This window comes from Algoriphagus sp. (genome assembly GCF_039969895.1).
Taxonomy (GTDB): domain Bacteria; phylum Bacteroidota; class Bacteroidia; order Cytophagales; family Cyclobacteriaceae; genus Algoriphagus.
In genome coordinates this window covers 57672-115342 of record NZ_JBDVMZ010000014.1, presented here as the reverse complement: position 1 = coordinate 115342, position 57671 = coordinate 57672, and the positions used below count along the sequence as shown (strand labels likewise).

At 42.3% G+C, this 57671-nt stretch carries 53 protein-coding genes (2 of these 53 cut by a window edge); 26 read left to right on the top strand and 27 right to left on the bottom strand.

Annotated features, from left to right (window positions below; genetic code table 11):
* Positions 1 to 1056: the 5' portion of an AMP-binding protein gene (locus ABJH64_RS11915; protein WP_348276167.1), read on the bottom strand. Its footprint begins 12 nt before the window's first position; 1056 of the gene's 1068 nt are visible here — the first part of the coding sequence; it begins with the start codon at positions 1054 to 1056; its stop codon lies off the left edge, out of view.
* Positions 1057 to 1164: 108 nt separating this feature from the next.
* On the opposite strand from ABJH64_RS11915, the gene ABJH64_RS11910 reads away from it, so the two are divergent.
* Positions 1165 to 1998: a 1,4-dihydroxy-2-naphthoyl-CoA synthase gene (locus ABJH64_RS11910; protein WP_348276166.1), complete on the top strand. Its 834-nt coding sequence runs from the start codon at positions 1165 to 1167 to the stop codon at positions 1996 to 1998.
* A 142-nt stretch (positions 1999 to 2140) separates the two neighbouring features.
* Here ABJH64_RS11910 and ABJH64_RS11905 read toward each other — a convergent pair whose 3' ends face one another.
* A complete protein-coding gene (locus ABJH64_RS11905; RefSeq protein ID WP_348299092.1) occupies positions 2141 to 3361 on the bottom strand; it encodes a serine hydrolase domain-containing protein in 1221 nt (406 codons plus the stop codon).
* Positions 3362 to 3439: 78 nt separating this feature from the next.
* Between ABJH64_RS11905 and ABJH64_RS11900 the strand changes: the two genes are divergently transcribed.
* Positions 3440 to 4279 carry a lysophospholipase gene (locus tag ABJH64_RS11900; RefSeq protein WP_348299090.1) on the top strand — a complete coding sequence of 280 codons (840 nt, stop codon included), beginning with the start codon at positions 3440 to 3442 and terminating at the stop codon, positions 4277 to 4279.
* 15 nt (positions 4280 to 4294) lie between these two features.
* Here the strand turns inward: ABJH64_RS11900 and ABJH64_RS11895 are convergent, their stop codons facing one another.
* Positions 4295 to 4786 carry a VOC family protein gene (locus ABJH64_RS11895; protein ID WP_348274725.1) on the bottom strand — a complete coding sequence of 164 codons (492 nt, stop codon included), beginning with the start codon at positions 4784 to 4786 and terminating at the stop codon, positions 4295 to 4297.
* Positions 4787 to 5214: 428 nt separating this feature from the next.
* Here ABJH64_RS11895 and ABJH64_RS11890 point away from each other — a divergent pair, with 428 nt between their 5' ends.
* Together ABJH64_RS11890 and ABJH64_RS11885 are read left to right on the top strand one after the other, a co-directional pair.
* On the top strand, positions 5215 to 8424 hold the full coding sequence (locus tag ABJH64_RS11890; protein WP_348274726.1) for a UvrD-helicase domain-containing protein: 3210 nt from the start codon (positions 5215 to 5217) through the stop codon (positions 8422 to 8424).
* Positions 8417 to 11281, top strand: a complete 2865-nt coding sequence (locus ABJH64_RS11885) for a PD-(D/E)XK nuclease family protein (protein ID WP_348274727.1) — start codon at positions 8417 to 8419, stop codon at positions 11279 to 11281. The genes ABJH64_RS11890 and ABJH64_RS11885 overlap by 8 nt, the downstream gene beginning before the upstream one ends.
* Positions 11282 to 11284: 3 nt before the next feature.
* Here ABJH64_RS11885 and ABJH64_RS11880 read toward each other — a convergent pair whose 3' ends face one another.
* Positions 11285 to 11905: a hypothetical protein gene (locus ABJH64_RS11880; protein ID WP_348274728.1), complete on the bottom strand. Its 621-nt coding sequence runs from the start codon at positions 11903 to 11905 to the stop codon at positions 11285 to 11287.
* A gap of 10 nt (positions 11906 to 11915) precedes the next feature.
* Positions 11916 to 13166 carry a hypothetical protein gene (locus ABJH64_RS11875; protein ID WP_348274729.1) on the bottom strand — a complete coding sequence of 417 codons (1251 nt, stop codon included), beginning with the start codon at positions 13164 to 13166 and terminating at the stop codon, positions 11916 to 11918.
* A 456-nt stretch (positions 13167 to 13622) separates the two neighbouring features.
* Between ABJH64_RS11875 and ABJH64_RS11870 the strand changes: the two genes are divergently transcribed.
* The 6 genes from ABJH64_RS11870 to ABJH64_RS11845 all read left to right on the top strand — a co-directional run bounded on the left by ABJH64_RS11870 (position 13623) and on the right by ABJH64_RS11845 (position 19872).
* Entirely contained in the window at positions 13623 to 16286 is a 2664-nt protein-coding gene (locus ABJH64_RS11870) for a PQQ-dependent sugar dehydrogenase (protein ID WP_348274730.1), read from the top strand.
* Between the two features lie 63 nt (positions 16287 to 16349).
* A complete protein-coding gene (locus ABJH64_RS11865) occupies positions 16350 to 17204 on the top strand; it encodes a hypothetical protein (protein WP_348274731.1) in 855 nt (284 codons plus the stop codon).
* A gap of 91 nt (positions 17205 to 17295) precedes the next feature.
* Positions 17296 to 17664 (top strand): hypothetical protein, encoded by a 369-nt coding sequence (locus ABJH64_RS11860; RefSeq protein ID WP_348274732.1) that lies wholly within the window; start codon positions 17296 to 17298, stop codon positions 17662 to 17664.
* Between the two features lie 52 nt (positions 17665 to 17716).
* Positions 17717 to 19042 (top strand): DEAD/DEAH box helicase, encoded by a 1326-nt coding sequence (locus ABJH64_RS11855; RefSeq protein ID WP_348274733.1) that lies wholly within the window; start codon positions 17717 to 17719, stop codon positions 19040 to 19042.
* A 116-nt stretch (positions 19043 to 19158) separates the two neighbouring features.
* Positions 19159 to 19578 carry a VOC family protein gene (locus ABJH64_RS11850; RefSeq protein ID WP_348274734.1) on the top strand — a complete coding sequence of 140 codons (420 nt, stop codon included), beginning with the start codon at positions 19159 to 19161 and terminating at the stop codon, positions 19576 to 19578.
* Between the two features lie 3 nt (positions 19579 to 19581).
* Complete coding sequence (locus ABJH64_RS11845) at positions 19582 to 19872, top strand: GNAT family N-acetyltransferase (protein WP_348274735.1); 291 nt, start codon at positions 19582 to 19584, stop codon at positions 19870 to 19872.
* 6 nt (positions 19873 to 19878) lie between these two features.
* On the opposite strand, the gene ABJH64_RS11840 is transcribed toward ABJH64_RS11845, so the two are convergent.
* Positions 19879 to 20139 carry a hypothetical protein gene (locus tag ABJH64_RS11840; RefSeq protein ID WP_348274736.1) on the bottom strand — a complete coding sequence of 87 codons (261 nt, stop codon included), beginning with the start codon at positions 20137 to 20139 and terminating at the stop codon, positions 19879 to 19881.
* 180 nt (positions 20140 to 20319) lie between these two features.
* Here ABJH64_RS11840 and ABJH64_RS11835 point away from each other — a divergent pair, with 180 nt between their 5' ends.
* On the top strand, positions 20320 to 21597 hold the full coding sequence (locus ABJH64_RS11835) for an amidohydrolase family protein (RefSeq protein ID WP_348274737.1): 1278 nt from the start codon (positions 20320 to 20322) through the stop codon (positions 21595 to 21597).
* 229 nt (positions 21598 to 21826) lie between these two features.
* Positions 21827 to 22867: a serine hydrolase domain-containing protein gene (locus tag ABJH64_RS11830; protein WP_348274738.1), complete on the top strand. Its 1041-nt coding sequence runs from the start codon at positions 21827 to 21829 to the stop codon at positions 22865 to 22867.
* A gap of 322 nt (positions 22868 to 23189) precedes the next feature.
* Here ABJH64_RS11830 and ABJH64_RS11825 read toward each other — a convergent pair whose 3' ends face one another.
* The 3 genes from ABJH64_RS11825 to ABJH64_RS11815 form a co-directional block, all read right to left on the bottom strand.
* The gene (locus ABJH64_RS11825; protein WP_348274739.1) at positions 23190 to 23549 is read right to left on the bottom strand and encodes a response regulator; all 360 of its coding nucleotides are present in this window, start codon (positions 23547 to 23549) and stop codon (positions 23190 to 23192) included.
* Positions 23550 to 23753: 204 nt separating this feature from the next.
* Positions 23754 to 25382, bottom strand: coding sequence for a chaperonin GroEL (gene groL / locus ABJH64_RS11820; protein ID WP_348299775.1), 1629 nt, complete (start codon positions 25380 to 25382; stop codon positions 23754 to 23756).
* A 38-nt stretch (positions 25383 to 25420) separates the two neighbouring features.
* The gene (locus ABJH64_RS11815; RefSeq protein WP_086542933.1) at positions 25421 to 25699 is read right to left on the bottom strand and encodes a co-chaperone GroES; all 279 of its coding nucleotides are present in this window, start codon (positions 25697 to 25699) and stop codon (positions 25421 to 25423) included.
* A 214-nt stretch (positions 25700 to 25913) separates the two neighbouring features.
* On the opposite strand from ABJH64_RS11815, the gene ABJH64_RS11810 reads away from it, so the two are divergent.
* Positions 25914 to 26624: a hypothetical protein gene (locus tag ABJH64_RS11810; RefSeq protein ID WP_348299776.1), complete on the top strand. Its 711-nt coding sequence runs from the start codon at positions 25914 to 25916 to the stop codon at positions 26622 to 26624.
* Positions 26625 to 26865: 241 nt separating this feature from the next.
* Here ABJH64_RS11810 and secG read toward each other — a convergent pair whose 3' ends face one another.
* From secG to ABJH64_RS11770, 8 genes are all read right to left on the bottom strand, one after another.
* Positions 26866 to 27231, bottom strand: coding sequence for a preprotein translocase subunit SecG (gene secG, locus ABJH64_RS11805; protein ID WP_348299778.1), 366 nt, complete (start codon positions 27229 to 27231; stop codon positions 26866 to 26868).
* A 12-nt stretch (positions 27232 to 27243) separates the two neighbouring features.
* A complete protein-coding gene (locus ABJH64_RS11800) occupies positions 27244 to 28566 on the bottom strand; it encodes a hypothetical protein (RefSeq protein ID WP_348299779.1) in 1323 nt (440 codons plus the stop codon).
* Between the two features lie 33 nt (positions 28567 to 28599).
* Entirely contained in the window at positions 28600 to 29139 is a 540-nt protein-coding gene (locus ABJH64_RS11795; RefSeq protein WP_348299780.1) for an LptE family protein, read from the bottom strand.
* Positions 29123 to 30412, bottom strand: coding sequence for a sigma-54 dependent transcriptional regulator (locus ABJH64_RS11790; RefSeq protein ID WP_348299782.1), 1290 nt, complete (start codon positions 30410 to 30412; stop codon positions 29123 to 29125). The genes ABJH64_RS11795 and ABJH64_RS11790 overlap by 17 nt, the downstream gene beginning before the upstream one ends.
* Entirely contained in the window at positions 30409 to 31887 is a 1479-nt protein-coding gene (gene miaB, locus ABJH64_RS11785; protein ID WP_348299784.1) for a tRNA (N6-isopentenyl adenosine(37)-C2)-methylthiotransferase MiaB, read from the bottom strand. The genes ABJH64_RS11790 and miaB overlap by 4 nt, the downstream gene beginning before the upstream one ends.
* 239 nt (positions 31888 to 32126) lie before the next feature.
* Positions 32127 to 33239 carry a DNA polymerase IV gene (dinB, locus tag ABJH64_RS11780; protein WP_348299785.1) on the bottom strand — a complete coding sequence of 371 codons (1113 nt, stop codon included), beginning with the start codon at positions 33237 to 33239 and terminating at the stop codon, positions 32127 to 32129.
* The gene (locus tag ABJH64_RS11775) at positions 33229 to 34479 is read right to left on the bottom strand and encodes an anthranilate synthase component I family protein (RefSeq protein WP_348299786.1); all 1251 of its coding nucleotides are present in this window, start codon (positions 34477 to 34479) and stop codon (positions 33229 to 33231) included. The genes dinB and ABJH64_RS11775 overlap by 11 nt, the downstream gene beginning before the upstream one ends.
* A gap of 61 nt (positions 34480 to 34540) precedes the next feature.
* On the bottom strand, positions 34541 to 35263 hold the full coding sequence (locus tag ABJH64_RS11770; RefSeq protein WP_348299787.1) for a YceI family protein: 723 nt from the start codon (positions 35261 to 35263) through the stop codon (positions 34541 to 34543).
* Positions 35264 to 35397: 134 nt separating this feature from the next.
* Here ABJH64_RS11770 and ABJH64_RS11765 point away from each other — a divergent pair, with 134 nt between their 5' ends.
* The 7 genes from ABJH64_RS11765 (at position 35398) to ABJH64_RS11735 (ending at position 41668) form a co-directional block, all read left to right on the top strand.
* Positions 35398 to 35910 (top strand): gamma carbonic anhydrase family protein, encoded by a 513-nt coding sequence (locus ABJH64_RS11765; protein ID WP_348299788.1) that lies wholly within the window; start codon positions 35398 to 35400, stop codon positions 35908 to 35910.
* A gap of 98 nt (positions 35911 to 36008) precedes the next feature.
* A complete protein-coding gene (locus ABJH64_RS11760; protein WP_348299789.1) occupies positions 36009 to 36521 on the top strand; it encodes a hypothetical protein in 513 nt (170 codons plus the stop codon).
* 242 nt (positions 36522 to 36763) lie between these two features.
* A complete protein-coding gene (locus ABJH64_RS11755) occupies positions 36764 to 37477 on the top strand; it encodes an alpha/beta hydrolase-fold protein (RefSeq protein ID WP_348299790.1) in 714 nt (237 codons plus the stop codon).
* Between the two features lie 22 nt (positions 37478 to 37499).
* Positions 37500 to 38456, top strand: coding sequence for a hypothetical protein (locus ABJH64_RS11750; protein ID WP_348299791.1), 957 nt, complete (start codon positions 37500 to 37502; stop codon positions 38454 to 38456).
* A gap of 22 nt (positions 38457 to 38478) precedes the next feature.
* Positions 38479 to 39597: a carboxylate-amine ligase gene (locus ABJH64_RS11745; RefSeq protein WP_348299792.1), complete on the top strand. Its 1119-nt coding sequence runs from the start codon at positions 38479 to 38481 to the stop codon at positions 39595 to 39597.
* A 43-nt stretch (positions 39598 to 39640) separates the two neighbouring features.
* Positions 39641 to 40471 (top strand): GMP synthase, encoded by an 831-nt coding sequence (locus tag ABJH64_RS11740; RefSeq protein WP_348276588.1) that lies wholly within the window; start codon positions 39641 to 39643, stop codon positions 40469 to 40471.
* Between the two features lie 6 nt (positions 40472 to 40477).
* A complete protein-coding gene (locus tag ABJH64_RS11735; RefSeq protein WP_348276589.1) occupies positions 40478 to 41668 on the top strand; it encodes a hypothetical protein in 1191 nt (396 codons plus the stop codon).
* A gap of 207 nt (positions 41669 to 41875) precedes the next feature.
* Here the strand turns inward: ABJH64_RS11735 and pyrE are convergent, their stop codons facing one another.
* On the bottom strand, positions 41876 to 42520 hold the full coding sequence (gene pyrE / locus ABJH64_RS11730) for an orotate phosphoribosyltransferase (RefSeq protein WP_348276590.1): 645 nt from the start codon (positions 42518 to 42520) through the stop codon (positions 41876 to 41878).
* A 99-nt stretch (positions 42521 to 42619) separates the two neighbouring features.
* Here pyrE and ABJH64_RS11725 point away from each other — a divergent pair, with 99 nt between their 5' ends.
* Entirely contained in the window at positions 42620 to 43306 is a 687-nt protein-coding gene (locus ABJH64_RS11725; RefSeq protein WP_348276591.1) for an NUDIX domain-containing protein, read from the top strand.
* On the opposite strand, the gene coaD is transcribed toward ABJH64_RS11725, so the two are convergent.
* The 4 genes from coaD to ABJH64_RS11705 are packed head-to-tail and all read right to left on the bottom strand — an operon-like array spanning position 43294 to position 45731.
* A complete protein-coding gene (gene coaD / locus ABJH64_RS11720; RefSeq protein WP_348276592.1) occupies positions 43294 to 43749 on the bottom strand; it encodes a pantetheine-phosphate adenylyltransferase in 456 nt (151 codons plus the stop codon). The genes ABJH64_RS11725 and coaD overlap by 13 nt on opposite strands.
* 13 nt (positions 43750 to 43762) lie before the next feature.
* Positions 43763 to 44581 (bottom strand): DUF3822 family protein, encoded by an 819-nt coding sequence (locus ABJH64_RS11715; RefSeq protein ID WP_348276593.1) that lies wholly within the window; start codon positions 44579 to 44581, stop codon positions 43763 to 43765.
* A gap of 11 nt (positions 44582 to 44592) precedes the next feature.
* On the bottom strand, positions 44593 to 45174 hold the full coding sequence (locus ABJH64_RS11710) for a hypothetical protein (RefSeq protein ID WP_348276594.1): 582 nt from the start codon (positions 45172 to 45174) through the stop codon (positions 44593 to 44595).
* A 47-nt stretch (positions 45175 to 45221) separates the two neighbouring features.
* Positions 45222 to 45731 (bottom strand): NUDIX hydrolase, encoded by a 510-nt coding sequence (locus tag ABJH64_RS11705; RefSeq protein ID WP_348276595.1) that lies wholly within the window; start codon positions 45729 to 45731, stop codon positions 45222 to 45224.
* Between the two features lie 13 nt (positions 45732 to 45744).
* Between ABJH64_RS11705 and ABJH64_RS11700 the strand changes: the two genes are divergently transcribed.
* The 5 genes from ABJH64_RS11700 to ABJH64_RS11680 all read left to right on the top strand — a co-directional run bounded on the left by ABJH64_RS11700 (position 45745) and on the right by ABJH64_RS11680 (position 52889).
* Positions 45745 to 47199 carry an AAA family ATPase gene (locus tag ABJH64_RS11700; protein ID WP_348276596.1) on the top strand — a complete coding sequence of 485 codons (1455 nt, stop codon included), beginning with the start codon at positions 45745 to 45747 and terminating at the stop codon, positions 47197 to 47199.
* 320 nt (positions 47200 to 47519) lie between these two features.
* Positions 47520 to 47915 (top strand): DUF1573 domain-containing protein, encoded by a 396-nt coding sequence (locus tag ABJH64_RS11695; protein ID WP_348276597.1) that lies wholly within the window; start codon positions 47520 to 47522, stop codon positions 47913 to 47915.
* A gap of 1080 nt (positions 47916 to 48995) precedes the next feature.
* Positions 48996 to 50258, top strand: a complete 1263-nt coding sequence (locus tag ABJH64_RS11690; RefSeq protein ID WP_348276598.1) for a putative DNA modification/repair radical SAM protein — start codon at positions 48996 to 48998, stop codon at positions 50256 to 50258.
* Entirely contained in the window at positions 50259 to 51038 is a 780-nt protein-coding gene (locus ABJH64_RS11685) for a TIGR03915 family putative DNA repair protein (RefSeq protein WP_348276599.1), read from the top strand.
* 105 nt (positions 51039 to 51143) lie between these two features.
* Complete coding sequence (locus tag ABJH64_RS11680; protein ID WP_348276600.1) at positions 51144 to 52889, top strand: ABC transporter ATP-binding protein; 1746 nt, start codon at positions 51144 to 51146, stop codon at positions 52887 to 52889.
* A gap of 118 nt (positions 52890 to 53007) precedes the next feature.
* On the opposite strand, the gene ABJH64_RS11675 is transcribed toward ABJH64_RS11680, so the two are convergent.
* The 5 genes from ABJH64_RS11675 to ABJH64_RS11655 all read right to left on the bottom strand — a co-directional run.
* Positions 53008 to 53697: an HAD family hydrolase gene (locus ABJH64_RS11675; protein WP_348276601.1), complete on the bottom strand. Its 690-nt coding sequence runs from the start codon at positions 53695 to 53697 to the stop codon at positions 53008 to 53010.
* Positions 53698 to 54084: 387 nt separating this feature from the next.
* Positions 54085 to 54999 (bottom strand): alpha/beta hydrolase, encoded by a 915-nt coding sequence (locus ABJH64_RS11670; RefSeq protein ID WP_348276602.1) that lies wholly within the window; start codon positions 54997 to 54999, stop codon positions 54085 to 54087.
* 9 nt (positions 55000 to 55008) lie between these two features.
* Entirely contained in the window at positions 55009 to 55350 is a 342-nt protein-coding gene (locus ABJH64_RS11665; protein ID WP_348276603.1) for an L-rhamnose mutarotase, read from the bottom strand.
* A gap of 289 nt (positions 55351 to 55639) precedes the next feature.
* On the bottom strand, positions 55640 to 56956 hold the full coding sequence (gene fucP / locus ABJH64_RS11660) for an L-fucose:H+ symporter permease (protein WP_348276604.1): 1317 nt from the start codon (positions 56954 to 56956) through the stop codon (positions 55640 to 55642).
* 30 nt (positions 56957 to 56986) lie between these two features.
* On the bottom strand, positions 56987 to 57671 hold the 3' portion of the coding sequence (locus tag ABJH64_RS11655; protein ID WP_348276605.1) for an SDR family oxidoreductase. The gene runs 80 nt beyond the window's last position; 685 of the gene's 765 nt are visible here — the last part of the coding sequence; the start codon falls outside the window, past its right edge — the gene reads right to left on this strand; it ends in the stop codon at positions 56987 to 56989.

Here is a 57671-nt window from a genome sequence, read left to right as displayed (position 1 = left end):
GCTGGTTTTTAATTTATCAATTTTTAAAGTCGCTGTTCGCTCAAATAGTTTCAAAACATATACCATTTTAGGCAATTCGTACTTTGATAGATTTTTTGATAAAGCCGCCAAAAGTACTTCAACCATACCATCTGAAGGCTTTTCTCCTTCGATATAAAGCACCACCTTTTCGCCTAGTTTCTCATCCTTCTCTCCGTAAAAGAAGAACTCAGAACCGGGAAATAGACCTCCGATACTTGCAGCGGACTTTTTTGCCAGTTCATCTGGATTGATCTTAACTCCTCCAGAATTAATTATGAAGTCTAAACGCCCTAACCATTTGAATCTATTAGTATCGACGATTTCAATTATATCATTGGTCTGAATTCTGTCAGGTCCGCTCATCGGTGAGCTGATCCATAGTGCACCTCTTTCATCTGAGCCAAACTCAACCATCGGGAGCCTAGTGTAAACCAGGTCTTCAGCTTCGATTTTAGCCAGAGCTACGTGAGAGACTGTTTCAGTCATTCCATAGGTTTGGTAACATTTGACACCTTTATGGATGATTTCTGCTTTCAGGCTATCGTTCATCGGTGCACCACCTATGATAAGATGTTTTATAGCATGCAATTTTTCCAAAGATTCTTGTTGTTGTAGGCAAGCTTCTATCTGAAGAGGCACCATTGCAACGAAATCAGGTGAAAAGTTTAGGCCTATCAAAGGGTTTGACTTGGGTTCAGTGAGGTGGATAGGGCAGTTCCAAACCAGAGCGCGGACGAGCATCATTTTACCTGCGATATAGCTTGGATTGAGGCAGCAAAGCAGTTTGGTGTTTTCGTCAGTAGAGAAAAATTCACCAGTTGCTTTGGCGCTTGCGATCAGCTGAGTTTTGGAGATCTCGATTTTTTTAGGACTACCGGTAGAGCCTGAAGTTTGTTGGATAAAGGTATTTTTCCCTGAAATCCATTCCAGGCAGAATTGAACGGCGGTTTTCGCAAATTCTGGTAAATCTTTATCGCTAAGCTCAAAGTCCTCTTTTCGTTGAAGGGAATATTTGTCGAACGTCAATTGAAACATGCGCTTAATGAGTAAGGGTGCTTTTTCCGAAGGTAGTCAACCCCAATCAAAATTCGGGGAAGCCTGTTATCTTGCAAAAGAATTAGATTTTTACCCAAATCGAAAGAAATGAACTGGATCACAGCAAAAGAATACGAAGATATCACGTATAAAAAGTGCGATGGCGTAGCTAGAATCGCATTTAACCGCCCGGAAGTTAGGAATGCTTTCCGCCCAAAAACCACGGCAGAATTATATGATGCTTTTTACGATGCGCAGGAAGATACTTCCATCGGCGTGGTGCTTTTGAGTGGAGAAGGGCCTTCAGCAAAAGATGGAGGTTGGGCATTTTGCTCCGGTGGCGATCAGAAAGCCAGAGGAAATCAAGGCTATGTGGGTGAGGATGGCTATCATCGATTAAATATTTTAGAAGTGCAGCGTCTGATTCGTTTTATGCCGAAAGTAGTGATCGCCGTAGTGCCTGGCTGGGCTGTAGGCGGTGGACATTCACTTCATGTGGTGTGTGATTTGACGCTGGCAAGTGAAGAACATGCGATTTTTAAGCAAACGGATGCCGATGTGACTAGCTTCGATGGCGGTTACGGTTCGGCTTATCTGGCTAAAATGGTTGGTCAGAAAAAAGCGAGAGAGATCTTCTTTTTGGGAAGAAATTATTCTGCCAAAGAAGCCTTCGAAATGGGAATGGTGAATGCGGTCATTCCTCATGCTGACCTCGAGTCAACAGCCTATGAATGGGCTCAGGAGATATTGGCGAAGTCACCCACTTCCATCAAAATGCTGAAATTTGCGATGAATCTTACAGATGATGGAATGGTAGGTCAGCAGGTTTTTGCTGGAGAAGCTACCCGTCTGGCCTATGGAACGGAGGAAGCTAAGGAAGGTAGAAATGCTTTTTTAGAGAAGCGAAAGCCTGATTTTGGAAAGAATAAGTGGATTCCGTAAGGAGAGGTTAGTAGTAAGGCGAAAGTGGTTAGATAGTAGAATAGAGAGAATAGAGAGAATAGGAGATTGGAGATAAGAGATTGGAGATGAGAGATTGGAGATTGGAGTTAATCTCCTCACTCTCGGCTCTAATCTCTGCCTTCTACTCAATCGCCTGATAGATCATTTGCCTCATTTTTTGCTCATAGTATCCACTAAATGGAGCTGTTTGAGTCATCAGTACAGCGACCATTTCTTCCTTTGGATCTATGAAAAAATAGGTGCAGTATGCGCCACTCCAGTAGAAAGTACCTTCTGAGCCTAGCATATTTGCGTCAGCTAGATCTGTCATGACTGCAAAACCAAAACCGAATCCTTGGCCTGGAGATTTGTATAAGCCATCAATTTGATCAATGGTCATGATCTCAATAGTTTTTGGACTAAGAAACTGTGTACCATTCCATTCGCCGCCATTCAGAAGCATTCTTCCGAAAAGTGCATAATCCTGAGCAGTAGAGAACAAGGCGTTTGCTCCAGCAAAGACGGTATTGCCCGAGGTTGCTGTTTGCCGAGGAGCTTTGATAAGCTTGCCTTCCTTATCATACGAATGCAAAGTGACCATTCGGGTTTGTTGCTCTTCATTCAGATTGTAGCCGGTATCCTTCATTCCTAAAGGGGTAAATAGCCGATCTTGAAGAAACTCAGCTGCTGTCTGACCAGAAAATATTTCCACCAACCTGGCTAAAATATCTGGAGCTGCGGAATAATACCACTGCTCACCCGGCTGGGAGATCAACGGGAGTTGGGCGTAAGCCGAAACCCTCGAGGCAATATCCTTGTGCGGTGTGTAATAAATCCCCTGCATGACCTCCTCATCCACTTTGGTCGAGCCAAGTCCATGCGACAAGCCAGCCGTGTGACTCATTAATTGATGTAACCTAATCGGCGATTTAACAGGTTCAAGTCCTCCAGCAGTACCCAGCTTTGGGTCTTTAGCTACCTTGGCGTCTTTGAATTCAGGGATGTATTTCGAAAGAGGATCATTGAGTTGAAAATGGCCTTCTTCATACAGCATCATAAAGGCGGTAGTGATCACAGCCTTGGTCATAGATTGGATATAGAAAATCTGATCCAACTTCATGGGGGCTTTAGTCTCTAAATCAGTGTAACCTATCGATTTTTCGTGTGCTTTTTCTCCGTTTTTATAGATCAAGGAAACTGCCCCGGCAATCCGTCCCTCATCCACTTCTTTTTGCAAAAATCCTTCGTATCTCTCCAGTCTTTTCTCTGAAAGCTGATGTTGCTTTTGTAAATCTTGAGCAAAGCCTGCTAAGGCAATCAGGTTAAGTGCTACTGCAAGGGAAAATATTTTTGTTAGTTTCATCAGTTGATTTTCTAGAGATTTTGATCTATTCGTAGGGTAAGTTAAAATGCTTTTCTTTCTTTTCACTAATTTGATCAAATGAAACACCTTGAGACTTCTTATACCGCTCACGATGGGCAAAAATTATATCTCCAAGCTTGGATGGTCGATAGTCCAAAGGCGAGCATGCTTCTGGTACATGGCCTAGGCGAGCATAGTGCCCGATATGTTCATCTGGTTGAACGGCTGAATTCTTTAGGCATCTCTGTTTTTACTTTTGATGGGAGAGGGCATGGGAAATCAGCCAGCGGAAAGCCTGATGCTTATTTTGATTCTTATGAAGATTATTTGAAGGATATTGATGCGCTATTTGGGAAAATGACAAGCTATGTCCCGGGTGTTCCTGCTTTTCTCTACGGGCACAGTATGGGTGGAGGGATGGTTGCCGCTTATACATTGGATTACAAACCTAAGGCGGCAGGCGTTATTTTAAGTTCTCCTGCAATCAAAGAAGCTGAGGGGACTTCCAAATTCCTTATAGCGATTGGGGGCTTGATGAGTAACTATTTTCCACGGCTTAAGGTGTTGAAATTGGACACTTCCAAAATAACTCGAATACCTGAAGATGTTCAGAAATATAAAAATGATCCATTGATTTACCTCGATGACTTTCCGGCACGAACGGCAAACGAAGTTTTAAAGCTCATGCGACAGATTCAAAATCGAGCTGTGGAATTTGATCTTCCCTTACTTTTGATTCATGGTTCTGCCGATGGCTTGACTAATCCAAAAGGATCAGAGATCTTGATGGAAGCGGCTAAGTCGAAAGACAAAACGTTACGGATTTTTCCTGGCGGATACCATGAATTGATCAATGATTCCGATCAGGAAGAAGTAATGGATGTCATCCTAAGATGGCTTAGAGAGCGGATATCGTAGTGTTAAATTATCAGATTAGATCTCTGATAGTAATCCATTGATTTCTAGTTTTCTAGTGCACATTAAAATACTACCATCAGGGTTTGTTGGCCAATCTTCTTTTGGCTTATCCCAGTATAATTCCACGCCATTTTCATCGGGGTCATCCAGATAGATTGCCTCCGATACCCCATGGTCGGCTGCACCCGTGAGTGGGTAGTTTGCATCAATCAGCCGTTGAAGTAAGACAGCTAAATCTCTCCTTGTTGGCAGCAAAATCGCTGTATGGAATAGGCCTGCGGTATTCTTGGGAGCTGGTTTTCCACCCTTGCTCTGCCAAGTATTCAAGCCTATATGATGATGATAACCGCCTGCGGAAATAAATGCAGCATCTTTTCCATACCTAGAGACCAGTTCAAACCCCAACAAACCTTGATAGAAATCTAAAGACTTTTTGAGGTCGGTGACTTTCAAATGAACATGTCCGATGCGAGTAGAGGAAGGGATTTGGTAGGAGGGAATTGACATTTTTTTTGGGGTTGTTGGGAGTAATTTTAGGATTGAGAAGTCAAAATTGACATCATTAAACAAAACAACTTACTAGCAATATAAATCAGGCAGTTATTTTCTCTGGGATGAATCAATAATTTATGCTTTTATTAAATGTTAAGTTTAACCGCTTTGTCCCAGATAAAGAGCCAAAAGCATACTAGTCATTGGTTAACCCCGGTAAACATCGGAAGACCGATGACCGCAGCGTTCTCAATAGGTAAGTTTAACATTACCTACATTGCTTTTGCCATTTTACTGTTAGAAAAGCGGACATATAGTTAAGAAAACTTTTCTCTCTTCATGTGGGGTGAATGGTAATTATTCCGACAATTTTTGTCAATCGAATAATCATTTTGCTGGGAAACTAAGATGCCTTCTTATCTTAGTTGCCTTACTTTTTCTCTATGGAACAAAGACCTTTTATCATCTACAAATCCTCCGCTGGCTCGGGGAAAACCTACACGCTGACGCTGGAGTACCTCAAACTCGCGCTCAAAAGTCCCCATGCTTTTAAGCAAATTCTTGCCGTCACCTTTACCAATAAGGCGACTCAGGAGATGAAGGAGCGGATTATCGAGGAACTTAAAAGACTACGGCATCAGGTGAAATCTGATGAGAAGATGGATGCTGAGCTGATGAAGTCACTTCAGGTGGATGCGTCAGGGCTGAAAGTCTTGGCGCAACAGACCCTAACTGCCATTCTGCATGATTACGGTCGGTTTTCAGTGAGCACGATCGATAGTTTTTTTCAGAAAGTTGTACGTGCGTTTGCCAGAGAGATAGATCTCAATGCCAAATTCGATGTGGAGCTTGATCAGGATGCGGTGCTGGAGCGCGTAGTAGATCGGGTGGTGATGTTGGTCATGGAGGATGAATTCCTGCACAAATGGCTGGTGGATTATGCCTATGAGCAAATCCAAAACGGAAAATCCTGGGACATTCGACGAAATATTCGCGGGCTTGGCAAGCAGATTTTTGAGGAAGATTTTAAAAAATATTCTCCTGAAATAAAGGCTTTTCTGAAGGATAAGGAAAATATTACTTTACTACAATCTTTTGTAAGAGAGCGTAAAAATGAGATACTAGAAATATCAAAAGAGCTAGGGACCCAAGCCAACGCCATACGTATTGCGAATGGTTTGGAGTGGTCGGACTTTAATCGAGGGTTCATTAAAATTCTTGATAATCTTGGCGATAGAGTGAATCCTCTGCCTAAGCTTACTCCTGCCACATTAGCTAAAATAGACAACCCCGAAAGCTGGCATACCAAGTCTAGCAAGCAAATCGATGCGATATTAGCAGCTTACGATCAGGGGCTAAATCAGATTTTGCAACAGCTAGTGATCCTGACTTCCAAATGGAATACGCTTCAGGCAATTGCAAAAAATACGTACGTATATGGCGTTTTCCGAAATCTACTCGAAGAACTAACCCTGATCAAGGACGAGGAAAACATCCTCTTGATTTCAGATGCAAATGAATTTTTAAAGGAAATCACCAAAGGGAATGATACACCTTTCATCTATGAAAAAGTCGGTAATCAGTATAAAAACTACCTGATTGATGAGTTTCAGGATACTTCTGGCTTCCAATGGGATAGTTTCAAGCCTCTCCTGGAAAACTCTCTGGGAACTGGGCAAACCAACCTACTCGTGGGTGATGTGAAGCAATCGATCTATCGCTGGCGTGGTGGAGAGATGAAGTTGCTGCTGTCTCAGGTGGAAGAGGAAATCGGTAAGGAAAACATACAATTGGAGAACTTGGATACTAATTTCCGTAGCCTTCCGAATATCATCAATTTCAACAATGCCGTTTTCAAAGCTTTGCCGCAGGCCATGGAAGAGGCACTCATCTCGAGCTACGGAGTAGAAAACCCGCAAATTCTATCGCAGGCTTATTCTGATTCCTTTCAGAAAATATCTCCCAAAAAAGCCAAATCCGAGTTCAAAGGAAAAGTAAAGCTGGAATTCATCAATCCGAAGGAAGCCGAAGATGAGAGTAAATTTGACGAGATCGTATTGGATAAATTGCCTGATATGGTCATTGAGCTTCAGCAGCATGGGTATCACTTACAGGATATTGCATTTCTGGTCAGAAATAAAGCGCATGGTGAGGCTATCGCAGATCGTATGATTACGTATGCCGCGGAGCATCCAGAGTCCGAGTATCGCTTTGATGTACTTTCTGATGAATCTATGTTTTTGAATAAAGCGGCCTCAGTCAAAGCGCTGATTTCCGGCTTCAACTATTTGCACAATCCTGCGGACAAAGTTCAGTTTAAGACCATGTGGTATTACTTGGCTGTTTTGAAGGACGCGCGGATTGACCATGAATTGTTTGCGCTGGATAAAATGCCTGATTATCTGCAACAGCAGGTTTTGGATTTTCAAGGTAAGGAGATGCTAATGCTTCAGTTGCCGCTCATGGAGGCGTTGGAGGAGTTGATCAAAGTGCTTGGTTTGATGGAATTGGGACTTGAGAAAGCCTATATCTCAGGTTTCAAAGAAGCTGTATATGACTTTACTGCCAACAATCGGGCTGATCTGAGCGGGTTTCTGGAATGGTGGGAAGTCAATCAAACCAAACGAACTGTGAAAATTCCGGATGGGCACAATGCGATGCGGATTCTGACAATTCACAAATCCAAAGGACTGCAATTTAAAGTGGTGGTCATGCCTTTTCTGAATTGGATGATCTTTGATACGAGCAAAGACAATGTGGTTTGGTCACCGTTTGAAGATAGGGAAAAGGGACTTTCCGCTATTATTCCATTGACGTTGAATGCAAATTTGGCTGAGTCTGATTTCCGAGAGACTTATGCAGAAGAGGCCACGATGGCTTATCTGGATAGTTTGAATATGCTGTATGTCTCGCTTACTCGCGCTGAGGATGTGTTCATAGGATATCTTCCGTATAAGGAGAAGATTATATCGCAAAATTACATTGAGGTTCAGCTACAGCAATTAGTACAATCGCCTACACTTTTGGATGAAGGGTTGAGCCTTATTTCTTACTATGACCCAGAGTCAAAAGTGTTTGAATATGGCAGTTGGCCTGAGAATCAGCAGAAAACATTAATTCCCAAAAAAGCTCCAGAATTACGCTGGACTTATAAAAATTGGTCAGAAGTCCTGACCCTTAAGAAGTATGCGGTGGACTTTTCGGAGGAGGGATTGGAGCAGCGGAAAAAGCAGAAGTTTGGATTGATCGTGCATGAGATCTTGGAATTATCAGCTGATCAACCATCAGCGCTGCAGAACTTGCAAACTTTCTATTTCGAAGGAAGATTGAATGAGGAGGAAAAGCAGCTCGTGGAAAGACAGTTGGACCAGCTTTTTACAGATCCACTTTTTGCTTCCTGGTTTGGGAAAACAGGGGTTCTTCTGGCGGAGCAGGGGATTTTACTACCTGGCGGAAAGCAAAAGCGACCAGACCGAATTATTCTTACTCAAACCGAAGCAGTGATCGTAGATTTTAAAACTGGCGAAGCACAGCCTCGCTATGCCACTCAGGTGAAGGAGTACATGGATTTAGTGGAAAAGCTATCTCAGAAGTCCACTAAGGGCTATTTATGTTATTTAGAAACGGGAGTCATCGAGGAAGTATATGCATAGTTTTTTAAGAAATACAGCAAAAGAGATCCTCGAAAGTGGAGTGGATCTTCAAAAGCTAACCGTTGTTTTGCCGAATAGGAGAGCGGGTTTGTTTTTTACCCAGCACCTAGGAAGTTTGATCACGGCGCCGACTTGGATGCCTGAGGTTAAGACCATAGAGGATATTTTCTATGAATTGGCTGGAAATCGACCTGCAGATGATCTGACGCTGATCTTTGAATTGTACCGTGTTTATCAGGATCTCAATCCAGAAGCGGAAACTTTTGATCGGTTTTATTTCTGGGGAGAAATGATCCTCAAGGACTTTAATGACTTGGATCAGTTCATGGCTGATGCTGATAAATTATATCATCACCTGTCAGAAATCAAGGAATTAGAGTCGGACTTGAGCTTTCTGAATGAGAGTCAAGTTGAATTAATCAGGCAATTTTGGTCTTCATTCATCCGTCAGGATAGAGATCATCAAGAGAAGTTTTTGAAGTTCTGGCAGTTGCTCAGTCCGCTTTATACCAGTATCCAAGCTTCTTTGGCCGTTTCTGGACTGGCTTATTCCGGGATGTTGTATAGAAAAGTGGCAACTAGTTTGGCAAGTATTCCTCGTCCTGAGAATACCTATCATTTTGTGGGTTTCAACGCTTTTACCGGAACTGAGGAAGCCTTGATTAAGCATTACATCACCTCTTTTGATGCTAAAATCTATTGGGACGTAGATGGGTATTATTTGGACGATAAGATGCAGGAGGCAGGGTTATTTTTCCGTGAGTACCAAATGGACAAAATCTTTGGACCAACTTTTCCAAAGGATATTCCAACTCATATCGAAAACCGAAAGGCAAACATCAAGACGTATGCAACACCTCTTAAAACCAATCAGGCGAATTTAGTAGGAGCCATCCTGGAGAAAATACCTGCCGGAGAAGCCTGGGAGGAAACGGTAGTGATTTTGCCAGATGAGCAGATGCTTTTTCCCGTCCTGCATTCACTGCCTGATCAGGTGGATAAGGTGAATGTGACCATGGGGTATCCAGTGAAAAATGCGCCTGTTTATTCCTTTTTGGAAGCTGTACTGGAGATGCAGCGCTTTATCAAAATCGAAGAGGGGAAGCTTTTATTTTATCATGTGGCAGTCAAGAATCTATTGAGTTCTATTTACTTGAAGGATGAAAATCCGGGCTTTTCTGAAAAGCTGATGGAGGAGATGCAGGGCATGAACCAGATTCATGTAACTGCTGATAGACTTCATCAAGGGGGACAATTATACCAGTTGATCTTTCAAAAGCTAGAAAATGATGCTCTGTTTTCCTACCTGGCGCAGCTGATGGAAGCTTTAGCTGAGCGTCTGAAAGAGGAACCTTTGCAGCGCTCGTATCTGTACCAGTGCTTTAAGCAGTTGACGCGACTGCGTGAGATTTTTGCCGGACAGGATATTTTGTCCATCAATCGGGAGTTTTTTATTCGTCTTTTTCGTCAGATTTTCCGGGAAGTGAAATTACCATTTGAAGGCGAACCGCTCCAAGGTCTGCAAATCATGGGGGTATTGGAATCCCGGAACCTTGACTTCAAGCGTGTCATCATTTGCAATATGAATGAAGATAGTTTTCCTCCTGCCGCCGGTCTGAATTCCATGATCCCTTTCAACATCCGCAAAGCTTTTGGCTTGCCCGTGCAGGAGCAAAATGATTCGATTTATGCCTACACGTTTTATAGACTTTTGCATAGTGCAGAGGAAGTTCACATGATTTATACCACGGCATCTGATCAGGGAAAAGCTGGGGAAAAGAGCCGCTACCTTCAGCAGATGGGAGTAGAGCTTGGCAGAGAATTGGAAGAGGAGGTCATCTATATTCCTATTGACCAAAAGTCTCCAGAAGCGATCACGATCCAAAAAGATGCAGAAGTGCTAGGTTTGCTGGACAAGTATTTGATCGATGAAAGTGGAGAATCCAGGACATCTTTTTCTCCGTCAGCGCTTAGTGTTTTTCTGGATTGCAAATTGAAATTCTACCTTCAGTACCTGGCGAATATTCAGGAAAAGCAGGAGGTAAGTGAGGAAATTGATGCAGCGGTTTTTGGGAATTTGGCGCACCTAAGCATGGAGATTTTGTATCAAAATTTTGCGAAGCGAAAAAACAGAACTGTGCTAGAGAAGGCTGATTTCGAAGACCTGGCAAAAAACTGGGTTTTTCCTGCCATCGAGCTTGCTATTCGCAAATTTTACCATTTGGAAGAACAAGCCGATACGAAGTTGAATGGGCAAATGGCAATCGCCCGGGATGTGCTTCAGAAATATCTGCATCAGATTTTGAAAGTGGATGAGGCCTCGGCTCCCTTTAAATTGATTTCTCTGGAAAAGGAGAAAGTTTATAAAGCGGGACTCTCAATCCATACTGCGGCAGGTGAGCGCAAAGTTTCCCTGAAGGGCATTATCGATAGAGTGGACGAGCATAAAGGTTCGGTAAGACTGATTGACTACAAGTCAGGCCAGGACAATAAGGCTTTCCCGGATATTCCTTCACTTTTTAATAGGGATAATAAATCTAGGAACAAAGCCGCGATGCAAACCATGTTTTATGGATTGATCTATCAGGCTACTGTTCCAGAAAACACCTTGCCGCTAAAGCCCGCGATATTTAACCTTCGGGAGATGTTTGAGGATGATTTCAATCCTTATTTGCAAGAGAAATTGCCAAGAAGGGAGGGAGTAGAAGTGAATGATTATCGGCAGTATGAAGCAGAATATAGAGCTGGCTTAAAGGAGCTTTTAGAGGATATTTATAATCCATCATCTCCATTCGACCAAACCAATGATTTGAAAAAATGTGAGTATTGTCCTTACAAAGAGATCTGCGGGAGGTGAATTTTAAAACATCAATCCAGCTCTGACTACAAAGCTGTGGTAGTGGTAGCTAGTTTCTGTCAGAGAACTATAGCCTGGAGGTAGTTTGTCTGAAGCGATTGTTTGGGTGTCAAACGGGGAACGAACGCCAAAAAACTGAGAGAATTGCTGGCTTTTGTAGGCAACACTGAGTGAAAGGGCAGTGCTTCCTTTTCTGGCAGGAAAACTTATTCCCATCGATGGACTGAATAGAAATCCACCTTCAAACCAACTTTTGCTCCATTCATTGCTTTCTTTTTTCTCCAAAATAGCTGAGCCGCCACCCATATCTAAACCAGCAAAAAGCTTGGGTTTATCCTCTTTTCCTAGAAAACCCCTCCATCCCAGCGCAAGAGGAATCAGCGAGGTTTTTTCATATTGATCGAGTCCCGTGACAAAACCTATCCTATGACTTCTGGTGAGGCGGACGCCGTTGAAGATCATGAAAGTGACATCAAATCTATCCTCATGATTTCCGTCCCATTGCTCTACTCCGTGTCCGTACAGAAAGCCGATTTCGGCCTGTCCAAAATATTTTTTTTCCTGAGCCTGAAGACTAAGGAAAGTGAGAAATAGGCCGAAAAAGAGGTGCAGAGAGCGTTTCACGGGGAAGGATTTAATAGAACTTGACAGGATTTTTCACTTGGATACAACTGAGTTTTTTCAACTGAGATGGTTTGCTATAATCATATTGACATACGCCATCTGCACCGATTACAATGAGAGATTTGGGCCCCGGGATCAGATCCACTGATTTTTGATTGGTCAAAAACTCCAATTGGTTTTGGTCAATAGCCATCACATTATTAACCTTGAAGCTCTTCAGCCCATGTGTCCCTTCGGCTAGGTAAAGGTAGTCTCCAGCCAAGCCCAATCCGTGTGGGTTTAGCATAGGATAGGCTTTCAAAAGTTTTGGGCTATACAAATTTTTGATATCGATGATCTGAAGTTCATTCGAACCATTTCTGCAAGTATTCCCATTTCTGAGCGTTACAAAAGCATAGTCAGAATTCACGACTACAGGATCGCAGGCTTGTAAATGACTGTAAACGGCCATCCTTGTAGGAGAATTTGGCGTGCTGGCATCGTAGATATGCATGCCGGTATTAGAACCGATAAACAGTTTGTCTTCAAAGGGGAAGATCGTTTCGATTCCCCAGCCTAGGTCAATTGGTTTTACAAAGGTTGGATTCTCTGCGGTTTTCACATCAAAAACGCGCATTGTAGATTCATCTACGGCGTATAGGTGTGAATTTGAAAGGGTGAATCTAGCCATGGATCCTCCTGTGCCGTAGCTTTGAGCAGCTGCTGATAAGTTAGCAGAGAAGCTCATCCGTGAATCCATCAGCCATCCACCGTGAGTTTGCCAGCTAGGCATATCTGTAGTGATAACGGTGTCTCGGAATGTGATGACCTCGCCCGTAGCATGGCTATACATATGAGTGAAGACATCTTCTACACGCTTGACTAGCTTTATATTATTAATATTACTTATGTCAAATGCCAGGAGATCCACATAATTGTCTGCGTAAAGAATGTTGCCATTCACCGCCAAATCCACATTACCTGCTATTGGAATAAAACTCAGATTGATTGGGTTGGATGGGTTCTTATTATTCAAAATATGAATTCCTTTGGTAGGTTCATTAATAAAAAGGTAGTCCTCGAAAATGTAAATTTTGCCGGGATTGTCCAGAGGCTGTGCTGGTTCAGTGCTGATTATTCTCGCTCTTATGTCGCTCATTTCCAGATATACTGGCATCATGGTGCGGTAGGTATAAGTGGATTCCATTTCATCTTGGCAAGAGGTGAATAGAAAAATAGATAATACGATAAGGAGTGGGAGGTAGAATGGGGAGGATTTCATACAACTCAGGTTTAGTGATGCAAATTACACATGACTTGTACGAAGCCAAACAATAATTCGCTACAGAGATCAGATTTAGAATATGATTTTTTTGGATGAGTCGTTTTCAAGAGAACTAGTAAAAATAGCCCATTCTAATCGGAGGCTTGATTTTCACTTCTTTTTCAAAAAAAGTGGACAAATAGTTTTTGGTTTTTTAGAGCTGGTGATCCTACATCTTCCATTCTAACATCCTATGAATATCCCCTTTTCTTCCAGTAAACAAGTGAAAGCAATCTAGGAAATAATAGACTTAATAATTGCGGCCATTTAGGTCAAAGGTCTTCCGATAAAATAAGTAACGAAGCTGCGGTGACGGGCAAGATTGCGGATAAGCATATAACCTTTAATCATATTCTCCTGTTGAGATTTTCAGATTTCTTTACCTTCAAGATTCTTTAAAATCAAAGACACCTTATGAGAAAGTACCTGCTTTTGTTCGCAGTCTGTAGTTTGAGTTTTTGGAGTTGCAACAGCAAGCAAGAAGATCCTTTTGCTACGGTTAAGCCGGATGAATCCAGATTTACAAAAATTCCCTTGGCTGGCAATTTCAATGAACCGATGGAAATCGAGGTGTTGGATAACGGCGATGTCCTGATCATCGAACGGCATGGGAAATTGAAATTATATGAGGCAAAAACCGGTATAACCACAGTCGTGGGTGAATTGAATGTGTTTCCTGAGCGAGAAGATGGCTTGATGGGCATGGCGAAGGATCCTGATTTTGCGAAAAACAACTGGTTGTATCTTTACTATGCCCCAGCTTCGGAAGCGGCTTTGAATAGGCTTTCAAGGTTTGATTTTGTGGATAATAAGCTTGACTTGGACTCAGAGGTGAAAATTCTCGATATCGATCTTTTCAGAGGTTGCTGTCATTCTGGAGGCGGATTGGAATTTGATTCTGAGGGAAATTTATACTTAGGAATAGGGGATGATTCTACGCCTTTTGAATCCAGTAATTTTAATCCCATCGATGAACGTCCCGATCAACCTAAGAACGTGGATGCTCAGAGAAGTTCAGGAAACACCAATGACTTGCGAGGTGCGATTCTTAGAATCAAGCCAAATCCTGAGGGCGGATATTCCATTCCTGAGGGAAATCTTTTTCCGGTAGGAACCCCTCAAACTCGCCCAGAAATCTACATCAAAGGCAACAGAAATCCATTTAGGTTTTCTATCGATTCTCGAAACGGCAATTTGTTTTGGGGTGAAGTGGGGCCTGATGGGTCGGAGGATAAAGAAGGTCGCGGTCCACGAGGCTATGATGAAATTAACGTGGCAACAGGCCCTGGCTATTACGGTTGGCCTTATTTCGTGGGAAATAACTATGCGTATTGGAAGTATGATTTTGCTACCAGTGAGAGCTTGTATCAGTTTGACCCGAAGGCTCCCAAGAACACTTCTCCAAATAACACCGGGATGGAAATCCTTCCCGAAGCTCAACCTCCGCTGATTTATTACCCTTATGCAGAGTCCGAGGAATTCCCAATGCTCGGACAGGGAGGAAGAAATGCCATGGCTGGTCAGGTGTATTATCGGGAGGATTACGAAGCCTCGGACGTTAGATTTCCGGGATATTATGATGAAAAATTATTCATCTACGATTGGATGCGTAATTGGATTTTCACGGTGAGCCTGACGGAAAACTTCGAATACGATACCATGGAGCGTTTTATGCCGGAAACTCACTTTGAGAAGCCTATGGACATGCAGTTTGGGAAAGATGGGTCTCTATATGTGTTGGAGTATGGTACTTTCTGGCGTGCGAATAACGATGATTCCGGCTTGTACAGAATCGTTTTTTCCGAAGGAAATAGAAAGCCTGAAGTGAAAATCTCGGCTGATCAGATAGCAGGAGCGGCGCCTTTTACTGTACGATTTTCTTCTGCTGGCACACAAGATCTTGACGCAGAGGATCAGGTGAAACTGAGCTGGGAGTTTGGAGAAAAGGGGTCCACTTCCACAGAGCAGAACCCTACCCATACTTTTGAGCAGCCAGGTGTTTATAAAGTGAAACTGACGGCTACAGACTTGAAAGGAGAATCCGCAAGTTCCTTCATAGAGGTGAAAGTCGGGAATGAAGCACCGGAAGTTTCTATTGACTGGGGAGGAAATCGAAGTTTTTATTTTGGTGAGGAAACAGTGAATTATACCGTCTCCGCGACCGATAAGGAGGATGGCAAGATTGATCCGGCCCAAATCAATTTTACGATTGATTACCTGGAAAGCGGATACGATCTCATAGAAATGGGGCATCAGGAAGAGATCCTAAGCATTGGTGAAACTTACCTCAATGAAGCGGGGTGCAAAGCTTGCCATGGGATCAACAATAAATCGGTGGGGCCGGATTATACTTCGGTTTCCGAGAAATACAAAGATGATCCCAATGCAAAATCGTATCTGATCAATAAAGTCAGAAATGGTGGCGCAGGGGTTTGGGGAGATCAGATTATGCCAGGTCATACCCACTTGGATGAGAAGAAGGTTGGGCAAATGATGGATTTTATTTTGGGAATTGCCAATCCATCTGCAATCTCAGGATTACCTGCTTCGGGAAGGTATGCATTAGACAAAACCGAAGATCCAGAGGGTTTTTACATGATTCAGGCTTCTTACCAAGATCGAGGAGCCAATGGAATTCCTGCTATCAAGACGACCAAGCAATTGAAATTGAGGAATACAAGGGTTTCGGCTTACAGTGCTGATGGTTTGGAAGGAGCAGCGAGAGCAAATCCAGAGGATGAGCATTATGTGCAGTTCACCGAATCTGGATCTTGGTTGCTGTTTAGAGCTATTGACCTGAGTGAGATCAACAACATCACACTTTCCATCATGCCCGGAAATACCGTTGGTAAAATTCAAGTTCGGGCTGGTTCACCTGATGGTGAACTATTGGCGGAATCCGATATGCTAACTAAGAATTCACGCCCGGCCTCAGGGCCACAGGTGGGTTGGTTTGAGGTTCCGTTCAGCATTTCGGCGACTGAATATTTTGGTGATTTGTATTTCGTTTATGTCACAGAAGAGCCGATTTCGATCTGGAGTACATTTAACCTGAGCACGTTACATTTTGTGAAGTAAATGTAACAATCTTCTTAGTTTATAGTTAAAAGAGGTAAGACAAACCACTAACCAACTATTACTATGAAGATTCTTAAGCTTATAATTCCACTAGTTTACCTAGTCCTAAGTATCCCGACATTTGCTCAGACCACTGATTCTTTGGGAGAAAAAGAAAAGAAGCCTTTCGAGTTCCGCGCCGTTGCTGAATTGGGTTTTTTGTCTGTTTTGAGCCACAAAGTGCAATTTGGTCAAAATGGGACCTATTTTGATTACAAAAAAGACGGGGGACAAAATGTGCTTTTTCCGGTGGGGAGAGTTTCTCTGGAACTGGATATCAAGGAGCGGAATACATTTATTTTGCTTTATCAACCACTGACTATTCAAACCCAGGTGTTATTGAATGAGGACATTGTGGTGGATGATCTGGTTTTCCCCGCAAATACTTCGGTGGATTTACTTTACAATTTTCCTTTTTATAGGATTTCCTATCTGAGGGAACTGCTTCCGAACAAGCCTAGATTTGCTTTAGGAGTGGGAGGTAGTGTTCAATTGAGGAATGCGACTATCACTTTCGAGTCCACGGATGGCGAAAGATTCCGCACCAACCGGGATGTGGGAGTAGTGCCTGCTTTGAAAGTTCGATCGAGGTATGATCTGTCGGAGGTAGTTTACTTGGAATTAGAAGCCGATGGTATCTATGCCCCGATCAGCTACCTGAATGGGAGCGATAATGAAGTGAAAGGTGCGATTTTGGATGCCAGTATTCGATCTGGTCTGAAGGTGACTAAGGATATAAATGCATTTTTGAACCTGCGGTACCTAGGAGGTGGGGCAGTTGGGACTTCGGAAGATGAATCAGGACCGGGAGATGGCTACGTGAAAAATTGGCTTCACTTTATGACTGTTACTGCTGGCTTGTCCTATAGGTTCAATTAAAAGTGACTTTCCAGGTGGGCGTTTGAATTAATCAGATGCCCTCTGTTTTTTTAGAAACTATTTCTTTAAATTTCTTCAAACTTTTTATCCAATGGTCATCGAGAAAAAATATTGTTTGCACTGCAATGCGCCGATTCAGGGAAGAATTGACAAAAAATTCTGTGATGATAATTGTAGGAATTCGTACAACAATCAGCAAAATGCCCTTACCACTAATTACATCCGCAGAGTAAATCACAGCCTAAAAAAGAATAGAAATATTCTAGAAGGTCTTATTCCGACCGGGGAGGAAATGGCTAAAACCACGCGCGATAGACTGCTCCGAGATGGTTTCCAGTTCAAATATTTCACTCATCTCTATGAAACTAAAAAGGGTAATGTCTATCATTATTGTTATGATTATGGAGTTTTGGCACTAGAAGGTGATTGGTTTTTGGTGGTAAAAGGCAAGGAAGTTTAGAGCCAAGTGGGGAATAGCCCGCATACCTCAGAGTTAATTGGTACTTTTGTGGGTGTCAGAAAAACTACCAAATTACACCGCCCAATATCTCAAAGCACTTTCGATTGACAGTCTCAACGAAATGCAAACGGAGTTTATCTCCAGAGCTGCCAAAAACCCTCACCTCGTACTTTTATCTCCCACAGGATCAGGCAAAACAGTAGCTTTCTTGCTCCCTCTACTCAATTCATTGAAGGAAAATGTAAGGGAAGTTCAGGCACTGATTATTGTCCCATCTCGTGAATTGGCGATTCAGATCGAGCAAGTTTTCAAAGGAATGAAATCTTCTTTCCGAGTGAGTACGGTTTATGGTGGACACTCATCCAAACTAGAGTCAAACAGCCTGGGAGAAGCTCCAGACGTGATTATCGGTACGCCGGGAAGACTGGCAGATCATATAGAAAGAGGTTCTTTTGATCCGAAAACTATCCAATCGGTGGTGTTGGATGAGTTTGATAAATCACTACAAATGGGCTTTCATGAACAATTAAGAGTGATCTTTGGAGCACTGAATGGTCAGCAAAGACATTTACTTACTTCAGCGACTGTTTTAAAAAAGCTACCTGACTTCCTTCCTTTTGTCGATCATCGCACGGTCAACTTTCTGAAAGATGTTCAAGAATCTAAGCTAGAACTGAAGATCGTTCACAGTTCCAGCAAGGAAAAAGGAGAAACGCTGATGCGCTTGGTGGCTGAGTTTCAAGATGAGTCCTGTATCGTTTTTTGCAATCATCGGGATGCTGTAGATCGATTGAGCGTGTTGTTAAACGACTACGATTACTTTCATTCAGTTTTGCATGGAGGATTGGAGCAGATCGATCGTGAGAAGAATTTGATCAGATTCCGAAGCAAAGTCACCAATTTATTGATCGCCACCGACTTGGCTTCACGCGGCTTGGACATTCCTGAGATCAAGCATGTGGTGCATTACCAATTGCCGCCGAAGGAAGATGCTTTTATCCATAGAAATGGACGAACTGCCAGAATGCATGCTGAAGGTCAATCGTATTTAATCTTGGCAAATGATGAATCAAGACCTGAATACATCGAAGAATTTATAGAAGAATATAAGGTTGGAGAAAAGCTCGTGCCCCCGGTACCTCAGGAATGGACTTGCCTCTATGTGAGTGCAGGTAAAAAGGACAAGGTGAGTAAGGGAGATATCGTAGGGATGCTCACCAAAAAAGGTGGGCTGAGTAGTTCTGAGATAGGTCTGATTACGATTATGGACTTTGCTTCTTACGTGGCGGTGAAAAGTAATTTGGTACAGAAGCTAATGCCGAAGCTGAAGAACGAGCGAGTGAAGAAGGTAAAGGTGAAGATCGAGGAAGCGAATTAGTTTTCAGTTATTGGTCACAGCTTTCGGGCGGTGGGTCAATCCTTATTCCTGATTTTGTATTTTGGTATAGGTGCTTTTTCTTTAATTTAAGAGATCATTAAACTTTAGGAATTCAGATGAAAAAGCGTGTGACAGGAATCGGAGGGATATTTTTCAAAGTAAAAGACCCTGGCAGAACCAAGGCTTGGTATCAAACTCACCTAGGTCTCACTACCGATGCGTATGGTGCTACATTTAGGTGGAGGCAATATGAGAACTCTAACAAAAAGGGTTTCACCCAATGGTCACCGATGAAGGATGATACGACTTATTTTCAGCCATCGGAAAAGGAATTTATGGTAAACTACCGCGTGGAGAATTTGGTGGAATTGGTGGAGGAGCTGAAGGCTGAAGGGGTGACAATTCTAGATGAAATAGACGATACCGAATACGGGAAGTTTGTACACATTCTCGATCCTGATGGACACAGTATTGAGCTGTGGGAGCCAAAGGATGAGGTTTATGATGAGATGACTGACGGAAAAACAACCAGTTGAGATATGACTGAGATAAAAATTCAACATGATTTTGATGGCAAACGAGGTTCATTTTTCATCTTAGAAGACTCTATGCGCATAGCTCAAATGATCTATGTAACGAACGGATCAAAGAAAATGATTATAGAGCACACCGAGGTGGACGAAAGTATGAAAGGTCAGGGCATAGGCTTAAAAATTTTGAGAGAACTTGTTCAGTTTGCCAGAAAGGAAGAAATCAAAGTCATACCACTCTGTCCATTTGCAAAAGCCATGTTCCAGAAAAAAGGAGAATTACAGGATGTACTTAACTGAGACTCCTTAAAAAAATGCTGTCCAAATTATCCAGGCAAGGGTGAGAATGACTACAATGGCGAAGAAATAGCCGCTTTTGGAACCAGATGAATAACGGTTCATTCTGAACTTAATGCTGTCATCTATGCTTTTCAGATCAGCTTTATCCATGTTTTTATCTCGGGAGACCCCATCTGAACTCGTAAGTTTTGGGCGTATTTTACCCAAGTTCCGATTATCCTTGGACGTTTTGTTAGCTGAAGAAATAAACCCGGCTCCTCCTGTCATAGCTTTTTAAATATGCTCCAAAATACCTTTTCTAATTTAGATAAAAAAGCGTTTAGTTGATAAGAATTGAGTCAAAACAATTTTAACCAAGATTGTCATATCTCCTTAACTTATCCAATGGTTGATTTAATCTGATGATTTTTGATTAAACTGCCTCTGGATTACCCTAGCACAAATTGTATGAAAAAACTTATCCTAACAGGCATTTCGCTGATTATCTCCTTCGGTCTCTTTGCGCAGAAAACCTACATTCATGCCGGTCAATTCGTAGATGTGAAAACTGGAAAAATTCTCAAGGAACAGACAATCGTAGTAGAAGCTGAAAAGATAGTAGCTGTAAGTCCGGGATATCAAACCGGAGGAAAGGAAGATTCAACTATTGACCTGAAGGATAAAACGGTGCTGCCTGGGCTAATGGATATGCACGTGCATATTGAAAGCGAAACTAGTCCAACTCGCTACGCAGATGGATTTCGAAATAACGAAGCGGATATCGCTTTTCAATCTCTTCATTTTGCAGAAAAAACTATCATGGCGGGCTTTACGACGGTCCGCGACTTGGGAGGTTCTGGCGTAAACATAGCCCTAAGAAACGCAATAAACTCAGGAAGAGTCTTGGGTCCGAGGATATATACGGCAGGAAAATCCATAGCACCTACTGGCGGACATGCCGATCCTACGAATGGAGTAAGACGAGAATTGATGCGCGATCCGGGACCAGATGAGGGGGTGATAAATGGGCCTTATGAAGCGAGAAAGGCTGTTCGTCAGCAGGTGAAATTTGGGGCAGATCTGATCAAAGTGACCGCCACTGGAGGAGTGCTTTCTGTAGCGAGAGATGGCTCTGCTCCGCAATTTGCTCAAGATGAATTAGACGCAGTGGTACAAACGGCCAGTGATTTTGGAATCATGGTGGCAGCTCACGCACATGGAGACGAAGGGATGCAGCGTGCGATCAATGCTGGTGTGACTTCGATCGAGCATGGTACGATGATGTCTGATGAAACGATGGAGCTGATGAAAACGAAAGGCGCATGGCTCGTCCCTACGATTACGGCAGGAATGTCGGCTGCAGCTTTTGGAGAAATTCCGGGGTATTACCCAGAGGTGGTCGCGGAAAAGGCAAGAAGGATTGGCCCACAGATTCAGGCTACTTTCAAAAGAGCGTATGAAAAAGGAGTGAAAATAGCTTTTGGAACAGATGCAGGAGTTTTTGCACACGGCGATAATTACCGGGAATTTATATACATGACCGAGGTGGGGATGCCTGCTATGGAAGCACTTCAATCCGCTACGATCACCAATGCCATTTTCATGGGAATTGAAGATAAGCTGGGTTCTATAGAGGTTGGTAAACTTGCGGATATCATCGCCGTGGATGGAAATCCAGTTCAAGATATCAGCGTCATGAAGGATGTAGTATTTGTCATGAAAGAAGGGGAGATCATCAAAAAGTAAATGGTGTGAGCTATTTAGAGACTATGGTTTTTTACCTCTTTTCTTCTCACGTGAAAAAGCAAAATTCCTATTCTACAATCTTGTTCCATGCATCAAACTTTCCGTGCATTCTAATCATTCATTCCGTACCCGATGCGGATTTTCAGGTATTATCTCTATGGTTATTTTTAAAATTCTAGAAACGAAATTTCTACCGATTATTTTGCTAAAAAGAACCCTATACACATGTTTGTCCTTTTTTGTCTTGTTCAATTCCAATGCTCAAGGGCTTTATTTTCCCCCAAATGAATCTGAAGAATGGAAAAAGCAACCCTTGCATGAGCTGGGCTGGGATGGAGTGAAGATGGCTGAGTTTTTGGCTTGGCTTCCAACTCAGGATACTAGGGCATTTATAATTCTGAAGGATGGGAAAATAGTGGTGGAAGAATACTGGGGCTCCAAACTTACGGGAGTGGGAGAGATGGATCAGAGTTCTTATTGGTATTGGGCATCAGCGGGTAAGACACTTACTGCGACGTTGGTAGGAATAGCTGAAAATCAGAATTTATTGAAGACTTCTGATAGGACACAGAAGTACCTTGGCGAAGGCTGGACCTCTTTGACCAGTAAGCAGGAACGAGCAATACGATTGAATCACCAACTTACTATGACCACCGGGCTGGATGATAGAGTAGCTTCTCCAGATGCAATAAGTCCTGGTTCATTGACCTTTTTGGCTGAGCCAGGTAAGAGGTGGGCCTATCACAACGCTCCTTATACTTTGCTGGAGGATGTAATTAAAAATGCTTCAGGAATGAGTTTTCAGAACTATTTCCAGGATAATTTGGGAGAAAAAATAGGGATGAAAGGATTCTGGCAAAAGACCGGTGCCAATAATGTATTCTATAGCAATGCGCGATCCATGGCAAGATTTGGGCTTTTATTACTGGCGAAAGGGAATTGGAATGGAGAGAAGATTTGGTCAGGAGATTTCTTTGATGAGCTTTCCCAATCCTCTCAAAACCTCAATCGAAGCTACGGCTACCTCACTTGGCTGAATGGCAAAAGCTCCTACATGATCCCTCAGTCGCAGACAATTTTTCCAGGGATGTTTGTGCCGAATGCTCCTGAGGATATGTACCAGGCGTTGGGAAAAAACGGGCAAATGCTGATGGTGATTCCTTCTGAAGGATTGGTGATAGTGCGAATGGGTGGTGCAGGAGAAGGATCTCAGATTCCTTTTCTCTTAATTCGAGATAGTTGGGAAAGGTTGAAGCCAGTTATTGAATAGGAATTTTATCGGAGATCTAGCCAGTCAATTTAGCTTTTATGATTATCCGCACTAATGCCAGTCACCTTATATTCCTTGCTTATCTGGTTGGAAGACCGATGACCGAAGCGGCCTCAATTCTTAAGTTTAACATTTGCTACATTGCTTATTCCACCTTACTGGTAGAAATGCGGATAATCATATTAGCTTTTTTGCTTGGGGTAGTTGGAAGACCGATTATAGCAGAACCTCAATTTTTAAGGTTAGCTTTTCCTCGATAGTTTGAGCGGTCTATATGGCAGAGAAAAAAGGATTACCTTATTATTGATGCTAAAAACTGAGCTTAGGCGTACTTTTCGAGTTGAGCTCTTATCTTTTCTAAAGTCAGGGGCTTTTCTAGAAATCCTGACACTGAACTGTAGCTTTGGGCTTTTAATCTATCCAAGTAATCAATAGAGCTAGAGAGTATTACTATTTTATCGATTCTTTCAGGATGTTGCTCCTTGTATTTTTCTAAAAATTCCCAACCATTCAGCACTGGCATATTAATATCCAAAAAAATAAGAATAGGTTGAGTTGGGTCAATGTCATTTAATTCAGCCAACGCTTCTTCTCCTTCAAGAAACTCCACAATATTCTTAGCAACCTCTACTTTTCCAAGTAACCGTTTATTGATAAGATTATTAATGGGATCATCATCCACTAGAAAAATGGTGTCAAAAAGGATCATTCAGAGCATTGAAATAAGAAAAGCGCGTGTTTGTTTAGGCCAAAATACGATTAAAACTCATCCAAGAAAAAGGTTTAACATCCTTTTTTATTTTAATTCCAATTAGCATCTGCTAGTCAGGCAATAAAAAAAGGAAGTCCCTTAGGACCTCCTTTTGAAATACTGTGAGGGGTATGATTACATCATGCCACCCATTCCACCACCACCCATTGGAGGCATTGATGGACCTTCTTCTTTTACGTCTGCTACCACGCACTCGGTAGTTAATAGAAGTGCTGCAATAGATGCTGCATTCTCAAGAGCTAAACGAGTTACTTTAGTAGGATCGATTACACCAGCTTCGAACAAGTCTTCATAGACGTCAGTTCTAGCATTGTAACCATAGTTACCTTTGTTTTCTCTGATCTTATTGATCACTACAGAAGGCTCACCGCCAGCATTGGAAACGATAGTTCTCAATGGAGACTCGATCGCCTGTCTGATGATGTTGATACCTGTATCTTCATCTTCGTTAAGACCTTTCAGGTTATTAAGTGCTTCGGCAGCTCTTACAAGTGCTACACCACCACCTACTACCACGCCTTCTTGAACGGCAGCTCTAGTAGCGTGAAGTGCATCATCTACACGGTCTTTCTTCTCTTTCATTTCTACTTCAGTAGCAGCACCTATGTAAAGGATAGCTACGCCGCCAGAAAGCTTAGCAAGTCTTTCCTGCAATTTCTCTCTGTCGTAGTCAGAAGTAGTTTTTTCGATTTGAGCTTTGATCTCAGCGATTCTACCTTTGATAGCAGCTGCATCACCAGCACCATTCACAAGAGTAGTGTTGTCCTTGTCAATGTTGATTTTCTCTGCTCTACCAAGCATGTCGATAGTAGCGTTCTCTAGTTTGAAACCTCTTTCTTCGGAGATTACTGTTCCGCCTGTAAGGATAGCGATGTCTTCCAACATTGCCTTTCTTCTATCACCAAAACCTGGAGCTTTCACAGCTGCCACTTTCAAGGCACCTCTAATTTTGTTCACTACAAGTGTAGCAAGAGCTTCTCCGTCCACATCTTCGGAGATGATTACCAAACCTTTGCCTGACTGAGCTACTGGCTCAAGGACTGGAAGCAATTCTTTCATCGAAGAGATCTTCTTGTCGTAGATCAAAATGTAAGGCTGCTCCAATTCAACTTCCATTTTCTCCGTGTTAGTCACGAAGTATGGAGAAAGGTAACCTCTGTCAAACTGCATACCTTCCACAGTTTTCACTTCAGTTTCAGTACCTTTTGCTTCTTCTACAGTGATTACACCGTCTTTACCTACTTTATCCATTGCATTAGAAATCATAGTTCCGATTTCTTCGTCATTGTTAGCAGATACGGTCGCTACTTGAGCGATTTCTTTAGAAGTAGAGATTTGCTTTGAATCAGCCTGAAGTTGCTTCACAACAGCTGAAACTGCCTTATCAATACCTCTCTTAAGGTCCATTGGATTAGCTCCGGCAGCTACGTTTTTGATACCTACTCCGAAGATGGATTGAGCTAGTACAGTAGCAGTAGTAGTACCGTCACCTGCGTTGTCAGCAGTTTTGGAAGCTACTTCTTTCACCAACTGAGCGCCCATGTTTTCGATTGGCTCTGCCAATTCGATTTCTTTGGCTACAGACACACCATCTTTAGTGATCGTAGGTGCTCCGAATTTTTTATCAATGATCACATTACGACCTTTAGGTCCCAATGTCACTTTTACTGCGTCTGCAAGTGCATCAACGCCTTTCTTCAGTTGATCTCTTGCACTTGTGTTGAAAAATAATTGCTTAGACATAGTGTTACTAATTTGAGTTAACGATTAAGGATGATTTATTAAAGTATTGCAAAGATGTCCGACTCTCTCATGATCAGATAGTCACTGCCTTCTACGCTTAGCTCAGTACCGGAGTATTTACCGTACAATACTGTGTCGCCAACTTTAACAGTTAAAGGCTCATCTTTTTTGCCATTTCCTACTGCTACTACAGTACCTTTTTGTGGCTTTTCTTTAGCGGTATCTGGGATATAAAGTCCAGAAGCTGTTTTCTCTTCAGCTGCAGCAGGTTGTACCAAAACTCTGTCTGCAAGAGGTTTGATGTTCACATTTGACATAATATAAATTCGTTTAAGGTTAGATTAAAATGTACTTGCCTACTAGCACTTCCTGTGCCAAGGAAGGAATGAAGACAAAGGCTGACAAATAGGCTGTCAATCTAGGTCAATGAGGAGGCAGCTATGGTTTTTTGTGGCAGTAAGGCCTGACAATTTTGCTCAATGCATTTTGGAATTGTCAGAAATTCGTAAATTAAAATCAAACCTATACCCTATGGCAACTCTCTCTAAAAACTGGATTACTGAAGGCTTGATAGATTTTGAGTATAAAAAATACCAATTGCTGGCCTATTTACAGGAAACGAATAAGCACTTCAATGCTATGAAACTTTACCCCGACCTAGCGGAATTGATCGATCATTACCGGGATTTGAATGAATTGAAATCTGGGAAAAAGGAGCTGAATAGCATGTTTCCGAAGGCATTGAACTCTATAGACTTCCAAAAAGGAAAGTTGAACTATCAATCCAAAGTGACCGAAGATGGATTGATGAAAGAGCTCAGCTTGATCACGGATTTTGCCTTGCCCAAGATTACTTCCAAAATTGAAGAGGGCAAAACTATCTATGATTATGTGGAAGGCCAACTAGAGTTTGAGCCTGTGGGGATAGTTCCCATCTACAATCAGGAAGGTTATATTTTACTTTCCAGAGAAAAGAAGCAGGACATTCATGCTTTTCGCTACCAATCAAGCTTGTTGCATTTTGCAGGGGAGAAATTTCGAAGCATAAGTATGTGGCTAGTGGGCATATTTCAGCGAAGCCTCGTGAATACGATGGAAAAGATAAAAATGGAACTTATCCGCGAGATCAAAGAACTTCCCAACCCTGCGACTTGGCGGATTCACAGCCAGCAGGAATTCCCTATTGAAGAGACTTTGGTGCCGATTAGCAAGAGGCTTCTATTGAAGTCTGTTTCGGTGTAGGGCGTTTCCAAAAAAAATAAAAGAACAATTGCTGAAATAGAGTTATAGGGTTGTCTGTTCCTATGATGTATTTAAAATGCATTTCACAGCCTTCCCTCATGTTTCTCAAGTTCAGGTTCTGGAAAAGCAAGATACCTGTGGTTTAGTGGTGATCCCTCAGTAAGCATCGTAGTTAAAAAAAACAAAAAAAAGTCTGCCCTTCAAGAAGAGCAGACTTTCGAATGTTTGTAAACTTTACTACTTAGTTTCCTGAAGTAGTGTCAGCTTCCGCTGGAGTTTCTTCAGTAGTAGCAGGAAGCAAGTTTTCAGTATCTCCAAAAGTAGGAGCGACTACTTGTTGCTTTGCGCTATCGATGTTTGGAGAAGAGAATTGGTTAGACTGAGAGTCTGTGTAGAAAGCAGAAGATGCCAACGACAATACTAAAATTGACACTGCCAAGATCCAGGTAGCTTTCTCAAGCACATTTCCCGTACGAGTAACACCCATGATCTGAGTGGCACCACCACCAAATGCTGCACCAACTCCACCTTTGGAGTTTTGACCTAGGATCACTAAAATCAGCAGAACCGCTAAAATTAGAATAATTGTAATCAATAAAATAAACATATAATCTGGGTGTTAATCTTTCAGTTTTTCAATCAAGTCCGCAAAGTAAGCCCTTTTATCCGGAAACTTCAATACCAATTTCTCATAAATTTCTTTGGCTAGCTGCTTCTTACCTTGACTGGCTAGAATCTTCGCATAAGATTCTGACATTAGCTTATCATTGATCGTGGTACTAGCCGCCGCCAAATTCTCCGTATTTTGATTTGCTTCGATTTCCTTGATGGTAGCCAGCTTGATGGATTTTTTGCTGAAAGCCTTGATCAGGTCCATCTGCTCTTTCTTTTTCTCGTCAAGTATTACCTTCTTTTCCTTCTGCTTGATTGTTTCTATCAGGTCATCTTTCGGCGGCTTTCTTCGTTTAGGCTTGGGTTTTACTGGCTCTGTTGTTACTTCTACAGCGGTTGAAGAAATAGGAGACGCTTGTGTTGCCTCAGGTTTTACTGCCGGTTTGAAAGTTGGTTCTGGACCTTTGGAACTATCTTGATCGGTCCTTTGAATTAAGGTTTTCAGCCAAATTCTATCTGGACTGGTAATAGCAGCATACCCAAGAGCAGCTGGTTTTTGGGATGAGTCTTTCAAAAATTCATACCGCGCAGTGAGTACATGAGGAATTTGAAAGTAGGGGAAATTCTCCTGTACTTTTTGCAACTGCAGCAGTTCATTCCGATCTAAAGTATCTCCTTTTTGGATTATTTCTAAAAATTGGCTTGCGTTCACGGGACTATTTTTTTTGGCTTCAATATAGGTATAATTCAAGTTTGAGGCAGTGGAAGCGAAGATATCCTGAATGATTTTGAAAATCTCATTCATCATAGCAGCTTCCACCTGAGGAAACGTGGTGGACTTGGGATCGTAATCTTTGAAAAAAGTCAACGGTTTTTTCAGCGTCTCTTTTTCGTTGATAGGTGAAGTGTATTCTACCTCAAACACAATAGTGACCCGCATGCTCGCAGCACTGAGATTATACCTCAGGGGAGTATTTCCTGCAATTAGATTTTCGGCTACGTCGAGTTCTTTTATAGACTCCAACTTGACCTCCCTTTTGGAGATTCCTTTGATGTATTCGATCTGCTTCTTTCCTTGAGCAGCTGTTTTATGCTCGGCCTTTTTTTCTATCAGTTGCTTCAGCCAAACCCTATCCGGACTGGTGATGGCTGCAAAAGCAAGTGCCGATGATGGAGCAATTGCCTTTGTCTGATATTCATAACGAGCTCTGAGGATATATGGAATTTGAAAATATGGAAAATTTTCCTGTACCCTTTGCAATTGATCTAGCTCTACGGGACTTATAGAATCAGCTTTTTGGAGGATTTCTAAAAATTGGGCAGAATTCAATTCGATTATCTTTTTAGCTTGATAATTAGTCTGTTACCAATTGGCTACGGTAGCTGTAAAGATATCCTGGATGATATTTTTGAAAATCTCCTCAACCAGATCATTTTCTACATCCAACAAAGTGGATGTTCTAGGATCGTAATCTTGGAAGAAAGAAAAGCTTTGCTTCAGGTTTTCTTCTTCGTTCGTAGTATTGATGTATTCCACTTCTACTCGGATAGTCAGACGCATGGTGCCTGCCCGATCGGGCAAGTTGGGGTCGCCACTGGATACGGCAGCCTGAGGAGTCACCGCGTACTGGGTGATAGCCCCCATAAACTGTAAGTTTCCATTGGTTCTGACGAGTTCTAGCTGAGTATTTCTCTGGTAATATTCCTTCAGTGACTCTGTGAATGTTTGCTCAATATTCGCTGGTCCTCCTCCGGCATCATTAAAGAAATTATCCACTGAAAATGTCTTCACCAAATTGTAATCGATGTTAGTACCTGTGAAGCTGTATTTGACTGAGCAACTCTGGAACAGGAGAAAGATCAATCCAACTGCAAGGATGCTGAGCTTATTGGTCGATCTCATATTGCTTTATTTTTCTATATAGTGTGCGTTCGGATATGCCAAGGTCATTAGCGGCATATTTTCTTTTATTGTTGTGCTTGCGCAAAGCTCTTAGAATCATCTCCTTTTCTTTCTTTTCCAAAGAAAGAGAATTATCATCCTCCTCATGGATAATGTCTTCTATGACGTCGTCCTCGTATTCATCGTTGTTCGATGTGTTTGATTTTTGAGAATCGATCACTAGAGGAACGTAGCTGGATCCGGACTCAGTAGTTTCTTTGGGATTGAATCCTCCATCCAAATCTTCAAAAAGACCCTGATGCTTTTGAATGATATTTTGGCTTAGGCCACCATTTTGGTAGGTTTCCAGCACCAGTTTTTTCAAATCATTCATATCTTTTTTCATATCAAAAAGCACTTTGTACAGGATATCTCTTTCGGAGAAATCTGAAGAATCCGTGTTTTTTGAGGAATTCGGAAGTGCCATCGGTAGGCGTGAATTGTCCGAAGGTAGGTAGTTCGAAAGGGTCTGCGCTGTTACTTCCCGATCTTGTTCCAAGAGGGAGATTTGCTCGGCAATGTTTTTCAGCTGACGAATATTTCCCGGGAAGGAATAGCGCATCAAGGCAGCCTGTGCTTCCGGGTCTAAACTGATAGGTTTTACTTGATATTTCTCTGAGAAATCTGAAGTGAATTTTCTGAAAAGCAAGACCATATCCTCTCCTCGCTCTCGCAAAGGCGGTACAAAAATCGGGACGGTGTTCAGTCTGTAGTACAAATCCTCTCTGAACTTGCCTTTTTCCACGGCATTGAGAAGCTTGACATTCGTGGCGGCAATTACTCTGACATTCGTCTTGAGCACCTTGGAGGATCCTACTTTGATGAATTCACCGTTTTCTAATACTCGCAGCAATCTGGACTGCGTGCCAAGGGGGAGCTCTCCGATTTCGTCTAGAAATATAGAACCTCCGTCAGTGACTTCGAAATAGCCTTTTCTTGCTTCATGTGCTCCTGTAAATGAGCCTTTCTCATGGCCGAAAAGCTCCGAGTCAATCGTTCCTTCCGGAATAGCTCCACAGTTGATTGCGATAAATTTGCCATGCTTACGTAGGCTAAGGGAATGAATAATTTTCGAAAAACTTTCCTTACCACTCCCGCTTTCTCCAGTGATCAGCACGGTCATGTCAGTAGGTGCGGCTTGCATGGCTACTTGAATCGCATGATTTAAAAGTGGACTATTGCCGATGATTCCGAAGCGTTGCTTAACGCTTTGTATTTCCGGATTTGCAATCATGATAGTTCTGGGTTTATTTCTATTACCTCACCGAAAAGCGTCGCAGGCGTACAATCTGTTATTTTCACTTTCAAATAATCGCCCTTAGTGTAGTTCCCTGCCGGTACGATTACTACTTTGTTTGCCGAGTTTCTTCCCTTGTAATCGGAAGCCGATTTTTTGGATTCGCCTTCTACCAGAATGATTTGTTCTTTTCCTAGGTCAAGTTTGTTTCTCAGCAGAGAGGTCTCGCTTTGCTTTTTGATCACTTCCGAAAGTCGTTGCTTTTTCACTTCCATAGAGATATCGTCGGGATATTTCTTTGCTGCCAAAGTCCCTGGACGTTCAGAGTAGTAGAACATGTAGGAGAAATCGAACTTGACGATGTCCATAAGGGAAAGTGTGTCCTGATGCTCTTCCTCCGTTTCGCTACAAAATCCGGTGATGAAATCAGATGAAATTCCGCATTCTTCTCCCAGGATAGCCTTGATCTTGGATACCCGCTCTAAATACCATTCCCGGCTGTAGGTTCTATTCATCATTTCCAACACACGAGAATTTCCGCTTTGGGCTGGCAAATGGATGTATTTACAGATGTTGTCGTACTTTTTAATAGTATAAAGAACTTCGTCTGTGATATCTTTTGGGTGAGAGGTGGAGAAGCGAACTCGAAGAGCAGGATTTACCTGCGCCACCATTTCCAAGAGATTGGCAAAGTTGATTACCGTACTCACTTCCTTTTCTTTTTTATTCAGTCGGGCTTTATTGTTTTCCTCAGGAGACCATTTGTAGCTATCGACGTTTTGTCCGAGTAAAGTAACTTCTTTGAAACCTTTTGAGAAAAGATCTCTAGCTTCTTCGACGATGGAGTGGGGATCCCGACTTCGTTCTCTTCCTCGGGTAAAAGGTACTACACAGAAGGAGCACATGTTGTCACAGCCTCGCATGATGGACACGAATGCCGTCACTCCGTTGGAATTCAATCGTACAGGAGAAATATCCGCGTAGGTTTCCTCGCGGGAAAGAAAGGTGTTGACGCCTTTTTGACCGTCTTCAGCGCTGGAAATTAAATTGGGTAAGTCACGGTAGGCATCTGGACCTACGACGATATCGACCAATTTTTCTTCTTCTAAGAATTTATCTTTTAATCGCTCAGCCATACAGCCGAGAACTCCTATGGTCATTCCTGGTTTAGCTTTTTTAGCTCGCTGGAAATCTGTCAGACGTTTTCTGACGGTTAATTCGGCTTTTTCACGGATGGAGCAGGTGTTGAGGAAAATGACATCTGCCTTGTAGAAATCGGAAGTAGTATCAAATCCCCCATCTTTCATGATCGCTGCTACCACTTCTGAATCTGCGAAATTCATGGCGCAACCGTAGCTCTCGATGTAAAGTTTTCTGGTTTTGCCGGTATTCTCATCTGCTGAAGTTCTGTAGTCGGTCGCCTTGGCTTCCTCTCCGGAGATGATGTCAATATCTGCAATCAAATTATTCATAAAATTATAATTCGTCTATTAAGGGCCCTATGGAATCTCACCTGCTTGCTAGTTATCCCAGTGTGAGACTTTTTAGTCAAGCCTCTCTGCCAGAGGCAGCCTAGATTTCATTTACTGTCTATCCTGCTTTCGGATGGCGAAATTAAGAAAATGCGGACAGAATGGCAGAAAGTCTGATTCTTTATTTTACTCTTTTAAGATCATTGGTGCTTTATCTCTTCAAGAAGTACATGTGGGAATTAAGGAGAATTGACTTCAAACGGAATCTTCAACTGCTCTCCAAAATGCTGGTGCTCTTCGATAATATTAAGATTGGAGAGTCCCAGACCGAGTAATCTGATGGATTTATCGAATGGTTCCTGAGTCAACAGTTCCTGAGCGATATGCCAGATAAGTTCTTCGTTGGGATATTGTTCCTGAGTTTTGCTGCGAGTCTGCTGCGTGAAGTCTGAAAACTTAATCTTCAACGTGACTGTCCTGCCATTAATCCCTGATTTCTTTATTCGTCGGATTAACTCATCGTAGATATTTCGCAGCTCTAGGCGAAGTTCTTCGTCCTCCGAAAGATCCCGTTCGAAGGTGTTCTCTGCACTAATCGACTTACGGATTCGGTGGGGTTGTACTTCGGAGAGGTGAATTCCTCGGACGATATTGAAGTAGTGAATGCCAGACTTGCCAAATTTTCGAGTGAGGTATTGCAACGAAAATTGCTTGAGGTCTTTGCCATTGTGGATTCCCAGACTTCCCATTTTCTCGGTAGTTACTTTCCCTATCCCGAAGAATTTTTTGATGGGTAATTTCTCTAAGAACTCCTCAGCCTCTTCCGGGAGAATCACAGCCTGTCCATTGGGTTTGTTCAGATCTGATGCGATTTTGGCTAGAAACTTATTGTAAGAAACTCCCGCCGATGCATTCAAGCCTGTTCGTTCATAGATCATCTGCCTGATTTGTTTCGCTATCAAAATCGCGGATTTCAACCCCTTCTTGTTTTCCGTCACATCCAAAAACGCTTCATCCAAAGACAATGGCTCCACCAGGTCTGTATATTCATGGAATACTTCTCTGATCTGACTGGAAATTTCCTTGTATCGATCGAATCTAGCTGGCGCAAAGATAAGCTGAGGACACTTCCGAGCCGCCAATATCGAAGGCATAGCAGAATGCACTCCGAATTTCCTAGCCTCATAACTTGCGGCCGCAATTACTCCTCTGGCGGCATTTCCGCCCACCACGAGCGGTTTTCCTCGCCACTCAGGATGATCGAGCTGCTCCACAGAGGCATAAAAAGCATCCATATCTACATGGATGATTTTCCGGATAGGAGGAAGAGTTATTTCTTTTTCATTTTCCACGAAGCACTTCTAAGATTGCTTGAGCTTTGAGTCCGCATTCTTCGTATTCCTGGGTTGCATCGGCATCGAAAGTGATCGCACTACCTACTCCAAAGTATAATTTTTTTGCTTCCAAATCAGCAATAATACTCCGAATGACTACTGAGAAATCAAAATCCCCATTCTCTTCGATCACTCCAAAAGCTCCAGAAAACCAGCCTCTTTTGAAGCTTTCCAGTTCTTCGATGATTTCCATCGTTCGGATTTTTGGTGCGCCCGTCATACTTCCCATGGGAAAAGAAGCCTGAATGATCTCTGAGAAATTCACGTCTTTTCTCAACGCTGAAGCTACAGTACTGATCATCTGAAAAACCCTCGGCAAGGGATAGATGCCAAATAACTCAGTGACTTGTACCGAACCCACCTGGGAAACCTTGGAAAGGTCATTGCGCATGAGGTCTGCGATCATCAGATTTTCAGCCTGCTCTTTTTCGCTAGTTGCTAGCGTGGTGATGTTCCTGGCATCTTCTGCGGGGGATTCACCTCGCTTGATTGTGCCTTTGATGGGTTGAGCGATTAGTTTTGCGCCAGATTTTTTGAGGTAACGTTCGGGTGATGCAGATACTAGCCATTGGGATTTGGCTTTGAAAAGTGCAGAAAAGGGCATGGGAGAAAGCTCGTTCAGCTGAAAAAAGGCTAAGATGGGATCCCAAGTTTCGAAAGAACCTGAGTAGGCTTGACAAAAGTTACACTCGTAGGTATTTCCTTCTATGATGTGGTTTTGGATGGTTTTTACTTTTTCTAAATAACTTTCTCTAGTGAGTTGAGGACTGACTTCACAGGTGGTGTTTCCATTTTTTGGGAGGCGTATGTTTTCTATTTTTTCCAAAAATCCTTCAGTCAACTCAGTATCTGAATAAACCTGATTCTTTTCAAAAGTTAAGGAAAGCGAAGGCTGAAAAAAACAAAGTTCAGGGAGATCGAAAAAGCTGAAATTCTCACTTTTCAACTTTTCTAAATGATTTTTAAAATCATAGCCTATAATTCCAACTTTCCTGAAGTGGAGATTTTCACCCCAGATTTCAGATTCGGTCAATAACCTATTTCCTGCAAAAAATTGACTTGAAAATGGGGATTCGGGGTATTCGTAGCTATTTCCATTAGTTAAGGCAAAAAACTCGTAGTGGGTATCCGCCCAACGGCAGAGTTTTTCGATCCATTGAGGACTTGGGATAGCGTAGCTGTAGTTGGAGGTCTTCATTGGTATCACAAAAAAAGAGGAATCCTGTGAAGAATTCCTCTTTTCAATAAGTTTGTTGAGATTAATTGGCTTTTACATCCAAGATCAAGCCCACATTATTGTAAACGAATTTGTCTTTGGCTTTGTCAGCTACAGTAGCTTCATCGCCGTAAGAAAGACCCCATTCTGTTCTATCGATGTTGAAACCAGCTTTGGTAGTCACCACTCCGTCAGTTACGTTAATTGTAGCTGGGAATTTGATGTTTTTGGTAGTACCTCGCATGGTCAAGTTGCCGCTTACCCAGTAATTTGGTGTTGCAGGGGAAAGTTCTGTGTTTGACTTAGGAGTGAACTCAGAGTTGAATTCCTCTTCATCTGTGATCACGTCATCAGCAGAGAAAGGCTCTACAGAAGTGATTTCAAAAGTAGCTGTTGGGTGGTTTGCAGCATCAAAGAAATCATCTGACTGAAGGTGTCCATGAAGTTTGCCGTAATTTTCACTACCTGCTTCAAGGTCATGAATCTCAAGCCCGGTGATATCGAAAGTAAATGATCCGCCGGTCACTTCGTTTCCGTTCACGATAACTGTACCAGTAGTAGCTGGTATTATTCCGTTGTGCTGACCAGTTGGCTTGTAGCCCATCCATTCGATTTTAGAAGCTTCAGTGTTCAGTGAAAGCGTTTTTCCTTCAGCTTGGGATACTTCTTGAGCCTCTGTAGTTTCTACTGTGTCGGTTGGTTTGCTGCAGGCTGTTGTCATTAGAGCAGCTGCTAGAACTAGACCTGAAAGTTTTAGAGTTTTCATTAATTTAATCAGTTTCGGTTTTTGATGTATAGACACGTAAACTCAATTTTCTCCAAAAGGTTCATTTCATAAAAGAAAAAGTGAAACTTTGTTTTAGATCGAAAAGTGACTAATACGTCTAAAATTCAATAGCTATGTCCTTGCAATTAGAAGTAAATGGTAAAAAACCTCAGTTTGGAAAGGAGTGTTGGCTAGCTCCAAACTGTACCGTGGTTGGTGACGTCATGATGGGAGAGCGGTGCACTGTTTGGTTCAACGCGGTAGTAAGGGGAGATGTCCATGAGATCCGAATTGGCAATGACACCAATATCCAGGATGGGGCGGTGATTCATTGTACCTACAAAAAAGCTGGCACTTATATAGGGAATCAGGTCTCTATTGCTCATAATGCCGTAGTTCATGGATGTACTATTCATGACCGGGTATTGATAGGAATGGGAGCCATTGTGATGGATGGGGCTGTGATTCACTCAGGAGCCGTGATAGCCGCTGGTGCGGTGGTTTTGGCGAATACTATCGTGGAAGCCAATTCTATTTATGCGGGAATGCCTGCCAAAAAAGTGAAAGACACTGGTGCAGAAATGGACGAGGTAATCACCAGAACTGCTAAAAACTATCCGATGTACGCAAGTTGGTTTACAACTTGAATGATTCTCTGACCGTTCAGGATTTATATGCGAATGGTTTATTTTTGGTAAATTTAGACTGACTCTAATTTAATGATTTTTACAACTTTACATTTTTTATGAAAATGCTCCTCAGAAGGTTAGGCAGTCGCTCAAATCTAGCTATCCTTTTCGCACTATTCCTTCTCTTTATAGTTTTGTTAAACTACTACATGCCGAGAAGTTTGGCTTTGGATGTCAAGTTTGCCTACACGGCTGATGAGGCTTATACCACTTTGAAAAGTATGGGGCCAGCACTTCGAGCTGAATACTTATACATTATCTGGGTGTTGGATTCTACTTATATGGTGATCTATTTGTTGTTGTTCTCGAGTTTGATTGTTAAGTTTTTGAATAATAAGTTAATCGCGATCTTGCCCTTATTGATTTTTATATTCGATCTGCTGGAGAATATCATGGTAACGAGTCTATTGCTTAAATATCCTACAGAGAGTCATATTTTAGGGTTTGTTGCCTCTTTTTTCACTACTACCAAATGGCTTATAGTTGCTGTTTTTTGGATCACTTTTCTGGGTAGCCTCCTGCATCATTATCTCCTTAAAAATCAGCCAAATCTAGATTTGAAACGATAAAAGCTGAATTTTTTATAAAATACCTCTTCTCACTTCCTTTTCTTTTCAGGAAATTTTGAGTAGTATTTGAAAGTGAGAGAAAACCACTGGTTTTTGATTGGATGTTAAAATTTTGTTTGTGAAATCTTGCCAGCTTTAATTTATTAGGTGCGGGCATTTTTTACCTTATGAAAAAATCATCAGTAAGATGACTTCCTACCGCTGTAAAACTGGTGCCGCCAATTCAAATCAAATTTGTGAAAATGAAAGAAGAATATTTAAGATGGTTTTCTCCCCACCTACAGCGGGATGTAGAAATGTTGGTGTTCGGACACGCCGGTTATCCGGTGGTGTTATTTCCTACCTCCAAAGGCTCGTTTCATGAAAACCGGGATATGGGGTTGGTGAATTCAGCTCATTGGTACCTAGAACAAGGGTTGATACGAATTTATTGTCCGGTGAGCAATGACGCGGATAGCTTTTATAATAAGAATATTCATCCTCATGACCGAATACAGCATCATGTGGCGTATGACAATATGATTTGTCATGAACTAGTAGAGCGTATCCGGCTGAATACTTCGATGGCGAAGGTGGTTATGGCGGGCTGTAGCTTTGGTGGATATCATGCCGCAAATTTTGCTTTTCGGCATCCGGGATATGTGAGCCACATGTTTAGCATGTCGGGAGCTTTTGATATCAGGGACTTTATGGATGGGTATCAGCACGACGATATCTATTACAATAATCCGCTCGAATACTTACCTGGACTTCATGACCAAGAACTTTGGAAGATGGATATCGTCCTCGGAACCTCCAATTGGGACATCTGTTTTGATGCAAATCTCAAGCTGCACGAAACGCTTAAATCAAAAAACATCAATCACTGGCTGGACGTGCGCCAAAACAGGCAACACGACTGGGGAGTTTGGAAGGAAATGTTCCCACATTACCTCAGCAGAATAAAATTTAACTAACTCAACAAATCATAACTTAGGTATGAAAAAAATAGGAATACTTTTCGGAATGGAGGACACTTTTCCTCAGGCATTTATAGATAGAGTAAATCAAAAAGCTGAAAAAGGAATCATGGCTGAGGCCGTTCAAATTGACAAAGTGATTCAGAATAAACTTTCTGATTATGCAGTCATCATCGATCGAATCTCACAAGATGTACCCTTCTATAGAGCTTATTTGAAAAATGCCGCATTGACAGGCACCGCCGTGATCAATAACCCTTTTTGGTGGAGTGCCGATGACAAGTTCTTCAACAATGCGCTGGCGGATCAATTGGGCGTTCCACTTCCCAAAACAGTGATTTTGCCTTCGGCTCAACATCCTGACGACACGACTTCTAAATCATTCAGAAATCTCAAAGCTCCTTTGGATTGGGAAGGTATTTTCGATTATGTAGGTTTTCCAGCTTATATGAAACCTTATGCGGGCGGTGGATGGAAAAATGTATATCGCTTGGAAGATAAAGACGAGTTTTTCAGAACTCATCCTGAGACAGGGCAACTGGTCATGATGCTACAGGAAGAAATCGTATTTGAGGAATACTTTCGAGTGTATTGCCTAGGCGGAAAAGCTGTGAAAATCATGCCTTATGAACCACGTAATCCGCATCATTTGCGCTATGTAGTAGATGGACCACCTGCTTCCAAAAAACTCTTGGCAACTGTCAAAGACTACACGCTACGACTTTGCAAAGGTCTGGGCTATGATTTCAATACCGTAGAATTTGCTGTGAAAGAAGGGATTCCTTATGCGATAGATTTTGGTAATCCTGCGCCAGATGCTGATATCAATTCTGTAGGTCAGGAGAATTTTGATTGGGTAGTGGAAGAGGCAGCGAAAATGGCTATCGCTTATGCCAAAGCACAGAAGCCTGGAAAAATGAACCTCACCTGGGGGACATTTATGAAAGATGCTGTGAGCAGTGCAAAAAGATTTTAGAATTTCAGCTTAATATATAGTCATGGCTTCATTCCAAAAAAAGCTCCCAAAGTTCACCCTGGGTGTAGAAGAAGAATACCAAATCATCGATCCTCACACGAGAGACCTGCGCTCGCACATGTCAAAAATCGTGGAGGGTGGCAAAATCACGCTCAAGGAGCAGGTGAAAGCTGAGATGCATCAGTCGGTAGTAGAAGTAGGAACTAATGTCTGTGAGAATGTAGCTCAAGCTCGATTAGAAGTGTCTTCCCTTCGCAACAAGATAGCGGAATTAGCGGCTAATCAAGGGTTGGTGGTAGGTGCCGCTAGTACGCATCCTTTTGCCAGATGGCAGGATCAGGAGATCACAGATGATCCGCGCTATCATACCATTGTGGATGAGCTGAAGGACATCGCCAGGTCCAACCTCATTTTTGGACTGCATGTCCATGTGGGAATTGACAATCGGGAAATCGCGCTGCAGCTGATGAATCAAGCCTGCTATTTTCTTCCCCATATCTATGCGTTGACTACAAATTCACCTTTTTGGGAAGGCAGGAATACGGGCTTTAAAGCTTTTCGAGCAAAGATTTTTGCCAAATTCCCAAGAACAGGCTTGCCGGAATATTTTGATTCTGTGCAGTCCTATGACAATTACCTGGAGACACTAGTCAAAACAAATTGCATAGATAATCCCAAAAAGATCTGGTGGGACCTGAGAATTCATCCCTTTTTCAGCACGATTGAATTCCGAATCTGTGATATGTGTCTCACGGTCGATGAGACGATTTGCATCGTGGCATTGATTCAAGCTGTTGTGGCCAAATTATACAAGCTTCTTTTGAGCAACACCAGTTTCAATATCTATAGAATTGCCTTGATCCGGGAGAATAAATTTCGGGCGGCGAGAAACGGGATTGAGGGTAAACTGATAGATTTTGGCAGAAAAGTAGAAGTGCCAACCCCCGAACTTATAGCTGAGTTGCTTGAATTTGTCGATGACGTAGTTGATGAGTTGGGAAGCAGAGCAGAAATCGATTACGTGCATAAGATCTTCCAGAATGGAACGGGTGCAGATCAGCAGTTAGCAGTTTTTGAAAAAACTCAGGACCTCAAAAAAGTAGTGGACATGATCACTTCAAAGTTTACTCAGGGGATTTAAGGGCTTTCATTACCTTTGCGGGCAAAAAAAACTATAAGGCAACGTGGGAAAGAAAAAATTGAACTTGGCGATCTTGGATATGTATGACGGCGAGCCAAATCAGGGGATGCGTTGTATTAAAGATATCGTGGCGCGATTTGAAAGTCAGATCAACTACAAGGTTTTTGACGTGAGAGGTAAGGCAGAGCTTCCTGAGCTTGGTGATTTTGAACTATTTATATCTACCGGAGGACCTGGGAATCCAATGGATGGGGATGGCAATTGGGATTTGAAATATTTTGATTTTCTAGATCAGATTTGGATTTGGAATCAGAATTTCAATCAGAAGAAACACATTCTTTTTATCTGCCATTCATTCCAAATGGCCTGCAGGCATTTTGGGTTGGGTACACTTACCAAACGTAATTCTACATCATTTGGCGTGATGTCCGTACACAAGACAGCTGATGGACTGAAAGACTCTTTATTGCAAAATCTCGACAATCCTTTTTGGGCTGTTGACTCGAGGGATTATCAGGTGGTGCAGCCAGATTTGAAAAAATTCAAAGTGCTGGGAGCAAAAATCATCGCTCTGGAGAAAATTCGCGATCATGTGCACTACGAACGCGCCATCATGGCCATTCGCTTTTCTGATGAAATGGTAGGAACTCAATTCCATCCTGAAGCAGATCCGGTGAGTTTTCTGGCACATTTGAAAAAAACTGAGGTAAAGGAGAAGATCATCGCGTCTATCGGTAAAATCAGGTTTAGAAAAATGCTGGAGCACATGATAGATGAGGATAAAATCTATAAAACAAACGAGACGTTGATTCCTAATTTTCTAGCTCAGTCTATTCAAAAAGTAAAAGCAACCCAAACCCTTACATTAATTTAAAATCGTATGATTGAATCCCGTAGAGCTCAATTTAATGCTGAATTTTCCACGGAGAAATATCAGGCTTTTCTTGATGATCTAGCTGCGGACTTTAATTATGCTCCTACCTTCAGAATAGCAGAAACGCCTTTTTTCATCCCAAATGAAATAAAGAATCAGCTCGTAGAGGCATGTGGCGAAGTGATCGATTTTATCAAAAAGCCTGATTTCAAATCACTCACTCAGCGCGCGATAGACTTGAATTTTTCTGTACCCAATGAGGATGCCCATTCGCAGTTTATGGCTATTGATTTTGGGATTTGTGAAGAAAATGGGCAGCTTGTTCCCAAGCTTATCGAGGTTCAGGGATTTCCTTCCATATTCAATTTTCAGTTCAATCTGTACAGGAAGTTGAAAGAACGATATGCCTTTCTTTCCGAACTGACGCCTTACCTGTCAGGATTGGATGAAGAATCTTATCTGGCTAAGCTGCGAGAAGTGGTGATCAAAGATTTTGATTCCACTGAGGTGATATTATTAGAGATAGAGCCGGAAAAACAGAATACGAAGATTGATTTTTACTATTGCCATCGAGACTTGGGCATTCCCATAGTCTGTGTGACGGAGGTTCTCAAAGAAGGGTCTCAGCTTTTTTATGTGAATCATGCTGGCGAAAAAAAGCGTATTAGACGCATTTACAACCGGGTGATTTTTGATGAACTAAATCTGCGAAAGGATCTGACATTACAGTTTAGCTTTGAGGAGGAGCTGGATGTGGAGTGGGCAGGACATCCCAATTGGTACACTAGGATTTCTAAGTTCATTCTGCCGTATTTGCAAGGCAAGTATTTCATAGAAACCATCCTTCTGAGTGAATTGAAGGAGATTCCAGAGGATTTGGAAAACTACGTTTTGAAACCTTTATTTTCATTTTCTGGCTCGGGGGTGGTTTTCAATGTAAAAAAGGCTGATATCGATGCGGTGAAAGACAAGGATTTGTACATTCTTCAGAAAAAGGTAGCCTATGCTCCCGTGATCCAGTCTCCAGAGGGTAAGGTAAAAGTTGAAGTGAGGATTTTGGTGCTATGGCCAGAGGGAGATGAAAATCCTACTTTGGTGGGCAACCTTTCTAGACTGAGCCGGGGAGAGATGATAGGAGTGAAGTTTAACAAAGACAAAGACTGGGTTGGGGGGTCAATTGGCCTTTTTGAGAGATGAAATGGCAGTAGTAATCCTTGATTTCAAAGGTGTTAGTTACCTTAAATTCTTGGCTTACTTGTTCGAAAGACAAATGACCGACAAGGACTCCTTGGTTACTTTAACCCAATTCTAGAATGCTTTTGGCTCTTTACTGTTTGAAAATCGTCCCTACGTTCTAATCAAAAATGGCAGTGATTTTTCGCTGCCATTTTTGATTTCTATAGGTTATTGTTTCCAGCTAGCTGGATCTTTTCGCCATTCGGAAAGCGAAGTGAGCGTGTCATCGGTGATGAATTTTCGTTGCACGGCCATAGGAAGAAGCGCTTCGTAATGACTCAGGCATACTAATTTCACACCTGCTTTTTCGAAGTTTTGCTGTGCCACATCAAATCCATAACTGAAAATTGCGACCATACCTAATACCTCAAACCCTGCATCAAGAAGATCTTGAGTAGCTTTTAGAGAACTTCCTCCAGTAGAGACCAAGTCTTCCACTACTACTACCTTTTGCCCAGGCACTACCTTGCCTTCTATCATGTTTTCCATGCCATGCCCTTTAGCTTTTGCACGCACATAGACGAATGGGAGGCAGAGGTCATTGGCAAGGAGCGCGCCTTGCGGAATTCCTGCTGTGGCCACACCTGCAATGGCTTCTACATTTGGGAAGTAATGCTGAATACTTCGTACGAGTTGCTCCTTGATCAAGGTGCGTACCTCAGGAAAGGAAAGGGAGAGTCTGTTGTCACAGTAGATTGGTGATTTCCAGCCAGAAGCCCAAGTGAAGGGTTTTTCAGGTTGAAGCCTGATGGCTTTAATCTCTAATAATTTATCAGCTACTTCAGCAGCTACATTCGCGTCTAAAATTTCCATACTTCAAAAATAAGAGATAAACTTAGGCCAAGGTTGTAGTAAGTGAAAAAATTATGCACTTTTGGCTAATCTCAACCAAGCCAAACTTTAGATTCGACTATGAGGATCTTCGTGAATGACAAACCATTTGATCTCATAAGCTATGAGGAACTGAACCCCTCGAAGACTTACGAGACTGTCTATCAACAGCTAGAAGAGTTGCCGTCCCATTTGCAATGGAAGGATGATGTGCTATTTCATGAACCTTCGCATGACCTGGTAATCCGACTACTTTACCTCTTGCGAACTCGTAAAATGAAGGATTTGGATTCCATCACCTTGGTGACAAAGGACAAGTCTTCTCTGAAGAAGTTTGTGAAAAGTCGCTTCTCAATCATTAAAGCAGCTGGGGGAGTGGTGACCAAAAAGGATAAGCTATTACTGATTTTTAGGCTTGGAAAGTGGGATTTTCCGAAAGGGAAATTTGAAAAAGGAGAAACGCCTAAGGAATGCGCTGTGAGGGAAGTCGAAGAGGAGTGTGCGGTGAAGGTGAAGGCAAGCAAGAAAATCTGCACTACATGGCATACCTATACTCAGAATAGAAAAAGCATACTGAAGAAGACGTATTGGTATGAGATGGATTGCATAAGCGATGCACAAATGGCTCCTCAGCAAGAAGAGGGAATAGAAGATATTCGCTGGTTTTTTGAAGCTGACGCCAAAATAGCCTTAATTAATTCCTACCCTTCGATGCGCTACTTATTCAAGCAGTTTATCAGAAGGAACCTGAAGCCTCAGACGTTATAAGGTAGAAATTCTGTCACATCGCCTCCGAATCGGTGCACCTCCCGAATAATGGTGGAGCTGATTGCAGCATATCTAGGAGAAGTAATTAGGAAGACTGTTTCCAGATCAGAATTCAGGTAGCGATTCATCTGGCTGATTGTATTCTCGTACTCAAAGTCCGTCGTGTTCCTCAATCCTCTAATCAGGAACTGTGCGTTATGTTTCTTGGCTAGGGTAGAAGTCAATTCGTTGTACACGATGACTTTCACGCCAGGAATATTTTCATAGACGCTCTCTACTTTTTTTACCATATCCTCAATCTCAAAGTACCTGGATTTCTTGGTGGAATTATAGCCAATTCCTATGATCACCTCATCAAACAAATTGAGACTTCTCATCACAATATCATGATGTCCAAGGGTATATGGGTCGAAGGAGCCTGGGAAAATAGCGACTTTTTTCATGTGAGTTTTTTGCCTAGTCGAATTGCCAATTGCTTTCAAAGAGATTGACGAACTTCAAATGCTTGAAACCATGCGTGTAATTTTGATTGGCATGCGGTGTCAATAGCCTGAAATAATGAAAATACTCTTTGCCCCATTTCTCAGTAATTCCGCTGCCATCTGTGGCTCCAAAAAGACTGATCCGAACATGGTTTCTATCAAATTTCAATTGCTCAATAAAAATCGTGACATATTTCAAAATGTCTTCCTTACTCTCGATGGAGAAGATGTTGAAAGCGGCAAGTTCCTGATTGGAAAATGCTGCTGCGTAGATCTGATTTCCAAATATGCTCACTAGAATCTCTTGATCTATCAGGTTAAACCTCTCCTTGAATAAGTACGAAAGAAAACTCACCGATCCGTGGTGAAATGTCAATTCTGAAAATCTTGCTTCCAGCGTTTTCTTCAGTTTGCTGCTGATACTGGAGAGGACCTGTAAATTATTGCTATCTAGTGGGGTGTTGAAGTAGCTTGTGTTGGATTTTTGATCTCCGGCGAAGGAGAGGTAAGTGGCTTCTTTTCCAGGCTGAAACAATACACCAGGAACTAGACTGAAGTCCGGCTGATGCAAATAGACCTTAGCCGGAATGTCCGTTTTCAACAGAGGATCCGAGACGATCAACTGTTCCAAGGAATTCCAGTCGAACTTCATGTATTCATGAATACAGATGGTCGATTGGTTCTTGTCTTTTGCGAAAATGAAGAGAAAATCAGGATACAAAAAAAGTGATAGGCTTGCTGCGTCTTCCACATCAAACCTATCACTTTTAAATACTTTAAGGTTGCTTTCCAAAATAGGAGGTTTTATTTCCAGTTACCCTCAGTAGAGGCATCTGTTCTTGAACCTACTTTCAAGGCTTTTTCGTTGTTGTTCAATCTTCTTGCCGGATTGATTGGGGCAGGATCTCTAATTTCGAAAACAGAGATTTCGTAAGAATTTCTTTCCACTTTGTCAGCAAAGAACTCGAATTGCTTTCCTCCAGAACCCGGAACTGTAGCAAGTGCATCAAGATTGAAATCAGGGAATTTTCTTTCATTGAAAAGGGAGTCCATAACTGACACAGAACCTAGCGTGTCAAATGCCACAGAAGTTTCTTCCTTTCCGTATTCAAGAAGTTTTGTAGTCTCAGTTCTCTGAATAAGCCAAATTTTACCAGTTTGGATAAATGACTTCAACGTATCCCAGCTGCCTGCATATTTACCATTTGATGCCTGGTAGGCCAATTCGGCATCTCGAAGCATCTGAAGTTTTTCGATAATTGCTGCTTCAACAAGCGCTATTTTTTTCTCTTCTTCCACTACGTCATCGACACCTTTGTAAAGATAATAGCCTAGACCGATGGCCACTAGGAAGAAAACTAAGGAGAGTACTTTTGATAAATTCATTTGCTAAATTTTTAGAATCTGGGTAAGGTTGAAGGTTATAAATCGTGCTATTTTAGAGAATTATTTTCAAAATTAAAATATCCTCGCAACAATACTAAGTCCTCGAGGGAATTAATTCCCCAAAAGATTTGATGAAGGGCTTCATTAGGCAATGACCGGATTTCATTTATACTCATCCACCTGATTTCCTCGAGAATCTGGAAATCATTGCTGAGTTCAGGATCCGTACCTAAGATCAAGTTGCCTCCGATTTTTTCCACGCTAAAGAAATGTTCCATTGCGTGAAGTGGCTCTGCAAGGTATTCGTGGGCGAAAAGATAGGCTTTTACAGCTATAGTTAGGCCTGTTTCCTCAAAAAACTCACGTTTTAAATTTGCTTCTGCATTCTGCCCATAATGCATTCCTCCACCTGGCACAGACCACAAAACTTTGTTGTTTCCCATCAAATGTTTGACCATCAGAATTTTTCCTTCCTCGATTAAAACGCCATTCACTCGTGTTCGGAGATGATTTCCAAACTTTGATTCGATTTCCTTGCTGATTCTGTCGTTTGACATTTACATTCGTTTGATGAGTAAAGATAATGAGCCTAAGCAAAGGCCATCAGCCCTGCTACGTAAATATTTTCCTTTTGAGCCCACTTCTGGACAGGCGGCTTTTTTCTCTAAGATGGATTACTTTCTGCTTGTGGAGCCAGAGAAAAAGCCAACTTTCGTGCTACGAGGCTATGCTGGGACGGGAAAAACTTCCGTGATCTCGGCAGTAGTGAAAGTGCTGCCCAAGCTATCCATGCGCTCACTTTTGCTGGCACCTACCGGGCGTGCGGCCAAAGTAATGAGTAATTACTCCGGTAGAGCCGCCTATACGATTCACAAAATAATCTACAAACCCAAGGCGGAAGATGGCAGTTTGGGTGGGGGATTTATCCTGCAAAAGAATTATTACAAAGACACCGTTTTTATCATAGATGAATCCTCAATGCTGGCTGACGATGGTGGGATGTCTGGCAATTTACTTGGGGATCTGATCAGCTTTGTTTTCCATGGGCAAAACAACCGGCTCATTCTGGTAGGTGATACCGCGCAGCTTCCCCCTGTAGGTTCTGAATTCAGTCCGGCGCTGGAAGTTGATTATTTGCTAAGGCATTTTAGGCTGAACGCTGACTTCATAGAGCTGACTGAGGTCATGCGTCAGCGCTTAGAATCTGGAATCCTCTTCAATGCGACCAATCTGCGGGATCAGTTGCAGCGGGAGAAGCAGGAGATTGAGATTAGCACCAGCCAGTTTAAAGACATGTTCAAAATGACCGGAGAGCGACTGGAAGATGGTTTGAGGTATGCCTATGATAAATTTGATACGGAGAATACCACGATCATTACCCGATCCAATAAGGCTGCCGTGCAGTACAATCTTTACATCAGGCGTACTATCCATTTCTTTGACGATGAAATCAGCTCCGGTGATTTGCTGATGATCGTGAAGAATAATTATACCTACATGGCTGAGTCGGATAAGGTGAATTTCCTGGCTAATGGCGATATGGCTGAGGTAATGAAGATTCGCTCATTCGAAGAATTCTATGGGTTTAGATTTGCTACGCTTGAGCTTAGGTTGTTGGATTATCCGGATGAGCCACACTTTGAAGCAAAAGTGATCTTGGATACTCTGTATTCCTCTAGTCCTTCGCTAACGCGGGATCAATACCGAAGCTTGTATCAGCAGGTTTCTGAGGATTATGCAGATGTAGCTAGCAAAGTGGAGCGCATGGAATTGATCAGGAAAGATCCCTTTTTAAATGCTTTGCAAATCAAGTTTGCCTATGCACTTACCTGTCACAAAGCGCAAGGTGGGCAGTGGAAGGCCGTTTTTGTGGATCAGGGTTATTTGCCGGAAGAGCAGATCAACAAGGACTTTACGCGATGGCTTTACACCGCCATGACCCGAGCGACCGAAGAATTATACCTGGTGAATTTTGCGCCTACGTTCTTTGTGAAGCCAAAAGGGGTGGAGGATTCGGAATTTTGATGGAGGTAGGAGGTAGGAAGTTGAGAATCAAAAAAGGTGAAATGGGATAGCAGTGGCCTCTAGGATTACTGGTTTTTAATGGGCAGAAAATCACTTTTGGCAAGGTATTTTCCCTATAATTTCGAAAAAAGGCATCTTCTGGCTTAGTTTTGCGTTATTTTGAAGTTGTGACAAAAAATTGAATATTTGAAAACCAAATAGAATTAGTGGTGAAATCGAGCCTACTTCTTGCAGAAAGATAGGAAGAAATCGTCACGTGATGGTTTTGAAATTTAACATGCGAGAGTGCAGATGACCTTTGAAAATTAACTTATAAACAGATGAAAAAATTAGGAATTTTATTGACCGTATTTGCTTTGGTAGTTGCATTTAATGCCAATGCGCAAGAACAAAGTGGTGCAGCCATCACTTTCAAAGAAAAATCAATTGATTTCGGTGATATCACCCAAGGAGATAAAGTAGAGCATACCTTTCAACTCACCAACTCAGGGTCTGCGCCGCTGATCATTTCTAACGTAGCTGCTACCTGTGGATGTACTGTGCCAAGCTGGCCTAAAGAGCCCATCGCACCCGGAAAATCATCAGAGATCAAGGTTTCTTTCAACTCCGCCGGTAAGATGGGCAAGCAGAACTCAGTAGTAAGAATCTATTCGAATGCTACGGAGCCCATCGAAAAAGTATCGTTGATATCCAATGTGCTTCCGAAGACGAAGTAAACTTCTCAAAATTAAAACTTAAAAAGCCTCTTGAATTGATTTTCAAGAGGCTTTTTAATTGGAGTTGAGCCGAAGGATCATGCTCGTGCTTCAGTTTAAAGAGTAGGTAAAAATACTAGTAAAGACTTATTTCTAGCTATTTTATTTCTTTTCGTAATTCTTCATTTTTATTTTTTTGTGTCAAACTGACTAAACTTAGTGTGTGCGAAAAGCCCTTATCTGATCTAGACTTTGTCCGAAACCCTCAAGTTTAATTTTGAAGCTTCTTAAAATGTTTTGGTTATTTGTTTGTACAGCAAAGTCAATAGTGTGTAAGACTTACTTTACAGTTTTTGGGTCGAGATGCGAAGTGAATTCGTCTGCTTCATCTAAAAATTCCGTCTCAAAAAAATCTCATTCTACACTATCTTTTTTGACATTACAAAGAAATGAAGTTTCCAAAAGCAGAAACACTTTTATTGTTTGGCTTTCTAGGCTGACGCATAACGGTTTGCGGCTTTGCGTGGTGGGAGATTTTCACCACAACTATTGATGCGGGGGACATTACTTTCGGCTGCCACTAAACTATCTGCGGAGCACGAAACCCTGCCTGTCGCAAAAACTTCCTTCCTGAAGTCTGACAGGCACTGTCATAGTAATATAGTGCTACACTTCCGGTATTTACAAAAGACCTAATTTTACCATAAAACAAGTACATCCGCTTCGGTGCCAGCATAGAGCCAACAGTATAATAGGATTGAGGTCAAATCGGTCACCGGGCTTCAGTTCGGTTGAGCAAGGGGACTTAAACTACTGACATCATTACAAAAAGTCATATAAACAAAATAGCTATGAATTCGTTTTCGTTAATCGCTAGTATAGGAGACACTTGCTCATGATTCAGGAGATGAATAGAACAACCAGGCAAGCTTTTTCCTGTACGGAAATTATATTTCAGTTACAAAGAAGATAATCTTTGAACGTAGTGCTCGGAGCAAATTACCCGCTTAATCACCCAATGGAGTAGTATTCCCTGAGAATCAACTAGTGAATATCCCATATAAAATCTAACCACCGTTCCGATCAAGATAAAAGTCTGATATGTCCTTTGAGCGCACCCAAGAAAAATTAAAAATACTCGCAGACGCTGCCAAATATGACGTCTCCTGCTCGTCCAGTGGAAGTAATCGAAGTAATACTACCAAAGGACTTGGCGATGCGACTGGGATGGGTATCTGTCACTCCTATACTGAGGATGGGCGCTGTGTATCTTTATTGAAAATCCTCTTGACGAATTATTGCATTTTCGATTGTGCCTACTGCGTTACCAGAAAAAGCAATGACATAAAACGTGCTGCTTTTCAGGTGCAGGAGGTAGTAGATTTGACTATAAATTTTTATCGTAGAAACTATATTGAGGGTCTGTTTTTGAGTTCTGGGATTTTTAAAAGTGCAGATTACACCATGGAGCGATTGGTGGCGGTTGCCAAAAAGCTGAGACTGGAAGAGAATTTCAATGGATACATCCATCTCAAATCTATCCCTGGAGCTTCGGATGAATTGATGAAAGAAGCCGGGCTGTATGCCGATCGATTGAGCGTAAATATTGAGATTCCTACCAAAGAGGGACTGAAATTATTGGCTCCTGAGAAAAAGCGGGAAGACTTCATTAAACCGATGATTAAGGTGAAGAATGAAATCATCCAGTACAATTCAGAAAAGAAGCTTATTAAGAGCACTCCCAAGTTTGCTCCTGCGGGGCAAAGTACACAAATGATCATCGGTGCCAGTGGGGAAAGTGATCAGCAGATCATGTGGACCTCGGATTATTTTTACAAAAAGTTTGATTTAAAACGGGTTTACTACTCTGGATATATTCCCATCAGTAATGATAACCGCCTCCCGCAACTTGGGACTGCGGTACCTATGCTTCGGGAGAATAGGTTATATCAGACCGATTGGCTGATGCGCTTTTATGGTTTTGAGGTTCACGAGATTTTAAACAACGAGCATCCAAATCTCGACTTGGATGTAGATCCGAAGTTGGGTTGGGCACTGAGAAATCTGGCTTTTTTCCCGGTAGATGTCAATAAATCGGACAAAGATATGCTGGCTAGAATTCCAGGATTGGGCATGAAATCAGTTAATAAAATCATTCAGGCGAGACGTTTTCGTAAGTTGAACTGGGATCACCTTCAGAAGATGGGGGTAGCACTGAATAGGGCCAAGTATTTTCTGGTGTGTGCGTCCAATGACTTTGAACGACGGGATTTGACAGGACCTCAGCTCAAATCACTTATTCTTCAAAACTCCAGTAGCAAGTATCAGAAAATTCTAAGTCCACAAATGAATTTGTTTGTGTAAATGATATCTCAACAGGAAACGATACTAGTTTATGATGGTAGTTTTGATGGTTTTCTGACCTGTGTTTTTGAAGTGTATGAGTTTAAGCTGAATCAGGTTTCTATTCACAGAAAGGATGATGCGCAAGAGACTTTATTTGGAAAAATGCAAGAAGTCTTCACTGATCCTGTAAAAGCGGATCGTGTGTGGAAAGGCATTTCCAAGAATACTTCAGCTTCTGGCAAAACCCGCATTTATTATGCTTTTCTAAGTGAAGGTCCAGCTATAGAAAATCTATTGTTGCGCTATATTCAATATGCGTTTAGGAGTCAAATTCCAATAGATTCGGATTTCGGCAATGCAGATGTGTTGAAAGTGACTCAGATTGCCAAAAGCGTGGGAAGGGAAAAACACCGAATGGAAGCTTTTGTACGATTCAGATTGACCAAGGATGCGCTTTACTTTGCCACTATTTCTCCAGATTTCAATGTGGTTCCGCTTATTTCCAAGCATTTTGAAAAGAGATATGCTGATCAAAAGTGGATGATTTACGATCTAAAGCGGCATTACGGAATTTATTATGATTTGGAGAAAGTAGATATTATTCAACTTGAGTTGCCAGAAAATTTTAATGCAACCCAAACGTCAGCTGAGTTTTTCGCAGATGAGGAACTGGATTTTCAGACCTTGTGGCAAGACTATTTTAAAAGCACATCTATTCCTTCCAGGAAAAACATGAAACTCCATATTCGGCATGTCCCCAAAAGATATTGGAAGTATCTGAGTGAGAAAACAGAGTAAGCAAGATGAAGCAGCAAGTTTTCTGAATTGATTGTCTGCCCAAGTTGGCATCATTTGGAACTGTGATATATTATTTGAGGTTGTTCAGTCCAAACACACTATTTCATGGCCAGAACAGCAGAGCGCAAAGTCACCATGGGGCAGGTCTTTAAGACCATTATTTGGCCCCGTAGAAAGCAATTATTTTTAGGTTTATTCCTGATCATCATCTCTAGACTGGCCAGCTTAGTACTGCCAGGAGCCAGCAAAATCCTGATAGATGAAGTCATTCCCTCTAACGATTTGACCATGCTCAAATGGTTGATTGGAGGAGTAGTCCTGGCCATAGTCGTGCAGGCTACCACTTCTTATGCGCTCACGCAAATATTGAGCGTTGAAGCTCAAAATCTGATTTCCAAGCTAAGATCTCAGGTTCAGGCACATATCATCAAGCTTCCGATTCGATTTTTTGACAATGCGAAAACTGGAGAGCTCGTTTCCAGAATAATGACCGATGTGGAGGGAGTTCGGAACTTGGTAGGAACTGGGTTTGCTCAGATGATTGGCGGGATTTTGACAGCTGTGATTTCACTTTTCCTCTTGATCAGCATCAGTCCTTTGATGACGCTTTACGTACTTCTTCCGGTCGTGATTTTTGGGCTTGTTTCTCTGAAAGCTTTTGGGAGAATCCGTCCTATTTTCCGCGAACGCGGCAAAATCAATGCGCAAGTCACCGGAAGACTGACCGAAACACTTGGAGGAATTCGAGTGATCAAAGGCTTCAATGCCGAGCAACAAGAGATTACTACCTTCGCCAAAGGCGTGGATGAGCTTTTCCAGAATGTGAAAGCGAGCTTGACCGCGACCAGTTTTGTGACTTCAGCGGGAGCGTTACTCTTAGGCTTGGCTTCGGCTGGGATTATGGGGATGGGAGGTTACATGATTATGCAAGGGGATATGACCTTTGGTGATTTCCTTGCTTTTACGCTTTATTTAGGATTTATGATCGCACCAATTGTGCAGATGTCTAACATTGGTTCTCAGTTAACAGAGGCTTTTGCAGGCTTGGATCGTACAGAGGAAATCATGAATACACCGCTGGAGGCAGATGATCGAACCCGAAATCTGTCGCTAAAGGAGTTTCGCGGTGATATCAAGTTTGACAAGGTTTCCTTCGCCTACGAAGAGAACAAGGATGTGATCAAGGAAGTGAGCTTTCATGCTCCTGCGGGTTCGGTGACGGCGCTTGTCGGTACTTCCGGTTCTGGAAAAACAACTATTGCAGGTCTTGCAGCTACATTTTTGAATCCTGATTCAGGGAAAATAACCTTGGATGGAAATGATTTGCAACTAGTCACCCTAGAGTCTTTTCGATCTAGATTGGGAGTGGTGCTGCAGGATGACTTCCTGTTTGAGGGTACTATCAGAGAAAATATTCTTTTCCCCAGGCCTAATGCCAGCGCCGAAGACTTACAAAATGCGGTGGTCGCAGCACACGTGCAGGAGTTTACCGATCGCTTTGAGGATGGCTTGGATACCTTGATAGGGGAGAGAGGAGTCAAGCTTTCTGGTGGACAAAGGCAGCGTATTGCGATTGCACGGGCGATTTTGGCAGATCCTAGAATTTTAATCTTAGATGAGGCAACTTCTAATCTGGATACGGAATCTGAAACATTGATTCAGGCGAGTTTGAAGGAGCTGATGAAGGGCAGGACGACCTTTGTGATTGCGCACCGATTGAGCACGATTCGTCAGGCGGATCAGATTTTGGTGGTGGAAAAAGGCCATATTGTAGAGCGAGGCAAGCATGATGAACTGATTGCGTTGGAAGGACGATATTATCAGCTATACACCTATCAGTCGAGGATATAAAGGGGTGTCGTCATTGCGATCGAAGCATGCGTGAGGCTATCTTTTGGGGATATGAAGCAGTAGCTTAACTTATTGGGGAGAATAATCATTCGCCCTCACAAACGTGAAGATGTCAAACTCACATTCCTCTGATCATTTCCACGACTTTGGAGATGTTGTCAGTCTTATTGAAATTAGCGTGTACCACTTCGTCCGCTACGGTCTCATGTTCCCAGGTGATGTGAAAAGGAATGTGGATAGCGTGTCCTCCAAGGGCCAAAACCGGCAATACATCTGACTTTAGACTATTTCCCAGCATCAGGAATTCTTCAGGTGATATGTCTAGATGGCGGATGAGTTTTGCAAAATCGGCCTCTTTCTTATCGCTCATTATTTCAATGTGGTGGAAATAGTGATCCAATCCTGACTTCTTTAGCTTTTTCTCCTGATCAACCAAATCTCCTTTGGTTGCCATTACCAGTCTATATTCCTGCTTTAACTCTTCCAAAACTTCTTCGACTCCCGGCAATAGTTCCACTGGCTTCTGCATCATGTCATAACCGATTGTTAATAGCATGTCAATCGCTTTTGCGTTGATTTTATGATCTGAAATCTTCAAGGCAGTCTGGATCATCGAAAGCATAAACCCCTTGATTCCATAGCCGTACAATCCAAGGTTTTCTATTTCAGTCAGGTAGAGTTCCTTGATACTGCTATGCCTAGGCATAAAGTCCTCCATCAAACTGGCAAATTTCTCCTCCGCTTCGCGAAAAAAGGGTTCATTCACCCAGAGTGTATCGTCCGCGTCGAAGGCTATTACTTTGATCATTGTTCTAAAGATTAAAAATTTTAAAATTGAAATATTGGAAGATTTTGGAGTAGGAAAGTGGAAAGGTGGTGAGGTTTTAAAGTGCTAAGCTTGGTGTGTCAAACTGAGCGGTGTCGATTCTTTCTACAGGTAGTTATACTTAGGATAACCATCATGATTATCTCATCTTTCTCACTTCATCTTTTAGACTTCATTACCCGCTCACTGTTCTGCTTCTCGAGAAGCTGGACTTTTTATTACCCATTCGTGAGCTACTAGCGGAGGCAAAGACTGAATACTGAAAGCTGGGAGTGAACATGCTGACTGAAGACTGACAAACTGCGAATAAATGCTGCCACTGAACTCTGAGACTTTACAACTTTACAACCTTTCAATTTCACAACAACTTCAATCCAAATTCATCATCCAATCTAATAATACATCTCTCCAGCCATCTACGGGGCCTTTTCCAAGACCAAATCCAAACCCATGACCTCCTTTAGGGTAGATGTGAAGGGATGCTGGTACCTTGTTGGCATGCAAGGCTTTGTAGTAAAGAAAACTGTTATCTATAGGAACACCAGCATCATCCTGTGCATGAACCAAGAAGGTAGGAGGGGTTTCGGCATTGACATTCAGTTCATTCGAAAAGCGATCGATGAGTTCTTGGCTTGCATTTTCACCAATTAGATTTTTTCTTGAGCCGGAGTGTGCACTTGCATCTCTAAAGGATATCACCGGATAAACTAAAACGGAGAAGTCAGGACGTGCAGACAGCTCGTCAATTGCGTCTTTCGAGCGATCAACTTCATGTGTATATTGGGTGCTGACTGTAGAAGCTAAATGTCCACCAGCGGAGAAACCCATCACACCGATTTTAGCAGGGTCAATTTGCCAATCTGCTGCATAATGTCTGGCCAATCTTATGGCGCGTTGTGCATCGAGTAGGGGAACTTCTTTGGGATCGGTAAGAGATTTGGAATCTGGAAGTCGGTACTTCACTACTATTCCCACTATTCCCTGCGTATTTAGCCACTTAGCAAAGTCTCTTCCTTCCCAGTCATACGCCAAAATATGATAGCCTCCTCCGGGAAAAATAACTACAGCCTGGCCTGTTCGCATCTGCTTGCTAGGCAGGAAAACTTCGATTTGAGGGATTTGTACATTTTCTATTCGGATGATTCCCTGCTCCACAGTTTTTTCCTCCAAACCCATGTCGGTCTGAAGGGGTGGAGTTCCCTCCCAAAGATTGAGGACAACTTCTTGAGCCTCTACGATCATGCTACTCATGATTAGACTGAATACTAAAAGTGACTTTTTCATAGGGTTTATTTAAGTTTGAAAATCAAATACTTTTTCGGTCAAAGCCCATCTCCAATGCGGTGGGGTTCCCGGTAGATTGGTTTGGTACTGACTTAGAAATGCCTCCCATTCCTGTACCGCAGGGTTGGATAAGTCCATCTTTGCTTTTTCCTCAAAAGAGAAAGCCTCATCGGTGACCATGATCATCGCAAGTCTATTTTCCCAGCGATAAATTGTCATTTGTAGCACTCCAGCATCTCGAATACTGGCAATAATCTCTGGTGCTACCGCTTTGTGACATTCATCATAGCCCAGTTTCGCTTCTTCTGTATCCTTGAGATCACAGATGAGTACAAAGGATTGAGTTTGCATAGGTTTTTTAGTTTGTGGTCGATAGTCCATGGTCCAAAGACCTCGATTAGTTATCTGTCATTTATTTTTCTTTCATTGACTTAACCTTGAAATAGTCCAGGTCTCCTGACTGGACTACTATCAATCAAGTCTACAGACATCAAGTCGCGTCATTTGACGAAAGAGCAATCTGAATACTCCATTTTAAAAGACACTAGTCTGAAGACTTACCCCAAAATGGACTTTTCCATTGACGTAATCTTTCAATCTTCCAATTTTCAAATCTTCCAATTAGAATAACTTTTCACTTTTAACCTTCCAACTTCTCTACTTTCTTAACTCTCACGCTAAACAACAACACCATCACAAAACAGATCAGCGGAAGTATAAAGGAAAAATTCACCTCAGGAACTCCCAAAATTAGCGTGTCATCATATCCAGCTCCTCCTATATCCATGATCATTCCCTGCAGAGTCGGCATAATCGCTCCGCCTACTATAGCCATCACGAGGTAGGCTGCAGCAAATTTGGAATCGTCTCCGAGACCTTCTAAAGCGATTCCGTAAATCGTAGGGAACATAAGCGACATAGCAAAGGAAATCGCTACCAGAGAATAAAGTCCCAGCATGCCTGGAAGAAATATAGCTCCTGCGGTAAAAACAATCGCTAAAACCGAGAAAATTGCCAATAATTTGGCCGGCGCAAAAAACTTGAATAAGTAAGTACATATCCACCTTCCCACCAAGAATACCACCAAAGCGGCGTATCCAAAATCCACTGCATCGGCATTGGAAATACCCAGAACTTCCGCGTATTGATAAATGTAAGTCCACACCATGATTTGAGCTCCTACATAAAACATCTGCGCCAGGGTTCCTTCCACGAAATTCCTTTTCGAAAGCAATCGTTTCATAGTCGCCTGAAAATCAACTTTTCCGGTTTCCTTGTTTTCAGGCATTTTTACCAGGACGATCACTACCAATATCCCAATAACCACCAAGCCCAGGATCACATAAGGATCTCGAATTACCATCAAATCGGCGCTACGAATCACAGCCTTGGCAGCTTCATCGAGTGATGAGAAAATAAGGTTTCCATCCTTATCGGTTGCATTCGATTGAAGTGCATTCAAGATGAATTGCTTGGCTACAAATAGTCCTGCCAGTGCTCCCATAGGATTGAATGCCTGCGCCAAATTCAATCGCTGGGTGGCAGTAGCTTCTGGTCCCATAGATAGAATGTATGGGTTGGCTGTAGTCTCCAGAAAGGCCAAACCAAAGGTCAAAATGTAAAGTGAAGCCAAGAAAAAGCCGTAACTCTCCCAAGCAGCGGCCGGATAAAATAGCAAGGCTCCAAAGCCATATAGCCCTAAACCCAGCAGAATTCCGGTTTTATACGAGTACTTTTTGATGAAAAAAGCGGCTGGCAAAGCCATGGTAAAATAGCCTCCGTAAAAGGCCATTTGCACCCAGGATGCTTGGGTGTTATTTAGTTCAAGTACTCGTTTGAATGCTGCCACCATGGGATTGGTGATGTCATTTGCGAAGCCCCAGAGGGCAAAAAGCGAAGTAATCAGGATGAATGGAAGGAGTAATTCCTTTGGGACTATTGCAGGTTTTTGGGTCATGTGTGGGTTTAGGGTTACTAGGTCATGAGGTTATAAAGTTCGGTCCAGATGGGTGTAGCCGCCATCTACGAAGAGATGTTGTCCTGTGATATGTCGGGCTTGATCCGAAAATAAGAAAATAGCCATCGCGGCAATTTCCTCCGGAGTAGTCATGCGTTTTCCAAGCGGAATTTTAGCAGTGATCTCAGCTAGCTTTTCGGCTGGGTTTGGAAAAGTATTGAGCCAGTTTTCATAAAGCGGAGTAAAAACCTCTGCTGGAATGATCGCATTGACGGTGATCTCGTAGGGAAGAAGCTCCACTGCCCATTCTCGGGTGAGGGATAGCTGAGCACCTTTGGCAGCGGTATAGCCGGAGGTACCACCTTGTCCGGTAACGGCAGTTTTGCTGCTGATATTGACGATGCTTCCTTTGGCTTTTTTCAAATAGGGTAAGGCAAAATGCGCCAAATGATAGTAGTGATTCAGATTTTTGGCAACTGACTTTTCAAAGTCCTCAGGGCTACCATTTTCCAATCCTACGCTGTCATTTGCTCCTGCATTATTAACCAATCCGTCTATTCTGCCATATTTCTCCAGGGTTAATTGGATGGCTTTTCCTGCATCAGCAGCTTCAAAAAGTCGAATAGGAATCTGCATACCTTCGCCCAAAGCAAGAATTTCGGCACCTTCTTTTTCAGAAGGATCTATTATCACAGGAATCGCTCCTTCGGCGATC

Excerpts from the sequence above, each read along its gene's own strand:
- ABJH64_RS11910 (WP_348276166.1), top strand. The coding sequence starts at position 1,165 with ATGAACTGGATCACAGCAAAAGAATACGAAGATATCACGTATAAAAAG.
- ABJH64_RS11905 (WP_348299092.1), bottom strand. The coding sequence starts at position 3,361 with ATGAAACTAACAAAAATATTTTCCCTTGCAGTAGCACTTAACCTGATT.
- ABJH64_RS11900 (WP_348299090.1), top strand. The coding sequence starts at position 3,440 with ATGAAACACCTTGAGACTTCTTATACCGCTCACGATGGGCAAAAATTA.
- ABJH64_RS11895 (WP_348274725.1), bottom strand. The coding sequence starts at position 4,786 with ATGTCAATTCCCTCCTACCAAATCCCTTCCTCTACTCGCATCGGACAT.
- ABJH64_RS11890 (WP_348274726.1), top strand. The coding sequence starts at position 5,215 with ATGGAACAAAGACCTTTTATCATCTACAAATCCTCCGCTGGCTCGGGG.
- ABJH64_RS11885 (WP_348274727.1), top strand. The coding sequence starts at position 8,417 with ATGCATAGTTTTTTAAGAAATACAGCAAAAGAGATCCTCGAAAGTGGA.
- ABJH64_RS11875 (WP_348274729.1), bottom strand. The coding sequence starts at position 13,166 with ATGAAATCCTCCCCATTCTACCTCCCACTCCTTATCGTATTATCTATT.
- ABJH64_RS11870 (WP_348274730.1), top strand. The coding sequence starts at position 13,623 with ATGAGAAAGTACCTGCTTTTGTTCGCAGTCTGTAGTTTGAGTTTTTGG.
- ABJH64_RS11865 (WP_348274731.1), top strand. The coding sequence starts at position 16,350 with ATGAAGATTCTTAAGCTTATAATTCCACTAGTTTACCTAGTCCTAAGT.
- ABJH64_RS11860 (WP_348274732.1), top strand. The coding sequence starts at position 17,296 with ATGGTCATCGAGAAAAAATATTGTTTGCACTGCAATGCGCCGATTCAG.
- ABJH64_RS11850 (WP_348274734.1), top strand. The coding sequence starts at position 19,159 with ATGAAAAAGCGTGTGACAGGAATCGGAGGGATATTTTTCAAAGTAAAA.
- ABJH64_RS11845 (WP_348274735.1), top strand. The coding sequence starts at position 19,582 with ATGACTGAGATAAAAATTCAACATGATTTTGATGGCAAACGAGGTTCA.
- ABJH64_RS11840 (WP_348274736.1), bottom strand. The coding sequence starts at position 20,139 with ATGACAGGAGGAGCCGGGTTTATTTCTTCAGCTAACAAAACGTCCAAG.
- ABJH64_RS11835 (WP_348274737.1), top strand. The coding sequence starts at position 20,320 with ATGAAAAAACTTATCCTAACAGGCATTTCGCTGATTATCTCCTTCGGT.
- groL (WP_348299775.1), bottom strand. The coding sequence starts at position 25,382 with ATGTCTAAGCAATTATTTTTCAACACAAGTGCAAGAGATCAACTGAAG.
- ABJH64_RS11815 (WP_086542933.1), bottom strand. The coding sequence starts at position 25,699 with ATGTCAAATGTGAACATCAAACCTCTTGCAGACAGAGTTTTGGTACAA.
- ABJH64_RS11810 (WP_348299776.1), top strand. The coding sequence starts at position 25,914 with ATGGCAACTCTCTCTAAAAACTGGATTACTGAAGGCTTGATAGATTTT.
- secG (WP_348299778.1), bottom strand. The coding sequence starts at position 27,231 with ATGTTTATTTTATTGATTACAATTATTCTAATTTTAGCGGTTCTGCTG.
- ABJH64_RS11795 (WP_348299780.1), bottom strand. The coding sequence starts at position 29,139 with ATGAGATCGACCAATAAGCTCAGCATCCTTGCAGTTGGATTGATCTTT.
- ABJH64_RS11790 (WP_348299782.1), bottom strand. The coding sequence starts at position 30,412 with ATGATTGCAAATCCGGAAATACAAAGCGTTAAGCAACGCTTCGGAATC.
- miaB (WP_348299784.1), bottom strand. The coding sequence starts at position 31,887 with ATGAATAATTTGATTGCAGATATTGACATCATCTCCGGAGAGGAAGCC.
- ABJH64_RS11775 (WP_348299786.1), bottom strand. The coding sequence starts at position 34,479 with ATGAAGACCTCCAACTACAGCTACGCTATCCCAAGTCCTCAATGGATC.
- ABJH64_RS11770 (WP_348299787.1), bottom strand. The coding sequence starts at position 35,263 with ATGAAAACTCTAAAACTTTCAGGTCTAGTTCTAGCAGCTGCTCTAATG.
- ABJH64_RS11765 (WP_348299788.1), top strand. The coding sequence starts at position 35,398 with ATGTCCTTGCAATTAGAAGTAAATGGTAAAAAACCTCAGTTTGGAAAG.
- ABJH64_RS11760 (WP_348299789.1), top strand. The coding sequence starts at position 36,009 with ATGAAAATGCTCCTCAGAAGGTTAGGCAGTCGCTCAAATCTAGCTATC.
- ABJH64_RS11755 (WP_348299790.1), top strand. The coding sequence starts at position 36,764 with ATGAAAGAAGAATATTTAAGATGGTTTTCTCCCCACCTACAGCGGGAT.
- ABJH64_RS11750 (WP_348299791.1), top strand. The coding sequence starts at position 37,500 with ATGAAAAAAATAGGAATACTTTTCGGAATGGAGGACACTTTTCCTCAG.
- ABJH64_RS11745 (WP_348299792.1), top strand. The coding sequence starts at position 38,479 with ATGGCTTCATTCCAAAAAAAGCTCCCAAAGTTCACCCTGGGTGTAGAA.
- ABJH64_RS11735 (WP_348276589.1), top strand. The coding sequence starts at position 40,478 with ATGATTGAATCCCGTAGAGCTCAATTTAATGCTGAATTTTCCACGGAG.
- pyrE (WP_348276590.1), bottom strand. The coding sequence starts at position 42,520 with ATGGAAATTTTAGACGCGAATGTAGCTGCTGAAGTAGCTGATAAATTA.
- ABJH64_RS11725 (WP_348276591.1), top strand. The coding sequence starts at position 42,620 with ATGAGGATCTTCGTGAATGACAAACCATTTGATCTCATAAGCTATGAG.
- coaD (WP_348276592.1), bottom strand. The coding sequence starts at position 43,749 with ATGAAAAAAGTCGCTATTTTCCCAGGCTCCTTCGACCCATATACCCTT.
- ABJH64_RS11710 (WP_348276594.1), bottom strand. The coding sequence starts at position 45,174 with ATGAATTTATCAAAAGTACTCTCCTTAGTTTTCTTCCTAGTGGCCATC.
- ABJH64_RS11705 (WP_348276595.1), bottom strand. The coding sequence starts at position 45,731 with ATGTCAAACGACAGAATCAGCAAGGAAATCGAATCAAAGTTTGGAAAT.
- ABJH64_RS11700 (WP_348276596.1), top strand. The coding sequence starts at position 45,745 with ATGAGTAAAGATAATGAGCCTAAGCAAAGGCCATCAGCCCTGCTACGT.
- ABJH64_RS11695 (WP_348276597.1), top strand. The coding sequence starts at position 47,520 with ATGAAAAAATTAGGAATTTTATTGACCGTATTTGCTTTGGTAGTTGCA.
- ABJH64_RS11690 (WP_348276598.1), top strand. The coding sequence starts at position 48,996 with ATGTCCTTTGAGCGCACCCAAGAAAAATTAAAAATACTCGCAGACGCT.
- ABJH64_RS11685 (WP_348276599.1), top strand. The coding sequence starts at position 50,259 with ATGATATCTCAACAGGAAACGATACTAGTTTATGATGGTAGTTTTGAT.
- ABJH64_RS11680 (WP_348276600.1), top strand. The coding sequence starts at position 51,144 with ATGGCCAGAACAGCAGAGCGCAAAGTCACCATGGGGCAGGTCTTTAAG.
- ABJH64_RS11675 (WP_348276601.1), bottom strand. The coding sequence starts at position 53,697 with ATGATCAAAGTAATAGCCTTCGACGCGGACGATACACTCTGGGTGAAT.
- ABJH64_RS11670 (WP_348276602.1), bottom strand. The coding sequence starts at position 54,999 with ATGAAAAAGTCACTTTTAGTATTCAGTCTAATCATGAGTAGCATGATC.
- ABJH64_RS11665 (WP_348276603.1), bottom strand. The coding sequence starts at position 55,350 with ATGCAAACTCAATCCTTTGTACTCATCTGTGATCTCAAGGATACAGAA.
- fucP (WP_348276604.1), bottom strand. The coding sequence starts at position 56,956 with ATGACCCAAAAACCTGCAATAGTCCCAAAGGAATTACTCCTTCCATTC.